Annotated in this window: 36 protein-coding genes; 28 read left to right on the forward strand and 8 right to left on the reverse strand. The window is 73.0% G+C overall.

Translation table 11 applies throughout. From position 1 onward, the window contains the following. Positions 1-199: serine hydrolase (locus EAO77_RS39970; RefSeq protein ID WP_147989119.1), on the reverse strand; the 199-nt coding region annotated here is incomplete at its 3' end. On the opposite strand from EAO77_RS39970, the gene EAO77_RS39975 reads away from it, so the two are divergent. The 3 genes from EAO77_RS39975 (at position 105) to EAO77_RS13700 (ending at position 4,883) form a co-directional block, all read left to right on the forward strand. Continuing rightward, positions 105-1,265: a serine hydrolase domain-containing protein gene (locus EAO77_RS39975; RefSeq protein WP_147988268.1), complete on the forward strand. Its 1,161-nt coding sequence runs from the start codon at positions 105-107 to the stop codon at positions 1,263-1,265. The two genes, EAO77_RS39970 and EAO77_RS39975, sit on opposite strands and share 95 nt — an antisense overlap. 259 nt (positions 1,266-1,524) lie before the next feature. Then, complete coding sequence (locus EAO77_RS38605) at positions 1,525-1,698, forward strand: hypothetical protein (protein ID WP_187283209.1); 174 nt, start codon at positions 1,525-1,527, stop codon at positions 1,696-1,698. Positions 1,699-1,799: 101 nt separating this feature from the next. Continuing rightward, positions 1,800-4,883: a helix-turn-helix transcriptional regulator gene (locus EAO77_RS13700; RefSeq protein ID WP_147989120.1), complete on the forward strand. Its 3,084-nt coding sequence runs from the start codon at positions 1,800-1,802 to the stop codon at positions 4,881-4,883. Positions 4,884-5,116: 233 nt separating this feature from the next. Here EAO77_RS13700 and EAO77_RS13705 read toward each other — a convergent pair whose 3' ends face one another. Beyond that, a complete protein-coding gene (locus EAO77_RS13705) occupies positions 5,117-6,277 on the reverse strand; it encodes a PQQ-dependent sugar dehydrogenase (protein WP_147989121.1) in 1,161 nt (386 codons plus the stop codon). 139 nt (positions 6,278-6,416) lie between these two features. Then, positions 6,417-7,415, reverse strand: coding sequence for an aldo/keto reductase (locus tag EAO77_RS13710; RefSeq protein ID WP_147988269.1), 999 nt, complete (start codon positions 7,413-7,415; stop codon positions 6,417-6,419). Between the two features lie 76 nt (positions 7,416-7,491). Between EAO77_RS13710 and EAO77_RS13715 the strand changes: the two genes are divergently transcribed. From EAO77_RS13715 to serA, 6 genes are all read left to right on the forward strand, one after another. Continuing rightward, positions 7,492-8,445 carry a 2-hydroxyacid dehydrogenase gene (locus EAO77_RS13715; protein WP_147988270.1) on the forward strand — a complete coding sequence of 318 codons (954 nt, stop codon included), beginning with the start codon at positions 7,492-7,494 and terminating at the stop codon, positions 8,443-8,445. A gap of 400 nt (positions 8,446-8,845) precedes the next feature. Then, the gene (locus EAO77_RS13725) at positions 8,846-11,659 is read left to right on the forward strand and encodes a putative bifunctional diguanylate cyclase/phosphodiesterase (protein ID WP_187283210.1); all 2,814 of its coding nucleotides are present in this window, start codon (positions 8,846-8,848) and stop codon (positions 11,657-11,659) included. A gap of 217 nt (positions 11,660-11,876) precedes the next feature. Next, complete coding sequence (locus EAO77_RS13730; RefSeq protein WP_187283211.1) at positions 11,877-13,736, forward strand: acetolactate synthase large subunit; 1,860 nt, start codon at positions 11,877-11,879, stop codon at positions 13,734-13,736. Between the two features lie 18 nt (positions 13,737-13,754). Further along, positions 13,755-14,279: an acetolactate synthase small subunit gene (gene ilvN, locus EAO77_RS13735; protein WP_147988273.1), complete on the forward strand. Its 525-nt coding sequence runs from the start codon at positions 13,755-13,757 to the stop codon at positions 14,277-14,279. A 102-nt stretch (positions 14,280-14,381) separates the two neighbouring features. Then, a complete protein-coding gene (gene ilvC / locus EAO77_RS13740; RefSeq protein ID WP_147988274.1) occupies positions 14,382-15,383 on the forward strand; it encodes a ketol-acid reductoisomerase in 1,002 nt (333 codons plus the stop codon). A gap of 224 nt (positions 15,384-15,607) precedes the next feature. Continuing rightward, positions 15,608-17,200: a phosphoglycerate dehydrogenase gene (serA, locus tag EAO77_RS13745; RefSeq protein ID WP_147988275.1), complete on the forward strand. Its 1,593-nt coding sequence runs from the start codon at positions 15,608-15,610 to the stop codon at positions 17,198-17,200. 117 nt (positions 17,201-17,317) lie between these two features. Here serA and EAO77_RS13750 read toward each other — a convergent pair whose 3' ends face one another. Then, positions 17,318-18,883, reverse strand: coding sequence for an MFS transporter (locus EAO77_RS13750; RefSeq protein WP_147988276.1), 1,566 nt, complete (start codon positions 18,881-18,883; stop codon positions 17,318-17,320). Between the two features lie 95 nt (positions 18,884-18,978). Here EAO77_RS13750 and EAO77_RS13755 point away from each other — a divergent pair, with 95 nt between their 5' ends. After that, the gene (locus EAO77_RS13755; protein WP_147988277.1) at positions 18,979-19,575 is read left to right on the forward strand and encodes a TetR/AcrR family transcriptional regulator; all 597 of its coding nucleotides are present in this window, start codon (positions 18,979-18,981) and stop codon (positions 19,573-19,575) included. Here EAO77_RS13755 and EAO77_RS13760 read toward each other — a convergent pair. Beyond that, positions 19,570-20,748 (reverse strand): PucR family transcriptional regulator, encoded by a 1,179-nt coding sequence (locus EAO77_RS13760; protein ID WP_147988278.1) that lies wholly within the window; start codon positions 20,746-20,748, stop codon positions 19,570-19,572. The genes EAO77_RS13755 and EAO77_RS13760 overlap by 6 nt on opposite strands. A 180-nt stretch (positions 20,749-20,928) precedes the next feature. Here EAO77_RS13760 and EAO77_RS13765 point away from each other — a divergent pair, with 180 nt between their 5' ends. From EAO77_RS13765 to EAO77_RS13775, 3 genes are all read left to right on the forward strand, one after another. After that, entirely contained in the window at positions 20,929-21,855 is a 927-nt protein-coding gene (locus EAO77_RS13765) for a proline dehydrogenase family protein (RefSeq protein WP_147988279.1), read from the forward strand. Positions 21,856-21,951: 96 nt separating this feature from the next. Continuing rightward, positions 21,952-23,583 carry an L-glutamate gamma-semialdehyde dehydrogenase gene (gene pruA, locus EAO77_RS13770; RefSeq protein ID WP_147989123.1) on the forward strand — a complete coding sequence of 544 codons (1,632 nt, stop codon included), beginning with the start codon at positions 21,952-21,954 and terminating at the stop codon, positions 23,581-23,583. Between the two features lie 113 nt (positions 23,584-23,696). Beyond that, positions 23,697-23,936, forward strand: coding sequence for a hypothetical protein (locus tag EAO77_RS13775; RefSeq protein ID WP_147988280.1), 240 nt, complete (start codon positions 23,697-23,699; stop codon positions 23,934-23,936). A 61-nt stretch (positions 23,937-23,997) separates the two neighbouring features. On the opposite strand, the gene EAO77_RS13780 is transcribed toward EAO77_RS13775, so the two are convergent. Then, entirely contained in the window at positions 23,998-24,831 is an 834-nt protein-coding gene (locus tag EAO77_RS13780) for a DUF1206 domain-containing protein (protein WP_147988281.1), read from the reverse strand. A gap of 288 nt (positions 24,832-25,119) precedes the next feature. On the opposite strand from EAO77_RS13780, the gene EAO77_RS39980 reads away from it, so the two are divergent. The 12 genes from EAO77_RS39980 to EAO77_RS13835 all read left to right on the forward strand — a co-directional run bounded on the left by EAO77_RS39980 (position 25,120) and on the right by EAO77_RS13835 (position 42,047). Continuing rightward, entirely contained in the window at positions 25,120-25,248 is a 129-nt protein-coding gene (locus EAO77_RS39980) for a hypothetical protein (protein WP_261993893.1), read from the forward strand. Between the two features lie 100 nt (positions 25,249-25,348). Continuing rightward, positions 25,349-26,392: a 3-isopropylmalate dehydrogenase gene (locus tag EAO77_RS13785; protein ID WP_147988282.1), complete on the forward strand. Its 1,044-nt coding sequence runs from the start codon at positions 25,349-25,351 to the stop codon at positions 26,390-26,392. A gap of 262 nt (positions 26,393-26,654) precedes the next feature. Continuing rightward, positions 26,655-27,743 (forward strand): branched-chain amino acid aminotransferase, encoded by a 1,089-nt coding sequence (locus EAO77_RS13790; protein ID WP_147988283.1) that lies wholly within the window; start codon positions 26,655-26,657, stop codon positions 27,741-27,743. 306 nt (positions 27,744-28,049) lie between these two features. Beyond that, entirely contained in the window at positions 28,050-28,805 is a 756-nt protein-coding gene (ureA, locus tag EAO77_RS13795; RefSeq protein WP_147988284.1) for an urease subunit gamma, read from the forward strand. 47 nt (positions 28,806-28,852) lie between these two features. Further along, complete coding sequence (locus EAO77_RS13800) at positions 28,853-30,535, forward strand: urease subunit alpha (RefSeq protein WP_147989124.1); 1,683 nt, start codon at positions 28,853-28,855, stop codon at positions 30,533-30,535. An 11-nt stretch (positions 30,536-30,546) separates the two neighbouring features. Then, entirely contained in the window at positions 30,547-31,569 is a 1,023-nt protein-coding gene (locus EAO77_RS13805; RefSeq protein WP_147988285.1) for an agmatine/peptidylarginine deiminase, read from the forward strand. A gap of 46 nt (positions 31,570-31,615) precedes the next feature. Beyond that, a complete protein-coding gene (locus EAO77_RS13810; protein ID WP_147988286.1) occupies positions 31,616-32,224 on the forward strand; it encodes a TetR/AcrR family transcriptional regulator in 609 nt (202 codons plus the stop codon). 480 nt (positions 32,225-32,704) lie between these two features. Further along, positions 32,705-34,318 (forward strand): citramalate synthase, encoded by a 1,614-nt coding sequence (cimA, locus tag EAO77_RS13815; protein WP_147988287.1) that lies wholly within the window; start codon positions 32,705-32,707, stop codon positions 34,316-34,318. 207 nt (positions 34,319-34,525) lie between these two features. Then, complete coding sequence (locus tag EAO77_RS13820) at positions 34,526-35,500, forward strand: LacI family DNA-binding transcriptional regulator (protein WP_147988288.1); 975 nt, start codon at positions 34,526-34,528, stop codon at positions 35,498-35,500. Between the two features lie 113 nt (positions 35,501-35,613). Further along, positions 35,614-38,721 carry a glycoside hydrolase family 3 N-terminal domain-containing protein gene (locus EAO77_RS13825; RefSeq protein ID WP_147988289.1) on the forward strand — a complete coding sequence of 1,036 codons (3,108 nt, stop codon included), beginning with the start codon at positions 35,614-35,616 and terminating at the stop codon, positions 38,719-38,721. 583 nt (positions 38,722-39,304) lie between these two features. Next, positions 39,305-40,807, forward strand: coding sequence for a hypothetical protein (locus tag EAO77_RS13830; protein ID WP_261993894.1), 1,503 nt, complete (start codon positions 39,305-39,307; stop codon positions 40,805-40,807). Between the two features lie 46 nt (positions 40,808-40,853). Further along, entirely contained in the window at positions 40,854-42,047 is a 1,194-nt protein-coding gene (locus tag EAO77_RS13835; RefSeq protein WP_147988290.1) for a S8 family peptidase, read from the forward strand. Positions 42,048-42,212: 165 nt separating this feature from the next. On the opposite strand, the gene EAO77_RS13840 is transcribed toward EAO77_RS13835, so the two are convergent. Then, positions 42,213-42,821 (reverse strand): YceI family protein, encoded by a 609-nt coding sequence (locus tag EAO77_RS13840; protein ID WP_147988291.1) that lies wholly within the window; start codon positions 42,819-42,821, stop codon positions 42,213-42,215. A gap of 263 nt (positions 42,822-43,084) precedes the next feature. On the opposite strand from EAO77_RS13840, the gene EAO77_RS13845 reads away from it, so the two are divergent. Further along, positions 43,085-43,618 (forward strand): hypothetical protein, encoded by a 534-nt coding sequence (locus EAO77_RS13845; protein WP_147988292.1) that lies wholly within the window; start codon positions 43,085-43,087, stop codon positions 43,616-43,618. Between the two features lie 102 nt (positions 43,619-43,720). On the opposite strand, the gene EAO77_RS13850 is transcribed toward EAO77_RS13845, so the two are convergent. Beyond that, complete coding sequence (locus EAO77_RS13850) at positions 43,721-44,947, reverse strand: glycoside hydrolase family 64 protein (RefSeq protein ID WP_147988293.1); 1,227 nt, start codon at positions 44,945-44,947, stop codon at positions 43,721-43,723. Positions 44,948-45,178: 231 nt separating this feature from the next. On the opposite strand from EAO77_RS13850, the gene EAO77_RS13855 reads away from it, so the two are divergent. Next, positions 45,179-49,021 (forward strand): endo-alpha-N-acetylgalactosaminidase family protein, encoded by a 3,843-nt coding sequence (locus EAO77_RS13855; RefSeq protein WP_147988294.1) that lies wholly within the window; start codon positions 45,179-45,181, stop codon positions 49,019-49,021. Between the two features lie 275 nt (positions 49,022-49,296). Then, the coding region (locus EAO77_RS39985; RefSeq protein ID WP_315986092.1) for a carboxyl transferase domain-containing protein at positions 49,297-49,665 on the forward strand (369 nt) is incomplete at its 3' end.

Genomic DNA, 49,665 nt, shown 5'->3' on the forward strand with positions numbered 1-49,665 from the left:
GGGGCAGGCGCCCGCCGATCGTGTCGTCGAGGCGGAGCCGGCCCTCCGCCACCAGATGCAGTGCCACGGCGCCGCTGAACGCCTTGGCCGTGCTGGCGATCCGCATGTGGTCGTCGATCCGGGGCGGGCGGCCGGTGGACAGGTCGGCCGTGCCGGCCCGCAGCACGCGCTGGCGTCTGTCGTCCCGCAGCACGACCACGGCGCCCGTCTCCGTGCGGACCCTGCAGAAGCGCCTGGACGCCCTGGTCCGCAGGCAGGACGGCCCGCCGGGCGCCGTGGTCGTGCTGCGGGACGACAGACGCCAGCGCGTGCTGCGGGCCGGCACGGCCGACCTGTCCACCGGCCGCCCGCCCCGGATCGACGACCACATGCGGATCGCCAGCACGGCCAAGGCGTTCAGCGGCGCCGTGGCACTGCATCTGGTGGCGGAGGGCCGGCTCCGCCTCGACGACACGATCGGCGGGCGCCTGCCCCGCCTGCCGCGCGCCTGGCACGCCGTCACCCTGCGTCAGCTCCTCCAGCACACGAGCGGCCTGCCGGACTACACCACGGCGCCCGAGTTCCAGCGTCTCGTCAACGAGGACCCGCGCCGCCACTTCGACTCGCGGCGCCTGCTGCGGTTCGTCGCCGGCGAGCCCCTGGCCTTCGCCCCCGGCTCGCGCTACCTGTACTCCAACTCCGACAACATCGCCGTGGCCCTGATGGCCGAGGCCGTGACCGGGCGCCCCTACGAGGAGCTCCTGCGCCGGATCGTCCACCGGCCGCTCGGCCTGCGGAACACCAGCCTCCCGCAGGGCTACGAGATGCCCGAGCCGTACCTCCACGGCTACGACGTCGATCCGCCCGCGCCGCCGGAGGACATCAGCGAGGTCCTCAGCGCCTCGGGCGTGTGGGCGTCGGGCGGCATCGTCTCCACGCCCCGTGACATGACCCGCTTCATCCGCGGCTACGCCCCGGGCGTCCTGACCTCCCCGGCCGTCGTCCGCGAGCAGCGCCGCTGGGTGCCGGGCGCGTCCGAGCCCGCCGGGCCCGGCGCCAACCAGGCGGGTCTCGCCATCTTCCGCTACACCACGCGCTGCGGCGTCGTCCTCGGGCACACCGGCAACTTCCCCGGCTACACCCAGCTCGTCGCCGCCACCCCGGACGGCAGGTACTCCCTCACGTTCTCGCTGACCCGGCAGATCAACTCGGCCGTGGCGCCCGCCCTGCTGAGCACCGTCCGGGACATCCAGGAGGACGCCGTCTGCACGCTGCTGCGCACCTGAGCAGCACCTGAGCACCGGGGCTCGCGGGCAGGCGCCTGCGCGCCCGAGCGGCCGGCCCGGTGGCGGTCTGAGGCCCCCGGGCCCCGGTTCTGAGGCCCCCGGGGGAGGATCCCGGCCTCCCGGAGGACGTCCCGCGCCCCGTCTAAGGCGGGGCGCCGCGGCAGATGCGGCACCCGCCCGATGCGCGGACCCCGCCTCGGGGACGAGAGTCGGTACCGGCGGCAGACGCCGCGGAACCAGCCGAACCGGGGAGCACACCGTGCTGCACTACGAGATCCATGAGATGCACCGCGCCGAACTGATCCGCGAGGCCGAGGAGCGGCGCCTCGTGCGGGAGGTGGCGGCCGTCCGCCGCACCGCGAGACGCGGACGCAAGGACGAGGAGGGGCGGGTGAGCCGGTCGCCCGACGACCGCTTCACCCGCGCGGCGTGATCCTGCGCGCCGCACGCGGGAACGACGCCCCGGTGGGGACCGGGGAGAAGGGGCGGGCCGCGGCGGCGGTCCGCCCGCCCGCGTTGTCGGACTCCTGTGCGATGCTCAGCGGTGTGGAGACCAGATCCGTCAGCCCGGTGTTCGTCGGCCGCGCCGGCGAACTGGCCGTGCTCGCCGACGCCCTGACCCGTACCGCGGGGGATCCGCGCTCCTGCGGCGAACCGCAGGCGCTGCTGATCGGCGGCGAGGCGGGTGTCGGCAAGACCCGGCTCGTCGAGGAACTGCTCGCCGAGGCGTGCCGGCAAGGAGCCGTCACCGCCGTCGGCGGCTGCGTCGAGATCGGCGCGGACGGGCTGCCGTTCGCCGCGTTCTCGGCCGCGATGCGCGCCCTGCGGCGGCAGCTGCCCGAGGCGTTCGCGGAGGCCGCCGCCGGCCAGGAGGACGAACTGGCCCGGCTGCTGCCCGAACTGGGCACCGGAGCGGAGGCCGGGCGCCCCGACGAGTCCGGCACCGCGCGCCTCTTCGAGCTGACCGCCCGGCTGCTGGAGCGCGTCTCGGCCGAGCACACGGTCGTCCTGGTCCTGGAGGACCTGCACTGGTCCGAGGCGTCCACCCGCCATCTGCTGGCGTACCTCCTGCGCACCCTGCGGCGCGGGCGCCTGCTGCTCATCGCCACCTATCGCTCGGACGACGTCCACCGGCGCCACCCGCTGCGCCCCTTCCTCGCGGAGCTCGACCGCACCCGCACCGTCCAGCGCCTGGAGCTCACCCGCTTCAACCGGTCCGAGGTCGGACGGCAGATGGCCGGCATCCTCGCCGACGAGCCGGCCCCCGCCCTCGTGGACCGGGTCTTCGAACGCTCCGACGGCAACGCCTTCTTCGTCGAGGAGCTCGCCGCCAGCCTCAGCGACGACTCCTGCTCCGGTCTGCCCGACTCGCTGCGCGACATCCTCCTCGTGCGCATCGAGGCGCTGACCGAGGACACCCAGCGGGTCGCCCGCATCCTCGCCGAGGGCGGGTCCACCGTCGAGCACGGCCTGCTGCACGCGGTCGCCGGTCTGCCCGACGACGACCTGGACGAGGCGCTGCGCGCGGCCGTGGGCGCCAACATCCTGCTCGCCACCCCCGAGGGCGACGGCTACCGCTTCCGGCACTCGCTCGCCCGTGAGGCCGTCAGCGACGACCTGCTCCCCGGCGAGCGCTCCCGCCTCAACCGCCGGTACGCCGAAGCCCTGGAGGCCGACCCGGCGCTGGTGGGCGACGAGGCGCGCGCCACCCGCCTCGCGACCTACTGGTATCGGGCGAACAACCCGGCCAAGGCACTGCCCGCGGTCCTGGCCGCCTCCGTCGTCGCCCGCCGCCGGCACGCCTACGCGGAGCAACTGAGCCTGCTGGAGCGGGCGATGGAGCTGTGGGACGACGCACCCGACGAGGTGCGCGACCGGCTGCGCCCCGTCGACCACGTCGAGGTCTACCCGCCGTGCGGCTGCGACCCGGCGACCACACCCCTGCGCTATCTCGACCTGATGGCCGAGGCGTCGCTCGCCGGCCGCCTCTGCGGAGAGCGCGAACGCGCCTACAAGATCAGCAAGAGAGGGCAGCGGCTCGCCGAGTCGGAGGGCGACCAGCTGCGTGCCGCGTGGTTCTCCGTGCAGCGCTCCCGGCTGGTCTCCTCGCTCGGCCGGGGCGACGGCTGGGCCGAACTGGACACCGCTCAGCAGCTCGTGCGCGGGCTGCCGCCCTCCGCGGTGCACGCCGAGGTCCTCGCGGACGCCGCCGCCTGGGGGATGACCCACCGGCCCGGCCCCGAGAGCCTCGCCACCGCCGAGCGGGCCGTCGACTACGCGCGGATGGTCGGCGACGAGGACATCGAACTGAAGGCACGCCTCACCCGCGGCAGCCTCATGGTCGACTCGGGGGACGTCGAGGGCGGCCTCAAGGAGATGTACGACGTCAAGGACCGGGTGCTGGCGCTCTGCCTGCCCGGCCACATCGGCCGCACCCATGTGAACCTGCCCTCCGTCCTGCACAGCGTGGGGCGTTCCGCCGAGGCGATGGAGATCCTCCTCGAAGGCATCGGGCACACCCGGCGCTACGGACTGCTGGACACCGAGGCGTGGGTGCTGAGCAACATCGCGGAGACCAACCTCGCGCTCGGCCACTGGCAGGAGGCCGACGAGGCCGCCGAGCGTGCCCTGCGGGTGGGGACCAGTCCGATGCCCCGCGGCTACGCCTCGGCCCTGCTCGCGCTGCTGGCCGTCGAACGGGGCGACACCGCGACCGCGTCCGAGCGCCTCGCCGCCGCTCAGCGCCACTTCGGCCCGCACAACCCCATGCCCCAGACCAATCTGCCGCTGGCCACCATCGCCCTGCGCATCGCCGCGGCCGAGGGCCGTCTCGCCGACGCGCGCGCCGAACTGGAGCGGGCGGCCGAAGGCGGCTTCCCACCCGGCACCCAGTGCTTCGCCTGGCCGCTGCTGCGCGCCGCCGCGACGCTGGAGGCCGACACCCGGGGGCTGCCCGCCGCGGAGGCCGGCCGCGCCGACGCGCTCGGCCGCATCCGTGCCGCGGCCCGCCGCCTGGTCACCGCCGTCCCCGTGTGGACGGCCCACGAGCGCTGGGTGCGCGCGGAGCTGCGCAGGGCCGACGGCGAGGACACCCCCGCCGACTGGGCCGAGGCCGTCACGGCGTTCGAACCGCTGGGGCGCCCGTACGACCTCGCCCTGGTGCGCCGCCGCGCCGCCGAGGCGCTGCTGCACCGGGCCGCGGCCGGCGGCGGGGAGGACCGCGCCCTGGCCACCGACCTGCTGCGCCGGGCCGCGACGGCCGCCCGCGAACTGGGGGCCCGGCCGCTGACCGAGGACCTCGCCCTGCTCGCCCGCCGGGCCCGTATCGCGCTCACGGACGCCGAGGCCCCGGCCGAGGCGGCCGCACCGGCGCCCGAGGCCGACACGTCCGCCCTGGGGCTCACCCCACGCGAGCAGGACGTGCTCCGCCTGGTCGCGGCCGGGCACAGCAACCGCCGTATCGCCGAGGAGCTCTACATCTCGCCGAAGACGGCGAGCGTCCACGTCTCCAACATCCTCGCCAAGCTGGGCGTGTCCGGGCGCGGGGAGGCGGCCGCCATGGCGCACCGGCTGCGGCTGTTCACCGATCTTCTGCAGGAGACTCCCGCGGCGCCCTGATCGTCACCCTGCCCGAGCCCGGGTCCACCGGCCCCCGCCCCGGTCGACGCCACCGGCGCCAGCCCGGTCGATGCCACCGGCCCCCGCTTCGATCGACGTCACCGCCCCCCGCCCCGGTCGACGTCACCGGCACCGACCCGGGGCAGGGGCCGGACGCCGTCGCCCGCTTTCCGTGTGCCGCCGCCCCGGCGCGAGGATACCGTCGGACGCTCCCCCACCGCGCGGGCCACCCGCTACCGGACCTCCAGCCGGAGGATCCGGTCGTCGCCCCCGCCGGGCGTGCCGCGGCCGTCGGTCTCGCTGGTGACGAGCCACAGCCCGTCGCCGCCCGCGGCCACCACCGTGCGCAGACGGCCGTACTCCTCCTCCAGGAACGCCTGGGGCTTCGCGGAGGCATCCGCCCCGGCGAGCGGGATCCGCCAGAGGCGTTCGCCGCGCAGCCCGGCCATCCAGATCGACCCCGCCGCGTAGGCGATGCCGCTCGGCGACGCCTCCTCGGTCCGCCACTGCGCCACCGGATCGACGAAGCCCGCCTCGCCCGCCTTGCCCTCGGCCTCCGGCCACCCGTAGTTCCGGCCCGGCTCGATCAGGTTCAGCTCGTCCCAGGTGTTCTGCCCGAACTCCGCTGCCCACAGGCGCTTGTCGGCGTCCCAGGCGAGGCCCTGCACATTGCGGTGACCGTAGGAGTAGACGACCGAGTCGGCGTCCGGGTTGCCGTGCACGGGACGGCCGTCCGGGGTCATGCGCAGGATCTTGCCGCCCAGCGACTCCTTGTCCTGGGCGAGGCCCGTCTCGCCGGTCTCGCCGGTGCCCGCGTACAGCATCTTGTCCGGGCCGAACGCGATCCGGCCGCCGTTGTGCACCACGCCCTTGGGGATGCCGCGCAGCACGGTGTCCGGGGCGCCCAGCTGCTGTCCGGCCGGCTTGCTCTCGTCGTAGAGCATGCGGGCGATGCGGTTGTCGGACGCGGTGGTGAAATACGCGTACACCATCTGGTCGGAGGCGAACGACGGGGAGACCGCGAGGCCCAGCAGCCCGCCCTCGCCGCCGGGGGCGACGCCCGGCACCGACCCGATCTCGGTCTTCTCGCCGCCGTCGGCGGACACCCGGGAGATCGTGCCGCCGTCGCGGGAGGCGACGAGCAGGTCCCCGCCCGGCAGCGCTGCCACGCCCCAGGGGGACTCCAGGTCCCCGGTGAGGGTGGCGGTCACGGTCACGGAGCCCTTCGCGGGCGGCCCGGACGGCGAGGGCGAAGGACTGGCGGCGGCGTCGGACGGCGAGGCGGACGAGGACGCCGGGGAGGGGCCGGCCGGGCCGCGCCCGGAGGTGTCGCCGCCGCCCGACGAGCAGCCGGCCGCGAGGACGAGCACGGCGGCGGCCAGAGCGGCCGGCAGAGCTGGACGGTGCACGGTGGAATCCCTTCGACGGCTGCTCGCGTCGTCCGGCGGACGGGACGACACGCCTGTCAGTTGTTCATACACCCGGGCCCGCCCGAAGGTTCCCGATCTTCCCGATCGCCTGCCGTCCGGCGGCTCAGTCCCAGGATCCCAGAGCCGCCGGGAGCGCCGCGATCTCCGCCAGGTCCGCGTCCGTCAGGGTCAGCGCGGCCGCTTTCGCGTTCTGCACCGCCCACTCGGGACGCTTCGTGCCGGGGACGGGCACCACGTGGCGGCCCTGCCGCAGCACCCAGGCGAGCGCCACGGCCGCCGGGGTGGTGCCGGGGCCGTGCCGGGCGGCCACCCTGCGCAGCCCGGCGACCACGGGCTGGTTCGCGGCCATCATCTCCGCGGTGAAACGGGGGTGCCGTGCCCGGGCGTCGTCCGCCTCGAAGCCCTGGCCGGGTGTGAGCGTCCCGGTGAGGAAGCCGCTCCCCAGCGGCATCGCCGCCAGGAAGCCCACCCCGCGCGCCTCGCACCACGGCAGCAGCCGGCGCAGCGCCTCGGGCGCCCACACCGACAGCTCCGCCTGCACCGCGCTCACCGGGAAGACCTGCTGCACCCGCTCCAGTTGCCGGACCGTCTGCTCATGGGGGTCGGCGCCGGACCGGCGCCGCGCTCCGGCGCCGACCGCGCACAGCCCGAGCGCCCGCACCTTGCCCGCGGACACCAGCTCGGCCATCGCGCCCCAGGTCTCCTCCACCGGCACCTCCGGGTCTGCCCGGTGCAGCTGGTAGAGATCGATCACATCCGTCTGGAGCCTGCGCAGCGAGGCGTCGCAGGCCCGTCTCACGTACCCGGGGCGGCCGTTGGCGACCATGTGCTGGTCGCCGAGGAGCAGCCCCACCTTCGTCGACAGGAAGGCGTCGCCGCGGCGTTGCCGGAGTGCCCTGCCGAGCAGCAGCTCATTGGTGAACGGCCCGTACATGTCCGCCGTGTCCAGCAGCGTCGTCCCCGCGTCCAGCGCGGCGTGCACCGCGCGCAGCGAGCGTTCCCCGCGCTGCTCGGAGCCCGTGTACGCCCAGCTCATCGGCATGCACCCGAGCCCCACGGCGCCCACGCCGAGGGCCGCCGCACCGATCGTCCTGCGCTCCAACTCCCCGTACCTTCCGCTCGGCCGCCCCCAGAACTTAACCACTGCGTACGAGCGGCCTTCGCATAGCCTCCTGAGCATGACTTCCGATGTGTGGCTCCCCGTCGACGCCGACGGGATCGACGGCCTGCCCCCGACCGCCGAGTCCGGCCTCTCCTACCGTTTCTGGAACGGCGGCCCCGACTTCCCGGCCGATCCCGCCGACTGCGTCTTCTACACCGTGCCGTACATGCGCGGCGCCGACGTCGCCGTACGCCCGCTGCCGGAGATGCGCTCCGTACGCGTCGTCCAGACCCTGTCCGCCGGCACCGACCATGTGCAGCCCGCCCTGGCGGGACTGCCGGCGGGTGTGCGCCTGTGCAACGCCAAGGGGGTCCACGAGGCGTCGACCGCCGAGCTCACCCTCGCCCTGGTCCTCGCCTCGCTGCGCGGCATCCCGTCCTTCGTGGACGGGCAGCGTGCCGAGGAGTGGCGCTCGGGCTTCTACCCGGCGCTCGCCGACAAATCTGTGCTCATCGTGGGCTACGGCTCGATCGGCGCGGCCATCGAGGACCGGCTCGCACCCTTCGAGTGCGCGCGGGTGGCGCGCGTCGCGCGCTCCGCCCGGACAACGGAGCGCGGCGAAGTGCGCGCACTCGCCGATCTGCCGGACCTGCTCCCCGACGCCGACGTCGTGATCCTCTCCACGCCGCTGACCGCGCAGACGAAGGGCCTGGCCGGGGCGGACTTCCTGGCCCGGATGAAGGACGGGGCGCTGCTGGTGAACGTCGCCCGCGGACCGGTCGTCGAGACGAAGGCGCTGCTCGCGGAGGTGGAGAGCGGCCGGCTCAGGGCGGCGCTCGACGTCACCGACCCCGAGCCGCTGCCGGCGGGACACCCGCTCTGGCACGCGCCCGGTGTGCTGATCAGTCCTCATGTCGGCGGCTCCACCTCGGCGTTCATGCCCCGGGCGCAGCGGCTGATCGCCGATCAGGTGACGCGTTTCGCCGCGGGGAGCCCGCTGCGGAACGTGGTGACGACCACCGGCGCCTGACCGCGAGGCGCGGGCGCGTGAACACCCTGCGGAGTCACCCGAATGCGCCGCGTGCCCTCATTGTCGCAGGTCGTCACGGAGAGTAGATGCACTATGTCCCTGAGTGACCATATTGGTGTATCGTCCCGACCTGGGGGTGCACCGGAGGCGAGGGGCGGTGCCGCTGCGCGCACTGCCGGGCACCGAATGCGGATCACACCTGAGGGGGGCGACGGGCGATGCAGGGCCGATGGACCGACGAACCGACGCGGCGGGTGCGCCGACGACGACTGCCCGGCGCCCAGGCGCCGGCCCGGGGGCGGCGGCCCCGCTCCGCGAGGCGCGCGCCGTGTCCCGCGCACCGGCCGGTGGCGCACCCGACACGGCCGCAGCCCCCCACGGCGCGAGGGGAGGCGGTCCGGTGAGCGCCCCGGGGGCCCTGATGGCCCGGGACGCGGTCCCGGCCGGTACCGCGGTGCTGCGCCACCAGCTGGTGCTCGCAGCCCTCTGCGCCGCCTACGGCGTGGGCGCGGCCCTCGGCTGGGGCTCACGGCAACTCGCCCTCGTCATGGGCGATTTCGGACTGAGCGCCGCCGCCCTGGTCGCGGCCGTCTCCTGTCTGCTCTACGCCCGCGCCGAGGACTGCCGCTTCCGCTCCGCCTGGCTGCTGTTCTCGCTCTCCTCGTTCATGGCCTGTGCGGGGAACGCCGTCTGGGGCTGGTACGAGGTGGTGCTCGCCCGGCCCGTGCCCAGCCCGTCCGCCGCCGACCTGTTCTTCATGTGCTTCGCGCCGCCGGCCATCGTGGGCCTGCTGGTGCTCGCCAAGCGGCCGGTCTCCCGCTCCGGCTGGGTCTGCCTCGGTCTCGACGCCTGGCTGATCGGCGGCTCGCTGCTGACCCTGTCCTGGAGCCTCGCCCTCGCGCACACCGCGCACGCCCGGGGCGAGAGCGTGGCTCCCGCGGCCCTCGCGCTCGCCTACCCGCTGCTCGACATCGTGCTCGTCAGCATGGTGCTCGCCCTGCACTTCAGGCGCTCGCCGGCCAACCGCTCGGCGGTGAACACGGCGATCGCCGGGCTCGCCCTCACCGTGGTGTGCGACGCGCTGTTCACCTCACCGCTGCTGCGCGAGAGCTACCGCTCCGGCCAGCTCCTGGACGCGGGCTGGTTCGCCGGCTCCCTGCTGCTCGCGTACGCCCCCTGGGGCGCCCGCCACGCGAGCCGCGCCACCGGCGGCCGCCCGGGCGGTCCGCGGCGGCCGGGGCGGCCGCTGGGCGGCTCGCTCGCCGCCCTGACCCCGTACCTCGCCGCGGCCGTGTGCACGCTGGGCATCCTCTACAGCGTCACCGAGGACCGCCGGGTCGACCGGGTCGTCGTCATCACCGCGTGCACGGTCGTCCTCGCGCTCGTGGTGCGCCAGGGCATCATGCTCCTGGACAACATCGCCCTCGCCCAGGAACTGGCCCAGAAGGAGAACCACTTCCGCTCCCTGGTCCAGGGGTCCAGCGACGTCATCATGATCGCCGCCCCCTCCGGTGTGCTGCGCTACGTGTCGCCCGCGGCGACCAAGGTCTACGGCCGGGACGCCGAGGAGCTCGTCGGGTCCGAACTGGCCTCGCTGATCCACCCGGAGGACCTCGGGCGGGTCGTCCACGAGTTGCGCAGGTTCCTCGCCGCCCACGCCGCCGACGAGCCCACCACCAGGATGGAGTGCCGCTTCCGCTCCGGATCGGGCACCTGGCTGAATGTGGAGTCCACCGTCAGCCGCCACCAGGGCGGGCTGATCTTCAACAGCCGGGACGTCACCGAGCGGGTGCGCCTCCAGGCCCAGCTGCAGCACAACGCGGAGCACGACCCGCTCACCGACCTGCCCAACAGGGCCCTGTTCACCGCCCGGGTGCGCGGTGCCCTGGCGGGCCGCAGGGCGGGCGACCAGGGCACCGCGGTGCTCTTCATCGACCTCGACGGCTTCAAGGGCGTCAACGACCGTCTCGGCCATCAGGCGGGGGACGAGCTGCTGATCCAGGCCGCCCGGAGACTGGCCGAATCCGTACGGGCCGGGGACACCGCGGCCCGCCTCGGCGGCGACGAGTTCGCCGCGCTGATCGTCGGCGACGGCGGCTGCGACCAGAGCGCCCGCGAGCTCCAGGTCCACGAGATCGCCGACCGGCTGCGGCTGATGCTCTCCCAGCCGTACACCATCGACGGCACCGAGGTGCGGGTGGCCGCCTCGATCGGCGTCGCCTTCGCCGAGCCCTCCATCGACCCCACCGACCTCATGCGCAACGCGGACCTCGCCATGTACCGGGCCAAGGCGGGCGGCAAGGACCGCGTGGAGCTCTACGCGCCCCAGATGCAGGCCGACGTCGTCCGCCGCACCGAGCTGGCCGCCAAGCTCCGCACCGCGCTGCACGACGGCGAGTTCGCCCTGCTGCACCAGCCGGTGGTGAGCCTGACCACCGGCCGGATCGCCGCCGTCTCGGCCCAGGCGCGCTGGAGATCGGCCCAGGGCATCCTGTTCACCCCGGCCGAGTTCCTCCGCGTCGCCGACGAGGGCAGCCGCGCCGCAGAACTGGGCCGCTGGCTCCTGGAGGAGGCCGTCGAGCAGGCCGCCGAGCGCGGCAGACTCGGCCACGCGACCCCGGTGTCCGTCCGGCTCTCGGCACGCCTGCTGCTCGACAGGTCGCTGCCGCTGGGGTCGATCGAGGCCCTGCTCACCCGCCACCAGCTGCCCTCCGGCGCCCTGGTGATCGAGCTCGCCGACAGCGACCCGCGGATCTCCTTCGACGAGCTGGAGCAGCGGCTGGTCGCCCTGCGCAGACTCGGCGTGCGGATCGCACTCGACGGCTTCGGCAGCGGCTACGCGGCCATCAACGCGCTGCGACGGCTTCCGGTGGACGTGCTCAAGCTCGACCGCGGCCTGGTCGAGGGCGTCGTCGAGTCGGCCAGGCTGCACAAGATCACCAGCGGTCTGCTGCGCATCGCCCGCGACCTCGGCATGCACTCGGTGGCCGACGGGGTGGACGTGCCCGAACAGGTCCTCGCGCTGCGCGCGATGGGCTGCACCCACGGCCAGGGCATGGCGTTCTCGGGGCCGCTGGACGAGTACCGGCTGCGCCGCGCCCTGGTCAGGGACGAGTACCCGGTGCCCGCCGGGATGGCCCTGCCGGTGCTCACCGCCGGCATCCCGCAGGCCCGCAACGGCTCGAATAGTGAGACGCGTGTCCCACCCACTTGACAGTGACGGCGCGTCGGGGGGAGGGTCAGTGCCATGCGCACCCGAATTCTCGTACTTGGAAAGCGCGTCGGCTGAGCGGAGCTGCCTGAAGACAGCTCCGCGGACACCTCCGACGCGCTCCCCTCGCTTGCCTCACGGCACGAGGGGTTTTTTGTTGCACCGGCACAGCCAGAAGTCGCACCAAACCCTCGCAAAAACCCTCAGCATCGAGAAGAGAATGCCGATGACCGAGCAGGCCTCCGGGGCCCACCATCCTCAGCCGCGGGCCCGTAGCGGCGGGCAGCCCGCCGCCGCCGTGGAACACGTCACGGGCGCGCAGTCCCTCATTCGCTCTCTGGAGGAAGTGGGGGCCGAGACGGTCTTCGGCATTCCGGGCGGCGCCATCCTCCCGGCGTACGACCCGATGATGGACTCCGCGAAGGTCCGCCACGTCCTGGTGCGCCACGAGCAGGGGGCCGGCCACGCCGCCACCGGCTACGCGCAGGCCACCGGCAATGTCGGCGTCTGCATGGCGACCTCGGGTCCCGGCGCGACCAACCTGGTCACCCCGATCGCCGACGCGCACATGGACTCCGTGCCGCTGGTCGCGATCACCGGCCAGGTCGCCTCCAAGGCGATCGGTACGGACGCCTTCCAGGAGGCGGACATCTGCGGCATCACCATGCCGATCACCAAGCACAACTTCCTGGTCACCAAGGCCGAGGACATCCCGCGCACCATCGCCGAGGCGTTCCACATCGCCTCCACCGGCCGCCCGGGCCCCGTCCTCGTCGACATCGCCAAGGACGCCCTCCAGGCGAAGACGACCTTCAGCTGGCCGCCGCAGGCCGACCTGCCCGGCTACCGCCCGGTCACCAAGCCGCACGCCAAGCAGATCCGCGAGGCCGCCAAGCTGATCACCGCGGCCCGCCGTCCGGTCCTGTACGTCGGCGGCGGAGTCCTCAAGGCCGGGGCCACCGCCGAGCTGAAGGTGCTCGCCGAGCTCACCGGAGCCCCCGTCACCACCACCCTGATGGCGCTGGGCGCGTTCCCCGACAGCCACCCGCTGCACGTGGGGATGCCGGGCATGCACGGGGCGGTCACCGCCGTCACCGCGCTGCAGAAGGCCGACCTGATCGTCGCCCTCGGCGCCCGCTTCGACGACCGCGTCACCGGCAAGCTGGACAGCTTCGCGCCGTACGCCAAGATCGTCCACGCCGACATCGACCCGGCGGAGATCGGCAAGAACCGCACCGCCGACGTCCCGATCGTGGGCGACGCCCGTGAGGTCATCGCCGACCTGGTCCAGGCCGTCCAGGCCGAGCACAACGACGGCCACACCGGCGACTACACCGCCTGGTGGAAGGACCTCAACCGCTGGCGCGAGACCTACCCGCTCGGCTTCGAGCAGCCCGGCGACGGCAGCCTCGCCCCCCAGCAGGTGATCAAGCGCATCGGCGAACTCGCCCCCGAGGGCACGATCTTCGCCGCGGGTGTCGGCCAGCACCAGATGTGGGCCGCCCACTTCATCGACTACGAGAAGCCCGCCACCTGGCTCAACTCGGGCGGCGCCGGGACGATGGGGTACGCGGTCCCGGCCGCCATGGGCGCCAAGGCCGGGCAGCCGGACCGCACGGTCTGGGCGATCGACGGCGACGGCTGCTTCCAGATGACCAACCAGGAGCTGGTCACCTGCGCGCTGAACAACATCCCGATCAAGGTCGCCATCATCAACAACGGCGCCCTCGGCATGGTCCGCCAGTGGCAGACCCTCTTCTACAACCAGCGCTACTCCAATACCGTCCTGCACTCCGGGCCGGGGGCCGACGGCAAGCAGCCCTCGCAGGGCACCCGCGTCCCGGACTTCGTGATGCTGTCCGAGGCCATGGGCTGCCACGCGATCCGCTGCGAGTCCCCGGACGACCTGGACAAGGTCATCGCGGAGGCGAACGCGATCAACGACCGGCCCGTGGTCATCGACTTCATCGTCCACGAGGACGCCATGGTGTGGCCGATGGTCGCCGCCGGCACCTCCAACGACGAGGTCATGGCCGCCCGCGGTGTCCGTCCCGACTTCGGCGACAACGAAGACGACTGAGAGAGAGCGATCAGAAACATGTCCAAGCACACGCTCTCGGTCCTGGTCGAGAACACCCCCGGCATCCTCGCCCGGATCGCCGCGCTCTTCTCCCGCCGCGGCTTCAACATCGACTCGCTCGCGGTCGGTGTCACCGAGCACCCCGACATCTCCCGCATCACCATCGTGGTGAACGTGGAGAGCCTGCCCCTGGAGCAGGTGACCAAGCAGCTCAACAAGCTGGTCAACGTCCTGAAGATCGTCGAGCTGGAGCCGGCCGCCGCGATCCAGCGCGAACTGGTCCTGGTGAAGGTCCGCGCCGACAACGAGACCCGCTCGCAGATCGTCGAGATCGTCCAGCTCTTCCGCGCCAAGACCGTGGACGTCTCGCCCGAGGCCGTCACCATCGAGGCCACCGGTTCGAGTGACAAGCTGGAGGCGATGCTCAAGATGCTGGAGCAGTTCGGCATCAAGGAACTCGTCCAGTCCGGCACGATCGCCATAGGGCGTGGCGCCCGGTCCATCACGGACCGCTCGCTGCGCGCCCTGGACCGTTCCGCGTAACGGAACGCCCGGGACCCTTCTCGCCAGGCGAGACCCCGAAACCTCCCCGCCCCCTCCCGCCGTACGGTGGGACGCAACACCAGCACTCCAAGGAGATTCCCAGTGGCCGAGCTGTTCTACGACGACGACGCCGACCTGTCCATCATCCAGAACCGCAAGGTCGCGGTGATCGGCTACGGCAGCCAGGGCCACGCCCACGCGCTGTCGCTGCGTGACTCGGGTGTCGACGTCCGCGTCGGTCTGCACGAGGGCTCCAAGTCCAAGGCCAAGGCCGAGGAGCAGGGCCTGCGCGTGGTGACCCCGGCCGAGGCCGCGGCCGAGGCCGACGTCATCATGATCCTCGTCCCGGACCCGATCCAGGCCCAGGTCTACGAGGAGTCGATCAAGGACAACCTGAAGGACGGCGACGCCCTGTTCTTCGGGCACGGCCTCAACATCCGCTTCGACTTCATCAAGCCGCCGGCCGGTGTCGACGTCGCGATGGTCGCCCCCAAGGGCCCGGGCCACCTGGTCCGCCGCCAGTACGAGGAGGGCCGCGGCGTTCCCTGCATCGCCGCCGTCGAGCAGGACGCCACCGGCAAGGCCTTCGACCTGGCGCTGTCCTACGCCAAGGGCATCGGCGGCACCCGCGCCGGCGTCATCAAGACCACCTTCAAGGAGGAGACGGAGACCGACCTGTTCGGTGAGCAGGCCGTCCTCTGCGGTGGTACCGCGGCGCTGGTCAAGGCGGGCTTCGAGACCCTGACCGAGGCCGGCTACCAGCCGGAGATCGCCTACTTCGAGTGCCTCCACGAGCTGAAGCTGATCGTGGACCTCATGTACGAGGGCGGCCTGGAGAAGATGCGCTGGTCGGTCTCCGAGACCGCCGAGTGGGGCGACTACGTCACCGGGCCGCGCATCATCACGGACCAGACCAAGGCCGAGATGAAGAAGGTCCTCGCCGAGATCCAGGACGGCACCTTCGCCAAGAACTGGATGGACGAGTACCACGGCGGTCTGAAGAAGTACAACGAGTACAAGACCCAGGACTCCGAGCACCTGCTGGAGACCACGGGCAAGGAGCTGCGCAAGCTCATGAGCTGGGTCGACAACGACGAGGCGTGAGCCCTCGGCGGGGGGACCGGCAGCCGGTCCCCCCGCCCCGCCACTTCGTCCAGCCACGGACGGGTGATCCTTCCACCGAGGCGCAAGACCCACCCCGGTGCACCACTACACTCATCCCTACATACGCGTCAGGCCCACAGTGTCGTGCGTCTTCCACGCGGCTAGCCCCCTCCACCGCTGCGGCCGTCGGGACGGCCGTCTGCACCGGACATGTGAGGACTCACGTGAGCTCGAAACCTGTCGTACTCATCGCTGAAGAGCTTTCGCCCGCCACCGTCGACGCGCTCGGCCCGGACTTCGAGATCCGCCACTGCAACGGAGCCGATCGCGCGGAGCTCCTCCCCGCCATCGCCGATGTGGACGCCATCCTCGTCCGCTCCGCCACCAAGGTCGACGCGGAGGCCATCGCCGCCGCCAAGAAGCTGCGCGTCGTCGCCCGCGCCGGTGTGGGCCTGGACAACGTCGACGTCTCCGCCGCCACCAAGGCCGGCGTCATGGTGGTCAACGCCCCGACGTCCAACATCGTCACCGCCGCCGAGCTCGCGTGCGGTCTGCTCGTCGCCACCGCGCGCAACATCCCGCAGGCCAACACCGCCCTGAAGAACGGCGAGTGGAAGCGCTCGAAGTACACCGGTGTCGAACTGAGCGAGAAGACCCTCGGCGTCGTCGGCCTCGGCCGCATCGGCGTGCTGGTCGCCCAGCGGATGTCCGCCTTCGGCATGAAGATCGTCGCCTACGACCCCTACGTCCAGCCGGCGCGCGCCGCGCAGATGGGCGTCAAGCTGCTCTCGCTCGACGAGCTGCTGGAGGTCTCCGACTTCATCACCGTCCACCTGCCGAAGACGCCCGAGACCCTCGGTCTCATCGGTGACGAGGCGCTGCACAAGGTGAAGCCGGCCGTCCGCATCGTGAACGCCGCGCGTGGCGGGATCGTCGACGAGGCCGCGCTGTACACGGCGCTCAAGGAGGGCCGGGTCGCCGGCGCCGGTCTCGACGTGTACGCGAAGGAGCCCTGCACGGACTCCCCGCTGTTCGAGCTCGACCAGGTCGTCTGCACCCCGCACCTCGGCGCGTCCACCGACGAGGCCCAGGAGAAGGCCGGTATCGCCGTCGCCCGCTCGGTGCGCCTCGCGCTCGCCGGTGAGCTGGTCCCGGACGCGGTCAACGTGCAGGGCGGGGTCATCGCCGAGGACGTGCGTCCCGGCCTGCCGCTCGCCGAGAAGCTGGGCCGCATCTTCACCGCCCTCGCCGGCGAGGTGGCCGTCCGCCTCGACGTCGAGGTCTACGGCGAGATCACCCAGCACGACGTCAAGGTGCTCGAACTCTCCGCGCTCAAGGGTGTGTTCGAGGACGTCGTCGACGAGACCGTCAGCTACGTCAACGCCCCGCTCTTCGCGCAGGAGCGCGGTGTCGAGGTGCGCCTGACCACGAGCTCCGAGTCCCCCGACCACCGCAACGTGGTCACGGTGCGCGGCACGCTCTCCGGGGGCGAGGAGGTCGCGGTCTCCGGCACGCTGGCCGGTCCCAAGCACCTCCAGAAGATCGTCGCGATCGGCGACCACGACATCGACCTGGCGCTCGCCGACCACATGCTGGTGCTGCGCTACGACGACCGTCCGGGCGTCGTCGGCACGGTCGGCCGCATCCTCGGCGAGGCCGGCCTCAACATCGCCGGCATGCAGGTCTCCCGCGCGGAGGAGGGCGGCGAGGCGCTCGTCGTCCTGACCGTCGACGACACCGTCCCGGCCACGGTGCTCGCGGAGATCGCCGACGAGATCGGCGCGGCGTCCGCCCGCTCGGTGAACCTGACGGACTGAGTCCACGCGGGGTCGCCACCCCGTGGATGTGCCCCGGCCCGGCTGCTCAGGCAGCCGGGCCGGGGCACATCCGTGTCCGGGGTCGGCGTCCGGGCCGGGGCGCATCCGTGTCCGGCCTCAGCGCCCTGCCGCTACGGCCGCCTCCGGCTCCCCGGCCGTGCGGTCCGCCGGCCGCTCCGTGCGGCGCAGCACCACCGCGGCGAGCACGGCCGCGCCGACCAGGACGGCTCCGCCGCCGATCGCGGCGGTCCCCATGCCCTGGACGAAGGCCCGCTGCGCCGCGTCCAGCAGCGCGTCCCCGGCCGCCTCCGGCAGCCGGCCGGCGACCGCGGCCGCTCCGCCCAGCGTCTCGTGCGCGGTGTCCAGCGCCTCGGCGGGCAGGCCCGCCGGCGCCGACTCGTCCATCTCCCGGCGGTAGACGGCCGTCCCTACGCTGCCGAGGAACGCCATGCCCAGCGCGCCGCCGAACTCCTGCCCCGTCTCCAGGACCGAGGCGGCCGAGCCCGCCTTCTCCGGCGGAGCGGCGGCGAGCGCCATGTCGGCGACGGTGGCGGCCACGGTGACGATGCCGCAGCCGATGACGGCGGCCCCCGCGAGCAGGACCACCAGGGAGTCGGTGCCGGCGGCCGCGAGAATCGCGTAGCCGCCGGCGCCCACCAGGAATCCGGTGGTGACGACGGCGGGCCGGCCGAAGCGCCCCGCGGCCGCACCGGCCGCGGGCGCGGCCCCGCCGACGGCGAGCGAGGGGACGAGGCTCCACACCGCGGCCTCCAGCGAGCCCATGCCGAGCACCGACTGGAGGTACTGGGTGGTGAAGTAGGCGGAACCCATCATGGCGAACATGGCGATGCCGTTGAGAACGACCCCGGCCCCGAATCCGCGCCCGCGGAACAGGTCCCGGCTGATCATGGCGTCGTCCCGGGTGCGCTGACGCCGCACGAAGACGTACCCGACGGCCAGGCCCGCGGTGACGCACAGCGCGGCGACCGAGTGGTAGCCCTCGGCGGCGATCTCCTTGAGTCCGTAGACGACGGGGAGCACCGCGCCCATCGACAGCGGCACGCTCAGCAGGTCGAAGCGGCCGGGGGAGGGGTCCTTGAACTCCGGGACCAGCACGGGGGCGAGGACCAGCAGCAGCACCATGGCCGGCACGTTGACGAGGAAGACCGAGCCCCACCAGAAGTGCTCCAGCAGCACCCCGCCGAGCACGGAGCCGAGGGCGATGCCGCCGGCCATCGCGCCGGACCAGATGCCGATCGCCTTCGTGCGCTGGGCGTCGTCGCGGAACATGTTGCGCACCAGCGCCATGGTCGAGGGCATGAGCGTCGCCCCGCCGACGCCGAGCAGCGCCCGTGCCGCGATCAGCATCTCGGCGCTCTGCGCGTACGCCGCGCCGACGGAGGCGAGGCCGAACGCGACGGCGCCCCCCATCAGCAGCCTGCGGCGTCCGATGCGGTCGCCGAGGGACCCCATGGTGATCAGCAGCCCGGCGAGCGCGAAGGCGTAGACGTCGAAGATCCACAGCTGCTGGGTGGAGCCGGGGTCCAGCTCCCGGGTGATGGCGGGGATCGCGAAGTAGAGGACGGAGACGTCCATCGAGACGAGCAGGAGCGGCAGCAGCAGGACGGCGAAGGCGGTCCATTCACGGCGGCCGACGCGGGGCGATGCGGCGGAGTGCGTCATGGGAAGCAATGTACGGGCGTATTAAACGTCTGTATAGAACGACTGTGTAATACATGCGTATAGGACGGCTGTACGGCGCGGGCTACGCTGCTGCCATGGGACACCGCGAGGATCTGCTCGAAGGCGCGAAGCGCTGCCTCCTGGAGAAGGGATTCGTGCGCACCACCGCGCGCGACATCGTCAAGGCGTCGGGGACCAACCTCGCGTCGATCGGCTACCACTACGGCTCGAAGGACAAGCTGCTGGGACAGGCGTACCTCGCCCTGGTCGAAGAGGTCTCCGGCCGGTTCGACGGCACCGAGCGCGCGCGGGCCGGCGCGGCTCCCGGGTCCCTGGAGCGCTTCGAGGAGGTGTGGTCCAACATCATCGACACCATGCGCGGGCCGGACAGCCTCTGGCACCTGAGCATGGAGATCGTGGCCATGGGCGACCTGGTGCCGGAGGTGCGCGACTACCTGGCCAGGGAGCAGCGCGAAGCGGCGCGCGGCCTCATCCCCATGTTCCAGGGCGGTGAGGAACCGGCGGCAGACCACCCCGACGTCGACACGCTCGGCAAGTTCTACACGACGCTGATGATGGGCCTCATCGCCCAGTGGCAGTTCGACCCCGCGACCGCCACCCGGGCCGAGGAGCTCACCGAAGGACTCCGCCTCGTCGTGAAGGCGGCCGCCGAGGGGGCGCGGCCGTCATAGCCGGTGCTTCTTGAGCGCCATGTGGAGCAGCAGCCGGTGCTCGCCGTCGTCGAGGTCGAGCCCGGTCAGCTGCTCGACGCGGGAGAGCCGGTAGTACAGCGTCTGCCGGTGGATCCCCAGCGCCGCCGCCGTCCGTCCGGCCTGGCCCGCGTGGTCGAGGAACACCTCGGCGGTGCGCGCCAGTTCCCGGTGTGCCGGGGCCAGCAGCTCCCGCACCGACCGGTCGTCACCGGAACCCGCGGGCAGCGCCGTCAGCAGACGGTAGGCGCCGATCTCCGCCCAGCGGGCCACCGGACCGAAGCGGGCCTGCGCGAGCGAGGCGCGCGCGGCCGACGCCGCCTCCCGCCACGCCGCGTCCAGGTCGTCGAGCCCGCGCCGGGCGTCCGAGAGCCCGCAGCCCACCGCGGGGCCGCCCGGCCCCGCAGACGGCGCGCCCCCCGCCTCGGCCTCTCCGCGCAGCCGCGAGGCCACGGCCGCGGCCGGTGCCGGATGGTCCGCCGCCCGTACCCGCACCAGCGCCGCCAGCGCCTCGCCGGACGCGGCGCCCGCCCGCAGCGGGAGCGTGCACAGCGCCGCCGCGCCCGGCAGCGACCGCGCCGACGGGGCGTCCCCCGCCCGCCACGGCGTCACGCACACCAGCATGTGGAGGCCGCCGGCGTCCTCGCCCAGGGCGGTGCCGAGGGCGGTGGCCGCGGTGTCGTACGGGCCGCCCCGAGCGGCGGTGAGCAGTGCGCGCAGCTCCCGGGAGAGGTCGGCGCCGGCGCGCTCCTCGTCGGCGAGCAGGCTGCCGATCCGTTCCGTCACCTCCATGGCCGCGGCCAGTCGCTCGCGGTCCGGGCCGGGGTCGGTGTCGAGCAGCCAGACGTAGCCGAGCACCACGCCCCGGTGCCGCACCGGCAGACAGATGCGGCCCCGGTTGACGCCGGCCTCCGGGGCGGCGGGGATGCGCAGCGGGCCCGTGGCGCGGGCGATGCCGAAGTCCTCGAACCAGGCACGGACGGCGGGCGTGGACCTGCGGGTGAGGATGGAGCGCGTGCGGACCGGATCCATGGCCGCGTCGTCGCCCTCGTGGGCGCCGAACGCGATCAGGCCGAAGTCCCGGTTCTCCAGCGTTGCCGGCGCGCTCAGCAGCGCGGAGATCTCGTCGACCAGATCCTGGTAGTCGCCCTTCACGCGGCCATTCTCGCATCCGGTTCAGACAGATGTCTGAGATCGCGGCCACGGATGCGTGACAGCTGTCGATGGCCCAGGATCGGAGCGATCCTTAGATTTCACGGTGGTTCTTCGTGCCGTTCCCGGTTTGTCCGCACCACCGGGCCCGGCCCCCTCACACGTGTTCCATGGAGGTGCCCCGTGCTGGGTCCCGTGATCCTCGCCGCCTCGCGCAGCGACAAGATGCGCCGCTTCGTCTCGGCCGCCCCGGGGACCAAGCAGGTCGTCGCCCGGTTCATCGCCGGCGAGACCGTCGACGAGGTCGTCCCGATCGTCCAGGACGCCGCCGCCAGGGGCCTCGAGGTCACCCTCGACGTCGTCGGCGAGGACATCACCACGCGCGAGCAGGCGTACGCCGCGCGCGACGCGTACCTGGAGCTCATCGAGCGCCTCGCCGGCCTCGGCCTCGGCGAGCGGGCCGAGATGTCCGTCAAGCTCTCGATGTTCGGCCAGGCGCTGGAGGGCGGCCACGAGCTGGCGCTCGCCAACGTCCGCCCGGTCGTGGAGGCCGCCGCCGCCATCGGCACCACGGTCACCCTGGACGCCGAGGACCACACCACCCTGGACTCGATGTTCGCCATCCACGAGGAGCTCCGGAAGGAGTTCCCGCAGACCGGCTGCGTCATCCAGGCCTACCTCTTCCGCACCGAGGACGACGCCCGCCGGCTCGCGGCCGCAGGCAGCCGGGTCCGCATCGTCAAGGGCGCCTACAAGGAGCCCGCCTCCGTCGCCATCCAGGACAAGGCGGAGATCGACAAGGCGTACGTGCGGATCCTGCGCATCCTGATGGAGGGCGAGGGGTACCCGATGATCGGGTCCCACGACCCCCGGCTCATCGCCATCACCCAGGAGCTCGCCCGCAGCGCCGGGCGCAAGCTCGACGAGTACGAGTTCCAGATGCTGTACGGGATCCGCAGCGACGAGCAGGTCCGGCTCGCCGCCGAGGGACACCGGATGCGCGTCTACACCGCGTACGGCACCGACTGGTACGGCTACTTCATGCGCCGCCTCGCGGAGAAGCCGGCCAACCTCCTGTTCTTCGTGCGCTCGATGATCACCAAGAACTGACCCGAACCGATCCCAGGGCCCCTGGAAGCCGTCGCCCGCCCCCGCCCGGCACGGACGACCGCTTCCCACACCCCCGAAGAAGGAGTCATGGCACCCATGGACGCCGTCACCCAGGTCCCCGCGCCCGTCAACGAGCCGGTCCACGGCTACGCCCCCGGTTCGCCCGAGCGCGCCCGCCTGGAGGCCAAGCTCAAGGAGCTGGCCGAGAACCCGATCGAGCTGCCGATGACGATCGGCGGCGTGAAGCGGATGGGCGGCGGCGAGCGCGTCGACGTCGTGCAGCCGCACAACCACAAGGCCGTGATCGGCACCTTCGCCGGCGCCACCACCCAGGACGCCCAGGACGCCATCGACGCCGCCCTCGCCGCGGCGCCGGCCTGGCGCGCCATGTCGTTCGACGACCGCGCCGCGATCATCCTGCGCGCCGCCGAGCTGCTGGCCGGCCCCTGGCGCGAGACGCTGGCCGCCTCCACCATGCTGGGCCAGTCCAAGACCGCGCAGCAGGCCGAGATCGACACCCCCTGCGAGCTCGTCGACTTCTGGCGCTTCAACGTCAAGTACGCCCGCGACATCCTGGCCGAGCAGCCCCCGGCCAACTCCCCGGGCGTCTGGAACCGCATGGACCACCGCCCGCTGGAGGGCTTCGTCTACGCGATCACGCCCTTCAACTTCACCGCCATCGCGGGCAACCTGCCGACCGCCCCCGCCCTCATGGGCAACGTGGTCGTCTGGAAGCCGTCCCCGACCCAGACCCACGCCGCCGTGCTGCTGATGCAGCTGCTGGAGGAGGCCGGTCTGCCGAAGGGCGTCATCAACCTGGTGACCGGTGACGGCATCGCCGTCTCCGAGGTGGCGCTGGAGCACCCGATGCTCGCGGGCATCCACTTCACCGGTTCGACCCGCACCTTCCAGCACCTGTGGAAGACGGTCGGCAACAACATCGAGAAGTACCGCTCCTACCCGCGCATCGTCGGCGAGACGGGCGGCAAGGACTTCGTCGTCGCCCACCCGAGCGCCGACCGCGCCGTGCTGAAGACCGCGCTGACCCGTGGCTCGTTCGAGTTCCAGGGCCAGAAGTGCTCGGCGTCCTCCCGCGCCTACATCCCGGCCTCCATCTGGAACTCCGGCTTCAAGGAGGAGTTCGCCGCCGAGGTCGACGCCATCGCCATGGGCGACGTCACCGACCTGACGAACTTCATCGGCGCGGTCATCGACGAGCGGTCCTTCGCCAAGAACAAGGCCGCCATCGACCGCGCCCACGAGGACCCGACCTGCACCGTCGTCGCGGGCGGCACCTACGACGACTCGGTCGGCTACTTCGTGCGCCCGACCGTCATCGAGTGCTCCGACGCCGAGAACGAGGTCTTCACGACCGAGTACTTCGGCCCGATCCTCGCCGTGCACGTCTACGAGGACGACGCCTACGACGCGATGCTGGAGCAGATGGAGTCGGTCTCGGCCTACGCCCTCACCGGCTCGGTCATCGCGGGCGACCGGGCCGCCGCCGCGTACACGATGGAGAAGCTGCGCTACGCCGCGGGCAACTTCTACATCAACGACAAGTCGACCGGCGCCGTCGTCGGCCAGCAGCCCTTCGGCGGCGGCCGTGCCTCCGGCACCAACGACAAGGCCGGCGCCCCGCAGAACCTGATGCGCTGGACGCTGACCCGCGCCATCAAGGAGACGCTGGTCCCGCCGACCGACTACACGTACCCGCACATGGGCTGACGCCCGGGTGCTCCCGAGACACCGCCCCCCGCCGGTCCCCCCAGACCGGCCGGGGGCGGCTCGCGTGGGGCGGGCTTACGCTGGCGGCAGGGGGCACCGCGGAGGAGGACGCCATGCCCGGTTCCACGACCCTCGGCCCCGGCCACGGGGCCGACGCGATCGACCACCCCGACGCGACCCGGCTCGCGGCGCTCACCGGCGCACTGCACCGGCTGCTGTCGGAGGACGGTCCGAACCGGATCACGGACGCCCAGGCCGCCGCCCTGTGCGGCGGCGGGGCCCGGGAACGCGAGGAGTTCACCGCCTGGATGGAGCGGGTGGCCGCGCGCCTGGAGGCGGCCGTCGCGGACTGAACGCGGGAGGGCGGGGACGGCACCGGTGTGCCGTCCCCGCCCTCCCGCGTTCAGCCGCCGCTCACACCTTGCGCCACCGCGCCATCGCGAACGAGAAGATCCCGAAGAGCGCGAGACCGGCCGCGATCAGCGCCAGCAGCCAGGGGCCCGCGGGAGTCTGCGCGAAGGTCCGCAGGGCGTCGTCGAAGCCCTTCGCCTCGTCGGGGTCGTACTCCAGGGCGGCCCGCGCGACGAACACGCCGATCACCGCGAAGACCGCGCCCCGGGCCACACCGCCGCCGACGCCGGTGACGTCCGTGAAGCGGCGGGCGTGACGCGACATCGAGCCGCGCTTCAGATGCTTGCGGTACTTGCGCAGCACGGCCCGCGCACCGACCCACACACCGGCGACGACCACGCCCGCGCCGGCCAGCGCCACGATCCACTGCCCGCCCGGCAGTTCCAGGGCGCGGGCGGTGACGTCCTTGGACTGCTGGTCGCCGGAGCCGCCGCCGCCCTCCCCGGCGGCGAAGGAGAGCACCGAGTAGGCGACGAAGGCGTAGAAGACGAAACGCGCCCCGGACAGGGCCCGCTTGCGCGCCTTGCCGCCGTCCTCACCGGCCGCGCCGAACGCGGCCTCCGACAGCCGCCACAGCGCCATGCCGACGAGTCCGACGCCGAGGGCCCACAGCATCACCGAACCGAAGGGCTTGCCGGCGAGTTCGGCGAGTGCGCCGCCCCGGTCGGCCTGCTCGCCGCCGTCGCCGAAGGCGATCTGGAGCGCGATGACGCCGATGAGGACGTACAGCACCCCCCTCGCCGCCAGCCCCCACCGCGCGCCGATCCCGACGGCCCTGCTGTTCGCCGCCCGGCGGGCCTTGGCGGTCCCGCGGTTCCCGAGTACGTGAGCGTTCATGTCAACCTCCCCGGACGCGGCTGCCCCCGGAGTCCGCCGCGAAACGGCGGCGGCCGCGGGGCGGCCGCCGCAGGCCGGGAAGGGTGCCGTCTCAGATAGTAGGAAGTCCGAGTAATTGTGGAGACAGAAGTGTCCGGCTGCCCTAGCTTTGTAGGAGCCGAACGTCTCGCTCGATCCAGCGAATGGCGGTCGTGAGCCAGTGCCCCCGCGCAGGCAACCCCTGCGGCACCGCTCCCCGCCCCTTCCGGCGCCTTCGAAATCATCCCGATCTCCGAGGAGTCGATCATCATGTCCGCTGAGACCGCCCGCCGCGTCCGCCGTACCTCCCGCGCCTCCGAGGCCGACCGCAGGAACGCCGCCGCCGCCCTCCAGCGCGCCCTCGACCGCCGTGACAACGGCGGCGAGACCGGTCACTGAGCTGCCCGTTCCTCTCCCGGCCACGGCCCGCGCGGCGACCGGGAGTCCACATGGCGGACATCGAATGTCAATGAATGGGACGCGGGAGTAGGGTGCCGACATGTCTCGCAGCATCGATCTCGCAGTGGTCCCCGGTGACGGCATCGGCAAGGAAGTCGTGGCCCAGGGCCTGAAAGTCCTCGCCGCCGTCCTCCCGCAGGATGTGAAGCTGGAGACCCGGGAGTACGACCTCGGGGCCCAGCGCTGGCACCGCACGGGGGAGACCCTGCCGGACGCCGAACTGGAGTCCCTCAAGGGTCACGACGCGATCCTGCTCGGCGCCATCGGCGACCCCTCGGTCCCGTCCGGCGTCCTGGAGCGCGGGCTGCTGCTGAAGCTGCGCTTCGCCTTCGACCACTACGTCAACCTGCGGCCGTCGAAGCTGTTCCCCAACACGGCGACCCCGCTCGCCGGCCGCCCGGACATCGACTTCGTCGTCGTCCGCGAGGGCACCGAGGGCCCCTACACGGGCAACGGCGGTTCCCTGCGCACCGGCACCGAGCACGAGGTCGCCACCGAGGTCAGCCTCAACACGGCGTACGGCGTGGAGCGCGTCGTCCGTGACGCGTACGCGCGGGCCGCCGCGCGCCCCCGCAAGAAGCTCACGCTCGTGCACAAGAACAACGTCCTGGTCTTCGCGGGCCACATGTGGAAGAACATCTTCGACCGCGTCGGCCAGGAGTTCCCCGAGGTCACCACCGACTATCTGCACGTCGACGCCGCGACGATCTTCTTCGTCACCCAGCCCGAGCGCTTCGACGTCATCGTCACCGACAACCTCTTCGGCGACATCCTGACCGACCTCGCCGCCGCCGTGACCGGTGGCATCGGCCTGGCCGCGTCCGGCAACATCAACCCGACCGGCGCCTTCCCGTCGATGTTCGAGCCCGTCCACGGCTCGGCGCCCGACATCGCCGGCACCGGCAAGGCCGACCCCACGGCCACCGTCCTGTCCGTCGCCCTGCTCCTGCGGCACCTGGGCCACGAGGCCGAGGCCGTCCGCATCGAGGACGCGGTCGCCGCCGACCTGGCGGAACGCACCGCCGACACCGTCCGCACGACGGACGAGATCGGCGACGCGCTCGCGGTACGCGTAGCGAGCTGACCCGCCGGACCGAGACATTCCGGGGTGTCCCCCGACACCCCCGGAAGCCGCCGGGTCGCTTCCCCTCAGCGCCCGGCGGCTTCTCCTGCACGGCCCCGGGTGCGACCATCGATCCCGGGGCCGCCTCCACGCTGTTCCCTGCCCGGTCCTCCGCGCGCGATAATCGAACGTGGGCCGTGGCGCATGCCGATGCTCGGACGTCCGAGCATCGGCGCGGCGTGAGCGCGGTCCGCCACTGACAACCGGTGAAGGACATCCACTCATGACGACGCCCACGATCGAGCTCAAGCCCTCCTCGCACCCGCTGTCCGACGCCGAGCGCGAGGCGATCCTGACCGACCCCGGCTTCGGCCGCCACTTCACCGATCACATGGTGACGATCAAGTGGACCGAGGGCCGCGGCTGGCACGACGCCGAGCTCGTCCCGTACGCGCCGCTGTCGATCGATCCGGCCAACATGACCCTGCACTACGCGCAGGAGATCTTCGAGGGCCTCAAGGCGTACCGCCGCCCCGACGGCTCGGTCGTCACCTTCCGCCCGGACGCCAACGCCCGCCGCTTCCAGGCGTCCGCCCGCCGGCTCGCCATGCCCGAACTGCCCGTCGACCTGTTCATCGGCGCCTGTGACGCGCTGGTCCAGCAGGACAAGGCATGGGTCCCGGCGCACGGCGGCGAGTCCTCGCTCTACCTGCGCCCGTTCATGATCGCGGCGGAGGTCGGCCTCGGCGTTCGGCCCGCCAACGAGTACCTCTTCATCGTCATCGCCTCGCCCGCCGGCGCCTACTTCCCCGGCGGCGTCGAGCCCGTCTCCATCTGGCTCTCCCAGGACCGGGTGCGCGCGGTCCCCGGCGGCATGGGCGACGCCAAGACCGGCGGCAACTACGCCGCCTCCCTGCTCGCCCAGGCCGAGGCCGCCACCCACGGCTGCGCCCAGGTCGCCTACCTCGACGCCGTCGAGCACCGGTGGGTCGAGGAACTCGGCGGCATGAACCTGTACTTCGTCTACGAGGACCACATCGTCACCCCGGCGCTCACCGGCTCCCTGCTCGCGGGCATCACCCGTGACTCGCTCCTGCGTCTGGCCGAGGACCTCGGCCACCCCTCGCGGGAGGGCAGGATCTCCATCGAGCAGTGGAAGGCCGACACGGAGAGCGGCGCGCTCAAGGAGGTCTTCGCCTGCGGCACCGCCGCCGTGATCACCCCCGTCGGCACGGTCAGGACCAGGGACGGCGAGTGGCAGCAGTCCGGCGGCCGGCCGGGCGAGGTCACCATGAAGCTGCGCAAGGCGCTGCTCGACATCCAGACCGGCCGCGCCGAGGACGTCCACGGCTGGACGCACGAGCTCGGCTGACATCCGACCCGGATCGCCTCACCGAGGCCCCGCGCCCCGCACTGCGGAGCGCGGGGCCTCTGTCGTGGGCGGCCGGACCCCGGCCGACGGGGGCTCCCGCCTCACGGCCGGCGCCTCACGGCCGGCGCCTGAGGGCCGGCGCCGATGCCGTGCCGTTCCGCCGGGTTGCCCGTCGGTGGTGCGGCTCTTCGATCAACGCTCTAATCGAGGGTGACGCCGAGAAGGTCACTTTCTCGCGTGAAATCGCGTGCTTTCCTGTTTCGGAGTCGCCTTGTTAGAGTGGCGCTCAAATCTGGAGGTGCTGCCGTGAGACTGACCCCCACCGAGCGCGACCGGCTGCTGCTGTTCAACGCCGCCCAGCTCGCACGGGCGCGCCGCGCCCGGGGACTGCGGCTGAACGTGCCCGAGGCGACGGCGATCGTCGCGGACACCGTCTGCGAGGCCGCCCGGGACGGCCGCCGGCTGGCCGAGGCCGTCGAGGCCGCCCGGTCCGTCCTCGGCCCCGCCGACGTGCTGCCGGGCGTGGCCGACGTCGTGACCGAGGTCCATGTGGAGGCCGTCTTCGACGACGGTTCCCGCCTCGCGGTCGTCACCGACCCCATCGGCGGCGGGGCCGGTGACCTGGCCCCCGGCGCGCTGCTGCCGGGCCCGGGGTACGCGGAGCCCGCACCCCACCTCACCCTCACCGTGCGCAACACCGCCGACGTCCCGGTCAGCGTCACCTCGCACTTCCACTTCTTCGAGGCCAACCCCCGGCTCCTCTTCGACCGGGCCGCCGCCTACGGGATGCGGCTCGCCGTCCCCGCCGGGTCGTCGGTGCGCTTCGACCCCGGCGGCACGGCGGAGATCGGCCTGCTGCCCGTCGGAGGGGACCGTGTGGCCATCGGGTTCGCCGGCCTGGTCGACGGCCCGCTGGACGCGCCCGGCGCCCGCGAGGAGGCCCTGCGCAGGGCCGCCGCCTGCGGCTACCTCGGCGCGGTACGAGCCGGCGCGGACCCGGAGCGCCCCGGCACCGACGGGCCCGGCACCGACGGGCCCGGCGCGGAAGGAACGGCACCATGAGCAGGCCCACCCGCCATCACGACCACGACCGCCCCGCCCCGCGCCGGATGGACGCCCGCGAGTACGCCGCCGTCCACGGACCCCGCGCCGGCGACCGCGTCGTCCTCGGCGATTCCGGCCTCGTGGTGCGCGTCGAGTCCGACAGCCAGCGTCCCGGCGACGAATTCCTCGCCGGCTTCGGCAAGACCGCCCGCGACGGGCTCCATCTGAAGGCCGCCGCCGTGCGCGAGACCTGCGACGTCGTGATCAGCAACGTGCTGCTCATCGACGCGGTGCAGGGCATCCGCAAGGTCTCGGTCGGCATCCGGGAGGGCCGCATCCACGCCGTCGGGCGGGCCGGGAACCCGGACACCCTGGACGGCGTCGACGTCGTCGTCGGGACCGGCACCTCGATCGTCTCCGGCGAGGGGCTGATCGCCACCGCGGGGGCCGTCGACACCCATGTGCACCTGCTCTCCCCACGGGTCATGGAGGCGTCCCTCGCCTCCGGCGTCACCACCCTGATCGGTCAGGAGTTCGGCCCGGTGTGGGGCGTCGGCGTCAACTCGCCCTGGGCGCTGCGCCACGCCTTCGGCGCCTTCGACGCCTGGCCGGTCAACATCGGCTTCCTGGCGCGCGGTTCCTCCTCGCACGCGGCCCCGCTCGTCGAGGCGCTGGCCGAGGGCGGCGCGTCCGGTTTCAAGGTCCACGAGGACATGGGCGCGCACACCCGCGCACTGGACACCGCCCTGCGGGTCGCGGACGAGCACGACGTCCAGGTGGCCCTGCACAGCGACGGCCTCAACGAGTGCCTCTCGGTGGAGGACACCCTGAGCGTGCTCGACGGACGCACCATCCACGCCTTCCACATCGAGGGGTGCGGCGGCGGGCACGTCCCCAACGTGCTGAGGATGGCGGGGGTGCCCAACGTCATCGGCTCCTCCACCAACCCCACCCTGCCGTTCGGCCGGGACGCGGTGGCCGAGCACTACGGCATGATCGTCTCCGTCCACGACCTCAAGACCGATCTGCCCGGCGACGCCGCCATGGCCCGCGACCGCATCCGGGAGGGCACCATGGGCGCCGAGGACGTGCTCCACGACCTCGGGGCCATCGGCATCACGTCGTCCGACGCCCAGGGCATGGGCCGCGCGGGGGAGACCGTGCGCCGCACCTTCGCCATGGCGGGCAAGATGAAGGCCGAGCTGGGCCCCATGGCGGGCGACGGCGAGCACGACGACAACGCCCGCGTGCTGCGCTATCTCGCCAAGCTGACCATCAACCCGGCGATCGCCCACGGGCTGGCCCACGAGGTCGGCTCCGTCGAGGTCGGCAAGATGGCCGACATCGTGCTCTGGCGGCCGGAGTACTTCGGCGCCAAGCCGCAGCTCGTGCTCAAGTCCGGGTTCCCCGCCTACGGCGTCACCGGCGACCCCAACGCCGCCACCGACACCTGCGAACCCCTGGTGCTGGGACCGCAGTTCGGCGCGCACGGCGCCACCCCGGCGGAGATCTCCGTGGCCTTCGTCGCGCGGGCGGCGCTCGACCTCGGCTCGGACGCGATGCCCACCCGGCGCCGCCGGGTCGCGGTGCGCGGCACCCGCGGCATCGGCCCGGGCGACCTGCTGCTCAACTCCCGCCTCGGGGACGTCGACGTCGACGGGCGCACGGGTCTGGTGACCCTGGACGGCGCGCCGATCCGCTCCGAGCCCGCCGACTCCGTCTCCCTCAACCGCCTCTACTTCCTCTAGGAGCCCACGCCGTGACCTTCCGCATGCCCCCGGAGTGGGCCCCCCACGAGCGCACCTGGATGGCCTGGCCCGGCCCGAACCCGACCTTCGCCGACGACACCGAGCTGGCCGCGGCGCGCACGGCCTGGGCGGCCGTGGCCCGGGCGGTGCGCCGCTTCGAACCCGTGACCGTCGTCGCCGGCCGGGGACAGTCGGAGGGCGCCCGCGCCCTCCTCGGCCCGGACGTCGAGGTCGTCGAACACGACCTCGACGACGCGTGGATGCGCGACATCGGCCCCACCTTCGTGACCGACGGCTCCCGGCTGGCCGCCGTCGACTGGGTGTTCAACGGCTGGGGCGCCGCCGACTGGGCCCGCTGGGACCACGACGCCCTGATCGCCCGCCATGTCGCCCACCTCGCCGGTGTGCCCGTGCACCCCTCGCCGCTCGTCAACGAGGGCGGCGCCATCCACGTCGACGGCGAGGGCACCGTCCTGCTCACCGACACCGTCCAGCTCGGCCCCGAACGCAACCCCGGCTGGAGCCGCGAGGACGTGGAGAAGGAGATCCACGCGCGTCTGGGCACCACGAAGGCGATCTGGCTGCCGCGCGGCCTCACCGGCGACTACGGCATGTACGGCACCCGGGGCCACGTCGACATCGTCGCCGCGTTCGCCGGACCGGGCGTCGTCGTCTGCCACACCCAGCCCGACCCGGCCCACCCCGACCACGAGATCGGCAGGGCCAACGCCGCGCTGCTGCGGTCCGCCACCGACGCCAGGGGCCGCCGTCTGGAGGTCGTCGAGGTCCCCGCGCCCACCGTGCTGCGCGACGAGGACGGGGCGTGGGCCGACTACTCGTACATCAACCACTACGTCTGCAACGGCGGTGTGGTGCTGTGCGGCTTCGACGACCCGCGCGACGAGATCGCCGCGGGCATCTTCCGGCGGCTCTACCCGGGACGGACGGTCACCCTGGTGGACGCGCGGGCGATCTTCGCGGGCGGCGGCGGCATCCACTGCATCACCCAGCAGCAGCCCGCCGTCCGCGGCTGATCGGGTAGAACGTACGGGTGAACGCCACGCACACGGCAGCCGCCGCATGACCCCCGCCCCCTCTCGCCGCCGCAATGCGGCGCCCCCGCGCGAGGACGTGCTCGCCGCGGCGATGGAGACCATCGCCGAGCGCGGGCTCGACGGGCTGACGATGGCCGGGCTGGGGCGCGAGGTCGGCATGAGCAGCGGCCATCTCCTCTACTACTTCCGCACCAAGGACGAGCTGCTGCTGCGGACCCTGGAGTGGAGCGAGGGCCGCCTCGGGGCCGAGCGCGGCGCGCTGCTCTCCCGCGAGGGCCCGGTGCGGCAGCGCCTGGACGCCTACGTGGACCTCTACGTCCCCGACGGCCCGCGCGACCCGCACTGGACGCTCTGGCTGGAGGTCTGGAACCGCTCGCAGAACGCCGACGACGACGCCCGCGCCCGCCAGGCCGCGATCGAGGGAGCCTGGCACCGGGACCTGGTCGCGCTGCTCGCCGAGGGCGTCTCCCACGGCGAGTTCCGGCCGGTGGACCCGTCGCGCTTCGCCACGCGCCTGCGGGCCCTGCTGGACGGTTTCAGCGTCCACGTGGCGGTCGGCATACCGGGCACGGGCCGCGAGCAGGTGCTCTCCCACGTGGCCGAGTTCGTCACGGAGACCCTGCTCGCACGGTGACCGCGGCGCCGGACGCCGTCCCGCGGCTCGGACCCGGTGCGGCTCATCCACCCTGCCCGGGGGTCCTTCCCGCGCGTGCGGGGCCCCCCTTCTCAGCCCGTCCGGTGCTCGGGGACACCGTGCGCAGCGCGCGTGCCGCGACCACCGGGTCCGCCCCCGCGCCCGGCCGGGCCGCAGCGTCCGCCCGCATCGTGAGACCCCCGGTCGTGCCACCGCCCCCCTGTGGCAGACTTCGTCCGTGCTCTCGTTCGCCATGATTATCGGCAACAGCGCGCCGGTCCGCAGTGACCGCTGAAACCGTGGCAGCACCCCCGCGGACGGCGGCACCGTGCCCCAGACCCGCGCGCAGACCTCTCGCACCCGCGAGGGGTTTTTTCGTTTTACGGCCTCACCCGCGGCCGCAGGCGAGACGCGCGCGATGATGGGGGCAAGTGGAGCCAGACATTCCGGAGCCACTCATCCGACAGGAGTCAGGACAGCATGACCACCAACGGCCAGGACACGCAGGTCGACGACAGCTTCCACGTCTTCGACACGACGCTGCGCGACGGCGCCCAGCGCGAGGGCATCAATCTCACCGTCGCGGACAAGCTGACCATCGCCCGGCACCTGGACGACTTCGGCGTGGGCTTCATCGAGGGCGGCTGGCCCGGCGCCAACCCCCGGGACACCGAGTTCTTCGCCCGCGCCCAGCGCGAGATCACCTTCCGCAACGCGCAGCTCGTCGCCTTCGGCGCCACCCGCAGGGCCGGGGGCAAGGCGTCGGAGGACCCGCAGGTGAAGGCGCTCCTCGACTCCGGCGCACCCGTGATCACCCTGGTCGCCAAGTCCCACGACCGGCATGTCGAACTCGCCCTGCGCACCACCCTCGAAGAGAACCTGGAGATGGTCCGCGACACCGTCTCCCACCTGCGCGACCAGGGCCGGCGGGTCTTCGTCGACTGCGAGCACTTCTTCGACGGCTACAAGGCCAACCCGGGGTACGCCAAGGCCGTCGTCAGCGCCGCGCACGAGGCGGGCGCCGACGTCGTCATCCTCTGCGACACCAACGGCGGGATGCTGCCCGCACAGATCCAGGCCGTCGTCTCCACCGTGCTCGCGGACACCGGCGCCCGCCTGGGCATCCACGCCCAGGACGACACCGGTTGCGCCGTCGCCAACACACTCGCCGCCGTCGACGCCGGTGCCACCCACGTCCAGTGCACGGCCAACGGCTACGGCGAGCGGGTCGGCAACGCCAACCTCTTCCCCGTCGTCGCCGCGCTGGAGCTCAAGTACGGCCGCAGGGTGCTCCCGGACGGCGCACTCGCCGACATGACCCGCGTCTCGCACGCCATCGCCGAGGTCGTCAACCTGACGCCCTCCACCCACCAGCCCTATGTGGGTGTTTCCGCCTTCGCGCACAAGGCGGGTCTGCACGCGTCCGCGATCAAGGTCGACCCCGACCTCTACCAGCACATCGACCCCGAGCTGGTCGGCAACACGATGCGCATGCTGGTCTCGGACATGGCAGGCCGCGCCTCCATCGAGCTCAAGGGCAAGGAGCTCGGCATCGACCTGGGCGGCGACCGCGAACTGGTCGGCCGGGTCGTCGAGCGCGTGAAGGAGCGCGAGCTCAAGGGCTACACGTACGAGGCCGCCGACGCCTCCTTCGAACTGCTGCTGCGCGAGGAGGCGGAGGGCCGCGCCCGCCGCTACTTCCGCACCGAGTCCTGGCGCGTCATCGTCGAGGACCGCCCCGACGGCACCCACGCCAACGAGGCCGTCGTCAAGCTCTGGGCCAAGGGCGAGCGCATCCTCGCCGCCGCCGAGGGCAACGGCCCCGTCAACGCGCTGGACCAGGCGCTGCGCGTCGGCCTGGAGAAGATCTACCCGCAGCTCGCCAAGCTGGAACTGATCGACTACAAGGTGCGCATCCTGGAGGGCCGGCACGGCACCGGGTCGACGACCCGTGTGCTGATCTCCACCGGCGACGGCACGGGGGACTGGTCCACCGTCGGCGTGGCCGACAACATCATCGCCGCGTCCTGGCAGGCCCTGGAGGACGCGTACACCTACGGCCTGCTGCGCGCGGGCGTGGAGCCCACCGAGTAGCCGGCGGGCGCCGGACCCCGGGTGCGGCGCACGTCAGCCCTCATCTTCACTTCCTGAACGGACAACACCCTTACGGGCCGCCGCACTTGGGCGACGGCCGATTTCGGTGTGAAGTCTTGACGGCATCAGGGGTGGGCTGTTGACTCACCGCACCACCGCCGGAACCGGTTCCGGGACCCGGTGCGGGACTCGACGCGGAGGCGCCCGATGCGTGTCACGATCGCCGATGTCGCACGGGAGGCGAGGGTCAGCAAGACCACCGTCTCCCGGGTGCTCAACGACCGTGCCGACGTGGATTCGGCGACCGCCGCCCGTGTTCGTGAAGTGATCGGTGCCCTCGGCTACGTCCCGAGCTCCGGCGCCGTCGGGCTGGCCCGGGGCCGCAGCCGTACGGTCGCCATGCTCACGCCCCCGCTCACCTGGCCTTGGATGGGCGAGGTGCTCCAGGGCGTCGTCGACACCGTCGAGGCCGCCGGGTACGGCCTGCTGCTCTACACCTGCAACCGCGGCGCCGAGTCCATCGCCCACTTCACCGGCCAGGTGTCCGCCCGCGCCTTCGACGGGCTGCTGGTCGTCGAGCCCGAGGGCACCCTCGACACCATCACCGCCATGCACCGGCGCGGACTGCCCGTCGTCCTCGTCGACGACCGCGGCCACCACCCCGACTTCCCCTCCGTGGGCACCACGGACCGGGAGGGCGGTGCTTCTGCCGCCCGGCACCTGCTGGCGTCCGGACGCCACCGCCCCTTGGTCGTGGCCGGCCCCACCGCCTTCGGGTGCGTCCGCGACCGGCTCGACGGCTTCCTCGGCGTGCTGCCCACCGAGCTGATCACCGAGGGCGACTTCACCGAGGAGTCGGGCCGAGGCGCCGTCGAACGGGCCCTCGCCGGCGGAGCACGCGTCGACGCCGTCTTCGCGCACAACGACCTGATGGCCGCGGGCGCGCTCCGTGCGCTGCGCGCGGCCGGCCGGCAGGTCCCCGACGACGTCGCGGTCGTCGGCTTCGACGACATCCCGATGGCCCGGCACACCGAACCGCCGCTCACCACGGTGCGGCAGCCGATGCGCGCCATGGGGGAGACGGCCGCCCGGCTGCTGCTCGCCCGGCTCGCCGGCGAGGACCCGCCCGCCGGGCCCCTGGTGCTCCCCACCGAACTGGTCGTCCGCGGCTCCGCCCCCTGAGCCGCCGAACCCGACCCGCGCCGCACCCGACCCGCGCCGCCCGGCTCCCGCCGGGCGCCGTCCGCCTGCCCGAGCACCATCCGCCCGCACTCCGCACCACCGAAGGAGCCGTAATGCCCCTGCCGTCCCCCTGGCCGCGCACCCGGCGGCGCAGCCGGTCCCGTACCGGCGCCACGGCGCTGGTCGCCGCGACCGCCGTGCTCGGCTCGCTGCTCGCGGGCGCGCTGCCCAGCGCCGCGGCCCCCGCCGACGAGCCCGCGCCCGTGCCGGTCGACCGCTTCGAGGGCGAGGTCCCCCTCGCCGAACCGCCGGCCGACGGGATCTTCACCTGGGGCAGCGACGCCGACGACCGCCCGCAACTGCGCTTCGCCGCGCGGGACGACGCCCCCGAGGGCGAGAAGGTCCTGGAGGGCGACTACGACATCAGCGGCTGGGGCGGCCTCAGCCACGAGTACGCCGTCGACCAGCCGCCCCGCGACTGGACGGCGTCGAAGGGCGTCCGCTTCTGGTGGTACGGGCAGAACACCGCGCCCCTGCCGCCCGGTTCGGGCAAGCGGATCAACTTCGAGATCAAGGACGGCGGAGCCCACGGCGGCGCGTCCGAACTGTGGACCACCTCCTTCACCGACGACTGGGAGGGCTGGCACCTGGTCGAGATCCCCTTCGCCGACTTCGTCTACCGCGCGGACTACCAGCCCGTCGGCGGGATCGACCAGGTCCTCGGCCTGGACCGGATGTGGGGCTGGGCGCTCACCCTGCCGCCCGGCGCCCCCGGCTCCTTCGCCGTCGACGGCATGGAGCTCTACGGGAAGGCCGACCCCGCCCTCAAGGCCAAGGTGGTGACCGGTGCCACCGTCCACCCCGTCGGCGAGGGCGGCACCGCACGCGTCGCGATATCCGTCGCCACCACCGGATCCCTCCCCCTCGACGAGCCCGTCACCGTCGACTACGCGACCGGCACCGGGGGCAGCGCCGAACCCGGAGCCGACTACACCCCGGTCTCCGGCACCCTGACCTTCCCGGCGGGCACGCCGTCCGGCACCACCCGCACCGTGTCCGTCGCCACGCGCAAGGACCGCGCGGCCGAACCGGCCGAGACCGTGCCGCTGACCCTGACCGTCGCCGGCGCCAAGGCCCCCGCCGAGACCCCGCAGATCGTCGTGGACGCCCATGGCCTGCCGTACCTCGACGCGAGGCTCCCGGTCGAGAAGCGGGTGGCCGACCTGCTCTCCCGGATGTCCCTCGCGGAGAAGGCCGGCCAGATGACGCAGGCCGAGCGCAACGCCCTGCGCTCGCAGGGCGACATCGCCGCCTACGACCTCGGCTCGCTGCTCTCCGGCGGCGGCTCGGTGCCCACCCCGAACACGCCCGAGGCGTGGGCGAAGATGGTGGACGCCTACCAGCTGCGCGCGCAGGCCACCCGCTTCCAGATCCCGCTGATCTACGGCGTGGACGCCGTCCACGGGCACAACAACGTCGTCGGCTCGACGATCATGCCGCACAACATCGGCATCGGCGCCGGCCGCGATCCCGAACTCGCCCGGCGGACCGGCGCGGTCACCGCGAAGGAGGTGCGCGCCACCGGCATCCCGTGGGACTTCGCCCCCTGCGTGTGCGTCACCCGCGACGAGCGCTGGGGCCGTTCCTACGAGGCGTTCGGCGAGGACCCCGCACTGGTGACCGCCATGGAGACGGTGATCCAGGGCATGCAGGGCTCCCGCGACGGCAGGGACCTCGACCGCAACGACAAGGTGCTCACCAGCGCCAAGCACTTCGTCGGCGACGGCGGCACCCAGTTCGGCTCCTCGACGACCGGGTCCTACACGATCGACCAGGGCGTCACCCGGGTCACCCGCGAGGAACTGGAGGCGGTGCACCTGGCGCCGTTCGCCGAGGCGGTCCGGCGCGGCGCCGGCACGGTGATGCCGTCGTACTCCTCGCTGGACGTCGTCGGCGACGACGCCGGCCCGGTGAAGATGCACGCCCACGCCGAGATGATCAACGGGGTGCTCAAGGACCGGATGGGCTTCGAGGGCTTCGTCATCAGCGACTGGCAGGCCATCGACCAGATCCCCGGCGACTACCCGAGCGACGTGCGCACCTCGGTCAACGCCGGGCTCGACATGATCATGGTGCCGACGAACTACCAGGAGTTCACGCGCACGCTCCGGGACGAGGTGACCGCCGGCCGGATCAGCGAGGAGCGGATCGACGACGCGGTCTCCCGCATCCTGACCCAGAAGTTCCGTCTCGGCCTCTTCGAGCAGCCGTACGCCGACACCACCCACCTCGGATCCGTCGGCTCGGCCGAGCACCGCGCGGTCGCCCGCGAGGCGGCCGCCGCCTCGCAGGTGCTGCTCAAGAACGACGGCGCGGTGCTGCCGCTGAAGAAGTCCCAGAAGGTGTACGTCGCCGGATCGAACGCGGACGACCTCGGCAACCAGGCCGGCGGCTGGACCGTGAGCTGGCAGGGCGCCTCGGGCCGGACCACCACCGGCACGACGATCCTGGAGGGCATGCGCAGAGCCGCCCCCGACGCGGTGATCGACTACTCGAAGGACGCGTCGGCCGCGACCGACGGGTACGACGTCGGCGTGGTCGTGGTCGGCGAGACCCCGTACGCCGAGGGCATCGGGGACGTCGGCAACGGCCACGACCTGGAGCTGAGCGCGGCGGACAAGGCCGCCGTCGACAGGGTCTGCGCCGCCATGCGGTGCGCGGTCCTCGTCGTGTCCGGCCGCCCGCAGCTGATCGGCGACCGCCTCGGCGACATCGACTCCCTGGTCGCCTCCTGGCTGCCGGGCACCGAGGGCGACGGCGTCGCCGACGTCCTGTACGGCGCCCGGCCGTTCACCGGCCGGCTGCCCGTCACCTGGCCCAGGTCCGAGGCGCAGCTGCCGGTGAACGTCGGCGACCGCGTCTACGACCCGCAGTTCCCGTACGGCTGGGGCCTGACCACCCTGAAGCGGACCCCCGGCGGCGGTGAACTCACCCTCAAGGCGATCGCCGTCGCCGCCCGGGTCCTGGAGGCCGCCGGCCGCGCCCGGTCCGCCGAGGCGGACGAGCTGGCCGGCACCGCGCGCCTGCTCGTGCAGCAGCGCATCGGCCAGAAGCTCACCGAGGCGACGGCCAAGCCCTTCGCCGAGGCCGACCACCTGCTCCTCACGGGCGACCTGACAGGAGCGATCGCCAAGCTGACCGCCTCCTACCGCGCCGCCTGACCCCGCCCCCACCGGCGGTGGTCTCCCCTTCCGGAGACCACCGCCGGTGGGCATCTCCGGCCATCTCATGCCCGTCCGGGCTGCCGCCCCGGCCTCGTGCACCCAGCCCGTCCGGCCCGGCGGCTGGGCATCCCCCACCTGTCCGGCCGTTGGGGGCCTGCGGCCCCGGCCCCGGTGTCTTCCGCCCGTCCGGCGTTCGAGGACACCGCGCGCAGCGGGGTGCCGCACCCCCGGCTCGCACCCGCCGGGCGTCCGGGGCCGCGACGATCGCCTTCTGCGTGGCCCGTCCCGGCGTCTTCCGCCCGTCCGGCGTTCGAGGACACCGCGCGCAGCGGGGTGCCGCACCCCCGGCTCGCACCCGCCGGGCGTCCGGGGCCGCGACGATCGCCTTCTGCGTGGCCCGTCCCGGCGTCTTCAGCCCGTCCGGCGTTCGAGGACACCGCGCGCAGCGGGGTGCCGCACCCCCGGCTCGCACCCGCCGGGCGTCCCGGGCCACGACACCCGCCCCGCCCCGCCCCCGGCGTACCGCCGGCATTCTCACCCTTTCTGCCCCCTTTTGTTGCCGTTCAGGTAGCGTCGACATATGAGGATTCGGCCGCTCACCCTGGTGTCGGCCCTCGCGGGGCTGACGATCGCACTGCTTCTGGCCCTGGCGCCGGCCTCGTCCGCCGCCCGGGCCCCGGGACTGTCCGACGCCGCCGCTGCCCTGAAGCAGGGGCCGGTGTACGTCCATCCGTCCATGACCGACGAGATCTCCCGGGCGGACGCGCAGTCGCTCGCCGCGCAGATCGAGGAGGCCGACAAGCCGGTCCTCGTCGCCGTGCTGCCGGCCACCGACGCCTTCCCGCCCGACACCCTCCTCGCCGACCTGCGCGCGCAGACCGGGATCACCGGGCTCTACGCCGTCCGTCTCGGCGACGGATTCGACGCGGCGGCGGACGCCTCCGTGATGCCGAACCGCGCGGTCGACGACCTCGTCGCCTCCGTGAAGGGCGGCGGCCCCGTCGACGCCGCCACCCAGCTCGACAACTTCGTCGACCAGGCCCTGCCCCGGACCTCCGGGTCGGCCCCCTCCTCGTGGGCCGCGGGGCAGGACGGTCCCGGTCCCGGTGCCGGGGGCGCGGGCTTCCTGATCACCGTCGGGGCTCTGGCCGCGGCCGGCGGGATCGCCGCGTTCACGGTCGGGCGGACGCGGCGCCGCCGCAAGGCCGCCGAGGACCGGGCCAACCTCGACCGGCTGCGGGTCGTCGTCGACGAGGACATCACCGCGTTCGGCGAGGAGCTCGACCGGCTGGACTTCCACCCGTCCGAGAAGGGTGCCGACGACGCGATGCGGTCCGACTACGAGCGCGCGCTCGACGCGTACGACGCCGCCAAGACCCGGATGGACCGTGCCGCACGGCCCGGCGACGTGCGCGCGGTGACCGAGGCGCTGGAGGACGGCCGCTGGTCCCTCGCGTCCCTCGCGGCCCGCCGCTCCGGCCGGCCCGTGCCCGAGCGCCGCGCCCCCTGCTTCTTCGACCCGCGGCACGGCCCCTCGGTCGCGGACGTGTCCTGGTCGCCCACCTCGGGCACGGCCCGCGAGGTCCCCGTCTGCGCGGCCGACAAAGCCCGCGTCGAGGGGGGTGGCGAGCCGGACGCCCGTACCGTCGACACCGACTCCGGCCGTCGCCCCTACTGGGAGGCGGGCCCGGCCTACGGCCCCTGGGCGGGCGGCTACTTCGGCGGCGGGCTGCTGCCGGGACTGCTGATGGGCACCATGCTCGGCCACATGCTCGCCACCCCGGCCTACGCCGCCGACTACGGCGGCGGGGACTACGGCGGCGGTGACTTCTCCGGCTCGGACTTCTCCGGGTCCGACTACGGCGGCTCCGACTACGGAGGCGGCGGCGGTTTCGGCGGCGGCGACATGGGGGGCGGCGCCAGGGCCAGAAGCAGTGCGATCGTCAGCCCCGCGAGGGCCGACACCAGGGTGAGCGGCCGAATCCTCATATGTCGACGCTACCTGAACCGCACTCCGCCCCCGGCCGGCCCGCGGCCCCGCACCGCGCGTGTACACCAACCGTGGGGACGCGATTCGAAATAGCTACCGAGAGTAGTAATCACTTACGCTGCGTGCTTGTCTCGTGCGCATGCGCAACAGAACCAGGCTCAGCGCCTGTGCCGCGGCCGCTGCCGCGATGCTCGTGTCCACCGGTCTCACGACCGCCTCCGCGACCGCCGACCCGGCCCCCACCCGGGCCACGCCGGCACCCCTCTACCGGTCGAGTGCGCCGGTCGAGGGCCAGTACATCGTCTCCCTCGCCCCGGGCGCCGCCGACGCCGCGACGCTGGCGAAGCAGATGGGGCTGAAGTCCCTCTTCACCTACTCGTCCGTGATCAGCGGCTTCGCCGCCAAGCTGACGCCTGAGCAGCTGAACACCGTCCGCTCCACCGCCGGTGTGGCCGCGGTCGAGCAGGACGCCGTGGTCACCGCCGTCGGCTCGCCGCGGCCCGGGCGGGCGCCGGCCGCCTCCTGGGGGATCGACCGGATCGACCAGACCGCCCTGCCGCTCGACCAGGAGTTCACGGTGAGCGGCACCGGCGCGGGCACCACCGGGTACATCCTCGACACCGGCATCGAGTACGGCCACAGCGAGTTCGGCGGCCGTGCGCGCTACGGGTACGACGCCGTCGGCGACGGACGGGCCGGGGCCGACTGCAACGGCCACGGCACCCATGTCGCGGGCACGGTCGGCGGTGCCACGTACGGTGTGGCGCGCCAGGCGGACCTGGTCAGCGTCCGGGTGCTCGACTGCGAGGGCAGCGGCACCTGGTCCGGCGTCATGGCCGGCCTCGACTGGATCGCCCTGGAGGCCGACCAGCCCGCCGTGATGAACGCCTCGCTCGGCGGCGCGTACTCGCGCATGGTGAACGACGCGCTCGACCGGGTCGCGGCCAGCGGGGTCGTGCCGGTCGTGGCGGCGGGCAACGACGACGTCGACGCCTGCGACGTCTCCCCGGCCTCGGCTCCGCGTGCCTTCACCGTCGGGGCGAGCGACACGCAGGACCGGGAGGCGAGTTTCTCCAACCACGGTGAGTGCCTCGCGATCTACGCACCGGGCACCGCGATCGTCTCGGCGAAGCTGGGCGGCGGCAGCGTCGCGCACAACGGCACGTCGATGGCCGCGCCGCATGTGGCCGGTGTCGCTCTGCTCGCCCGCCAGGCCGCCCCGGCGGCCGGTGCCGAGGCGATCGAGAGCTGGCTGCTGGACGCCTCGGTCAAGGACTCCCTGACGGTCGACTTCGGCTCGCCGAACCGCCTGGTGAACACCGGGGGACTGTGACCGCGTACATGACGCGGACGCACGAGCGCCCGCCGTGCCGGAAGCCGGCAGGGCGGGCGCGCTCGTGGGGCGGGGTGCCGCGGGGTGGACCGCGGCGGCCGGTACGCGGCAGGGGCCGTGTGTCGCCGGCGGCCCGGTGCGGCCGGGCAGGGCATCCGGCCGGGATCAGGCGGCGGCCTTGATCGCGGAGATGTCGAAGGTCAGCTTGACCTTGTCGCTCACCATGACGCCGCCGGCCTCCAGCGCGGCGTTCCAGGTCAGGCCCCAGTCGGAGCGCAGGATCTCGGTGCCGCCCTCGAAGCCCACGCGCTCGTTGCCGTAGACGTCGGTGGCCGAGCCCTGGAACTCCAGGTCGATCGCGAGCGGTCGGGTGACGTCCTTGATCGTCAGGTCGCCGGTGATGCGGTAGGCCTCGCCGCCGAGCTGCTCGATGCGGGTGGAGCGGAAGGTCATCTTCGGGAACGTCTCGGCGTCGAAGAAGTCGGCGCTGCGCAGGTGGCCGTCGCGGTCGGCGATGCCGGTGTCGACGGACGCGATGTCCACGTCGATCGAGGCGGTGGAGTTCGCCGGCCGGGTGCCGTCCAGCTTCAGGGTGCCCTCGTGGGAGCCGAAGGTGCCGCGGACGTTGGTGACCATCGCGTGGCGCACGGTGAACCCGATGCTGCTGTGGGCGGGGTCGATCGTGTACTCGCCGGTCAGGGCGGCGAGCGCGGGGTCGACCTGCGCGGGCAGCGTGGCGACGGCGGTGTCGGACTTGCGGCTGAAGATGCCCATGACGTGCTCCTCGGGGACGGCCGCCGAGGGGTCCCGGCGGGTGCGGTGAAAGCTTGTTTAAGCTTCAACGAAATCGACTCTAACGCCATTCCGTTCAACTTTCAACTTTCGGTCCGGGGGGGAGTTCGGGGGATTCACCGCAAGGATGTGTCCGACCTCTGGCGGACGCGCGTAGAACTCGGGCACCATCTGACTGCTCCACCTGCACTGCCGTCCCACCCCTCACAGGTTCACCACGGTCATCAGCAGGAGGGAATCCCCCCATGGAAGCCCGTACGACAGCAGGCCCCAGGGTCCGGTCCGTCGTCACCGCTCTCGCGCTCGTCCTCGGCGCCCTGTTCGCGCCCGGGTTCGGCGTGTTCGGCGCCGCGACCGACGCCCACGCCGCCACCAAGATCAGCCACGCCACCGCGACCTCGATGTTCCGCTCCTCGGGCATCACCTGGTCGTCGTCGGGCGGCTGCTCCGACCGCAACAACCCGACGTGCACCTCCTTCACGCAGCTCAACCTCGCCAGCGCACAGGGGGCCCAGACCCTCAAGAGCGCCAGCGGCTGCGCGCTCAACATCACCGGCGGCACGGAGACGGGCCACGCCGGCGGAACCTACTCGCACTGGAACGGCTACAAGCTGGACTACAGCAAGGGCACGTGCGTCGGGAACTACATCAAGAACACCTTCGCCTACATCGGTGTCCGCGGCGACGGCGCCCCGCAGTGGAAGTCCGGCTCCGGCAACATCTACGCGGACGAGGGCAACCACTGGGACGTGACCTACTACAACTGCGGCGGCTGCTGACGGGCCCCGCGCGCACGACGAAGGGCGCCCGTCCCCCCGGAACGGGCGCCCTTCGTCGTGCTGCGGCCCCGGGGCGCCGGAGAACCCGGCGCCCCGGCCCGGTCAGGAACCGACGCTCACCGTGAAGCGCCGCGGGTTGCCGTCGTGCGCGGCGCCCGAGACGTCCGGCTGCCCGTCCGGGCGGACGTCGTCGTACGGGAAGGCGTAGCCGATCGGGGAGTTGGCGTGGACGATCCGTGACCAGTGGTTGGTGGCCGGGTCGCGGTAGTAGTCGGCCGCGGTCGCGCCGTTCGGCTGGTCGGGGTGGGTGAGCAGGGTGCTCCGGTTGAACGCGGCCGCGATCCGGGCGAGCAGCGCCTTCTTGTCGTCGGAGTCCGACGGGTTGTTGGTGAACGGCCCGTGGTTGCAGGTGAAGACGTCCCGCGAGACGGGCTTGGGAAAGGTGTGGCCGCCGGGGAACGTCAGGGTGTCGCCGCTGACCCGGCCGGCCAGCACGCCCCGTCCGCCCTGGAGGTCGACCCGCAGGTCGGTCGACCGGTACTTCTCCCAGACGCGGTCGATGTACCCGCTGAAGGCGTCCCGGAAGGGCATCTCGGCGGGGCGGTCGAAGTACGGCGCCATCAGCACCTGCGGGGAGATGGCCCGCAGCACCCTCCCGTCGCCGCCCCGGATCACCAGCCTGTCCCACGGCTGGCCGTCCCGTGCCGCCTGGGCGGCGAGGTCGGAGGCGATCCGCTCCAGCGCGCCGTCGGGCAGCGGGGCGACCGTGTGGGTGGCGTCGCCGGTGAGGGTGAGGCCGATGGGCAGCGCGGTGACCAGGTCGACGTAGCTGATGTTGGCGAAGAGCTGCTGCGCGTTGAAGGTGAACTCGCAGAACGACCAGATGCGGCCGTAGTTGGGGTCCGCGGGCGTGGCGAACGCCGGTTCCACCAGGGACGGGCCCGGGTTCACGAAGAAGTCCAGCTTCGCGTCGCGCACGAAGTACACCCGTGCGCCGAACATCCGCGGCAGCGTGAGCACCACCGGACCGGCGCCGGCGGGCTTCAGCGGGATCGCGCAGTCGACCGCCGGCGGGGTCATGGGGGCGGACGGGTTGGCCGGCTTGTAGACCCCGCCGTCGGGGCGCAGCATGACCCAGTCGCCGGTGCCGTCCTCGTGCCCGGTGACGTACGCGTGGACGGTGCCGGGCAGGGAGCGGTTCTCCAGGGCCAGCTCACAGGTGGCCGGCGCGGCGTCCGCCCGCGGGCTGAGAGCGCTTCCCCAGGCGGGGTAGGTGAGGGCGCCGGCGGTCGCGGCGGCGCCGGTGAGGAAGAGACGTCGGGATATCACGAGTCGACTCCTGGTGCTGTGGGGGGAGTTGTGTGGGGAGCGCCCACTCTCGCGAGGGCGGGCGCTCACGTCAAGAGTTATGACTGAGAGCGCTCTCAGAAATCTCCCCGGCTTCACAAGTCGACGGCTCGGCACCCCACTTGGACGGAACGGACGGGGTTGTTGGACTGCCGGGGCCCTGCGCGTCCACCGTCGTTGACGCCCCCGGAACCCGGCACTACCCAGGTCCCCATGCCTCGTAGACTCCGTGCGGCGTGCGCGCTCGCCGCCGCTTCCAGTGCCGTGTTCGCCCTGGCCGGGCCCGCCTCACCGGCCACGGCCCGCACCGAGGGCCCCGCCGCGGTGAGCCCCGCGGACGCCGGGCCCCTCATCACCTCCGCCGCGCTCTCGGTGCGCGTCGCCGACGACTTCCCGAGGGTGCTCGCGTACACCGACCGCGCGAGCGGCGCCACCCTGCTCGGCAGCACCCGGCCGGTCACCGCGGTCACCCTCAACGGCACGGCGTACCCGGTACGGCTCACCGGCGCACCCCGCACCACGCCCTCTGCCGCGCACTACACCCTCGGCTTCGACGCCCTTCCGGGCGTGGAGATCGACGCCACCCTCTCGGTCCGCGGACGTGCCGTGACGTTCGCGGTGACCGCGGTCCGCGACACCGCGGCGTTCCGGGTGGGCACCGTCGACGTACCCGGACACGACCTGGTGTCGGTCGGCAGCACCGAGGAGGGCGCGGCCACCGCCTTCACCCGGCTCGACCCGGACTCCACCCGCACCGCCGACGTCTTCGCCGCCGTCACCGCCGGCACCCCGGCCGACGCCGCCCCCGTCGGCGCCTCGTACGCCATCGTCAGCACCGCCTCGCTCGCCGCCGCCGTCGAGTCGAACTCCTCGTACGACAGGCCCAGCGGGCCGACCGGCGGCGACGACGCCCGCTTCTGGCACCAGGCGCGCAAGGCGGCGGACGGCTCCGTGCGCGTCGGCGTCTCCTCCGGACAGTGGACCTACCGCGGCGACGGAGCGCCCGCACCGGAGAGCGGAGACGACCTGCCCTGGGCGAAGGTCGTCGTCACCCCCGACGCCAACGGCGACGAACGGGTGGACTGGCAGGACGGCGCGGTGGCCTTCCGCTCCATCGGTGTCACCGCACCCGGCAGCGAGGGCACCGCGGACCGGGTGATCACCCACATCCCCTTCAACTTCGCCAGCCAGGCCACCCACCCCTTCCTGCGCACCCTCGACGACGTGAAGCGCATCTCGCTGGCCACCGACGGCCTCGGACAGCTCGCCGTCCTCAAGGGCTACGGCTCCGAGGGCCACGACTCCGCCCACCCCGACTACGGCGGCAACTACAACAAGCGCGCGGGCGGCCTCGCCGACCTCAACAAGCTGCTCGCGGCCGGGGAGAAGTGGGGCGCGGAGTTCGGCGTCCACGTCAACGCCACCGAGTCCTACGCGGAGGCCCGCGCCTTCGACGAGGAGCTCGTCGACCGCACGAAGCCCGGCTGGAACTGGCTGGGCCAGAGCTACTACATCGACCAGCGCCGCGACCTCAACAGCGGAGATCTCGCCCGCCGCTTCCAGCAGCTGCGCGACGAGACCCACCCCAATCTGAACTTCCTCTACATCGACGTCTACTACACCCACGGCTGGATCGCCGACAAGACGATCCAGGCCGTACGGAAGCAGGGCTGGACCGTCGGCACCGAGTGGGCGGACAAGTTCGAACGCGCCTCGCTCTGGTCCCACTGGGCCAACGACCTCGACTACGGCGGCGCCACCAACAAGGGCCTCAACTCGCAGATCATCCGCTTCATCCGCAACGGCGAGAAGGACGTCTGGAACGACCACCCGGTGCTCGGCCAGAGTGCCCTGGAGGACTTCGAGGGCTGGACCGGCGAGAACGACTGGAACGCCTTCTACGACAACGTCTGGCGGCGCGACCTGCCCGCCAAGTACCTCCAGCAGGAGCGGATCACCCGCTGGAACGGCAACGACATCACCTTCACCGGCGGCCTGCGCGGCACCGTCGAGGACGGCCGCCGCACCTTCTACGACCACGGCCGCAAGGTGCTCGACGGCGACCGCTATCTGCTCCCCTGGGACGGCGGCACGAAGCTGTACCACTACAACAAGGCCGGTGGCACGACCAGCTGGGAGGTCGGGGGGAGCCGTTCCTGGACCGTCCACCGGCTCACCGACAACGGACGCGTCAAGGCCGCCACCGTACGTCCCGTCGGCGGACGGATCACCCTGACCGCCGAGGCGGGTCAGCCCTACGTCCTCCACCCCTCGCCCGCGCCCGAGCCGCGCGAGCCGCGCTGGGGCGAGGGCGGGCCCGTCGCCGACCCCGGCTTCAACGACGCCGCGCTCCGCGACTGGACCACCCGGGGCACCGTGGCACGCGACACCGACGACCACGGCCGCAACAGCGCCGCACTGACCGGCGGCGCCGCCGCCTCCGTCACCCAGCGGATCACCAGGCTGACCCCCGGCAGGCGCTACACCGCCTCCGCCTGGATCGAAGTCGAGCCGGGGAGCTCACGCCGCACCACGCTGTCCGTGGCCGGGCGGTCCGTCTCCGTGGAACGCTCCACCGTCCGCAACACGATCGCCGCCTCCGACTGGCACGGCACCCGTTTCCAGCGCGCCGCGGTGGCGTTCACCGCACCCGGGCGCACCGCGGCCCTGACGATCGCCGCGGAGGCGGGGAGCCCCGCCCGGGTACGCCTCGACGACGTGCGCGTGGTGGCCGGGGCGCCCCTGCCGAAGGCGGGCACGGTCGTCCACGAGGACTTCGAGGCCGTCGACCAGGGCTGGGGCCCCTTCCTCAAGGGCGATGCGGGCGGCGTCAACGACCCCCGTACGCACATCGCCCGGCTGCACGCCCCGTACACCCAGGCCGGGTGGAACGGGAAGGCGATCGACGACGTGCTCGGCGGCGAGGAGTCCCTCAAGTCCCACGAGGAGAACGCCGGCCTCGTCTACCGCACCGCACCCTGGACCGTGCCCATGGAGGACGGGCACAGCTACCGGGTCGAGTACGCCTACCAGTCGAGCCACGCGGACGCCTACGAGTGGGTCACCGGCTACGACCGGGCCTCGGGTGACGCCGTGGAGCGGATCCGGACCGCCCTTCCGGCCCGGCGGACCACCGGGCACTTCTCCCAGACCGTCACCGCGGGCTGCGGCGACACCTGGACGGGGCTGCGCAAGCGCGCCGGCGCCCCCGACGGCGCGGACTTCGTGATGGACGGCTTCACCGTCACCGACCTCGGCCCCGCGGCCGGCCGGGCCGCCTGCGGCACTCTGTCCGTCACCGCCGCCGAGACCCTGGAGCCGGGCCGCCCGAACCCCGTCCGGGCGGTGTTCGCCAACGACGAGACGAGCGAGGCCCGTGACGTCGCCGTCGCCCTCACGCTGCCCGACGGCTGGACGGCGGCCCCCGACGGCCCGGTCGCCTTCGCCTCCGTCGCCCCCGGGGCGGAGGTCACCGCCGTCTGGCAGGTGACCCCGCCCGCCGACGCGCCCTACCGTGCCCACCCCGTCGGGGCCGCGGCCGCGTACACGGTCGGCGGCGCGGCGCGCGAGCTGACGGCCGCGGCCTCGGTGCGCACGCTGCCGCCCGCGCCCGCCACCGACACCTGGGCGAGCGACCACGACTGGGTGTCGGCCGAGAACGGCTGGGGGCCCGTCGAGCGCGATCTGTCCAACGGGGGCACCGGCGCGGGCGACGGAACGCCGCTGCGGATCGGGGGAGTGGCGCACGAGAAGGGCATCGGCGCGCACGCGCCCTCCCGCATCCGCTACTACCTGGGCGGCCGGTGCACGTCCTTCACCGCCCACGTCGGCGTGGACGACGCCCAGCCCACCCGGGGCAGCGTGCGCTTCTCGGTGCTGGCGGACGGAAACGAGAGGGCGGCGTCGCCGGTGCTGAAGGCCGCCGACGCCGCCTGGTCCCTGACCGCCGACGTGACAGGGGCCCGCTACGTCGAGCTGGTCGCCGGCGACGGCGGCGACGGGAACGGCAACGACCATGCCGACTGGGGCTCCGCCCGCTTCCACTGCGGCGGCTGAAACCGCCTGCCGGCGCCCCCGGCCGCGCCCCCGTCCGCCGCCGGCGGAGGGGGGCGCGGTCCCTGCGCGTAACCCGGCCGGCCCACGCATGACATCCTGCTGTGAGCGGCCTCTCATCTTCCCGCGTTGTGGGACTCGCACAATCCACGGCCGTCGTGAGCTGGTGGTTGGCGCTCGACGCGGAATGGTTCTGTTGAAGCCCGACAGGAGAACGGTCGCGAGACTGTACGGAGTCAACGGCACGGTTTACGTGGTCGGCTCCTTAGGGTCGATGCATGACCGTTTTGGACCAGACCACCAGCAGCGAGCCGGCCGACGCACGTGGCCGGGTGGCCGAGCTGCATGCCCTGCGGGAGCAGGCGGAGCGCGGCCCGAGCGACCGGGCGACCGAGGCGCAGCACGCGAAGGGCAAGCTGACGGCGCGTGAGCGGATCGCGCTGCTGCTGGACGAGGGTTCGTTCCGTGAGGTCGAGCAGTTGCGGCGGCATCGTGCGTCGGGGTTCGGTCTGGAGGCGAAGAAGCCGTACACGGACGGTGTGGTGACCGGCTGGGGCACGGTGGAGGGCCGGACGGTCTTCGTGTACGCGCATGATTTCCGGATCTTCGGCGGTGCGCTGGGCGAGGCCCATGCGACGAAGATCCAC

The sequence above is a fragment of the Streptomyces sp. T39 genome (assembly GCF_008042045.1).
Taxonomy (GTDB): Bacteria; Actinomycetota; Actinomycetes; order Streptomycetales; family Streptomycetaceae; genus Streptomyces.

Bases quoted from the DNA above. Each gene is read 5' to 3' on its own strand.
- EAO77_RS13750 (WP_147988276.1), bottom strand. From the start codon at position 18,883: ATGACGCACTCCGCCGCATCGCCCCGCGTCGGCCGCCGTGAATGGACC.
- EAO77_RS13845 (WP_147988292.1), top strand. From the start codon at position 43,085: ATGGAAGCCCGTACGACAGCAGGCCCCAGGGTCCGGTCCGTCGTCACC.
- EAO77_RS13730 (WP_187283211.1), top strand. From the start codon at position 11,877: ATGCCGATGACCGAGCAGGCCTCCGGGGCCCACCATCCTCAGCCGCGG.
- EAO77_RS13780 (WP_147988281.1), bottom strand. From the start codon at position 24,831: ATGAACGCTCACGTACTCGGGAACCGCGGGACCGCCAAGGCCCGCCGG.
- EAO77_RS13820 (WP_147988288.1), top strand. From the start codon at position 34,526: ATGCGTGTCACGATCGCCGATGTCGCACGGGAGGCGAGGGTCAGCAAG.
- EAO77_RS13700 (WP_147989120.1), top strand. From the start codon at position 1,800: ATGCTCAGCGGTGTGGAGACCAGATCCGTCAGCCCGGTGTTCGTCGGC.
- pruA (WP_147989123.1), top strand. From the start codon at position 21,952: ATGGACGCCGTCACCCAGGTCCCCGCGCCCGTCAACGAGCCGGTCCAC.
- EAO77_RS39975 (WP_147988268.1), top strand. From the start codon at position 105: ATGTGGTCGTCGATCCGGGGCGGGCGGCCGGTGGACAGGTCGGCCGTG.
- EAO77_RS39980 (WP_261993893.1), top strand. From the start codon at position 25,120: ATGTCCGCTGAGACCGCCCGCCGCGTCCGCCGTACCTCCCGCGCCTCC.
- EAO77_RS13775 (WP_147988280.1), top strand. From the start codon at position 23,697: ATGCCCGGTTCCACGACCCTCGGCCCCGGCCACGGGGCCGACGCGATC.
- EAO77_RS13800 (WP_147989124.1), top strand. From the start codon at position 28,853: ATGGACGCCCGCGAGTACGCCGCCGTCCACGGACCCCGCGCCGGCGAC.
- cimA (WP_147988287.1), top strand. From the start codon at position 32,705: ATGACCACCAACGGCCAGGACACGCAGGTCGACGACAGCTTCCACGTC.
- EAO77_RS13830 (WP_261993894.1), top strand. From the start codon at position 39,305: ATGAGGATTCGGCCGCTCACCCTGGTGTCGGCCCTCGCGGGGCTGACG.
- EAO77_RS13840 (WP_147988291.1), bottom strand. From the start codon at position 42,821: ATGGGCATCTTCAGCCGCAAGTCCGACACCGCCGTCGCCACGCTGCCC.
- EAO77_RS13810 (WP_147988286.1), top strand. From the start codon at position 31,616: ATGACCCCCGCCCCCTCTCGCCGCCGCAATGCGGCGCCCCCGCGCGAG.
- EAO77_RS13825 (WP_147988289.1), top strand. From the start codon at position 35,614: ATGCCCCTGCCGTCCCCCTGGCCGCGCACCCGGCGGCGCAGCCGGTCC.
- EAO77_RS13785 (WP_147988282.1), top strand. From the start codon at position 25,349: ATGTCTCGCAGCATCGATCTCGCAGTGGTCCCCGGTGACGGCATCGGC.
- ilvN (WP_147988273.1), top strand. From the start codon at position 13,755: ATGTCCAAGCACACGCTCTCGGTCCTGGTCGAGAACACCCCCGGCATC.
- EAO77_RS13755 (WP_147988277.1), top strand. From the start codon at position 18,979: ATGGGACACCGCGAGGATCTGCTCGAAGGCGCGAAGCGCTGCCTCCTG.
- EAO77_RS13855 (WP_147988294.1), top strand. From the start codon at position 45,179: ATGCCTCGTAGACTCCGTGCGGCGTGCGCGCTCGCCGCCGCTTCCAGT.
- EAO77_RS13790 (WP_147988283.1), top strand. From the start codon at position 26,655: ATGACGACGCCCACGATCGAGCTCAAGCCCTCCTCGCACCCGCTGTCC.
- EAO77_RS13835 (WP_147988290.1), top strand. From the start codon at position 40,854: ATGCGCAACAGAACCAGGCTCAGCGCCTGTGCCGCGGCCGCTGCCGCG.
- EAO77_RS13715 (WP_147988270.1), top strand. From the start codon at position 7,492: ATGACTTCCGATGTGTGGCTCCCCGTCGACGCCGACGGGATCGACGGC.